We start from the raw sequence: 54,404 nt of genomic DNA, 5'->3' as shown, positions 1-54,404 counted from the left end.
CGAGCAAGTGATCACGCAGTAGATTGATGATCGGTTGCACTGCTTCGCCGACCTTGACCATGCTGCCGGCCAGTGTGTTGCGCGACAGATCGCCACCGAAACGGCCAATCAATGCCGCTTGCCGATAGAGCGGCAGCGAATCCTGATATTTCGAGGTTGCCACCCAGGCTAAAGCGGCCTCGGTCAGCAGTCCCTTGGGAATGATCCGGGCTGGCACCGGGGTGACCTTGATCCCCTGGTCGCAACACGGACAGGCATATTTGACGCGCTGGTGCTGAATCACGCGAACCTGTTGCGGAATGATGTCGAGTTGTTCGCTGGTCTCTACGCCGATTTCCACCAGTGTCTTGCCGTCATGCGGACAAATCCGTTCGGATTCCGGCAATTCATGGCGCACGATCTCGCGCGGCAGTGCCGGATCGAGGGGCTTGCGACCGCGCTTCTGGCGGATATGCCCGGCAATCTCGATAGCGGATTCGACGGGGACTTCCTCGGTCACCGAGCCCTCGGCAGAAGCCAAAGCTTCCGCTTCGTTGAAGAGTTCCGACTGCCCGTTGCCGCGCATCTCGCTCTTGGCAGCGAACAGTTTGCGCAGGAAGGCGTTGAGTTTCTCCTGAAGGAGATCACGCTCGACCTTGAGGACTTTGAGCTCGCCGCGCAGGGCTTCGCGTTCGGTGACGGCGGCCTCGCGCTCGGCAATCAGCGCGTTGAATTCTTCGGCGGTCAGGGTCACGTTCAGCATATGACGATTTGACTGGAGCGGTTAAAAATCGTTCACCCCACGCGCTGATAATGTCGGGCCGGGTGCGGCTGCATGGCCGAGAGGTTGATGCCTTCCAGTAGCCAGTGCAATTGCTCGACGGTCAGTTCGACGAGATCGGACTCCTTGGGCCATTTGAAGCGATCTACTTCCAGCCGCTTGATGAGCAGCCAGAATCCGTTGCGATCCCAGAGCAGAATCTTGATCCGGTCGCGCCGGCGGTTGCTGAATACATAGGCCACCGGCGCAAACGGGTCGAGACCCAGCCCTTGCTCAACCAGCAGGGCGAGTCCGTTGATGTTCTTGCGGCCATCCACTGCTTCCCGGTGCAGGAAGACCTTCAGCCGGGAATCGAGTCGGAACATGGCAGGGTGGAAAGCAGCACAAGAATATTCGCCAGTTGGTCGGGCGGCAACGCCGACCATTCCAGTCGAACGCCATTGGGGAGCCGGGCTGTCAGTTCAGGCTGCGTGATCGGCGAACGATGGGCGCCGACCGGCACCACCGGGATAAACGGCGCTGGCGCTGCAGCTGATGGCCGCACGGAACCGCCAGCCAACGATTGACGCTGATGTTTGGTCATCCAGGTGCGCAGGAGGTTGGCGTTGACTCCGTGCGCCAGCGCCAGTTTCGCTACCGAGACGCCGGGTTGCAAACCGGCCTCGATCAATTCGTGCTTGGCTTGCGGGTCGTAGCAGCATCGGCCATCCTGCTTGCGGCTCACGACCAGTCGCTGCTTCAATTCTGAAATCTGCTCTGTCATAGGTGTCCACCTTGTTTTACGTGGACATATCTTTCACCACTGACGCTCAGCGGGAAAGTGCGTGGTTTATTGAGCGCTTACTTCATAGCGATTGAAAGTGTCGCAGAGGGCAGCTCCTTACTTGCCGAGCGCAGCTCCCTCCCCATTCCGCGGAGTCTGAGATCACTACGTCGCATCCAGCCGCCCAGCCTCCTAAGGTCAGTGAGAGTTTTCGGCTTCATGGCTTGCCCTGTCTTGAGTGGGTACTCCTTTTGCATGCGGCGTCCGTGAACAGCCCCCATCAAATTTGAATTCAATCTCCACTTCAACATCGTCGAGCAATGGCAGGTAAATCAGCGGCATAAATTCGGCGTCCAGCAGATAGTGAGATACTGGATCGCTTTCGGCGTCTATTGGCGGCTTCGCAAAGCACCACGCGTCGAGAAATGGCGGGCAGCCGTTGAACCTAACGGAATCATGCTTGTAGTAGGGGCGCTCCGGAATTGGCTTGAGTTTGTAAAATACTCGGAGGCGTGCCCACTGGTTCCAGGACGCTGTCACGGCCGGTAGCGAGGTAAGTGCCTCACCGATGCTGTTCAGCGTTTTGATGGTCTCTTGCTCGACAGCATCGAGCCGCGAAATGACGGCTCTTGTTTCATCCTCAGGGATTGTGTCTGCCGAGCCCCATTGAACAGGTTCGCAGGTATCCGCATCTGACGAACATACGTCGTACATGTCATGTGATATCTCTTCCAACACGCTGACCGGCGGCAGGAGCCGCTGGATGATTTCGGCGTATTGTCTCCGGCAGTCAGGAGAGACTTCTATTGCCAGGACCAATGCCTCCGCTTGCTTGAGATATTCGCGCAGTTCCAGTTGTGCGTGGAGAATCTTATGGAAAAGCGTTTGACGGAAATTGCCCAAGTAGAGGGCATCGATGGCGTGCAGTGTTTCGGTGTTGGTCATGGCTTGTCGACCTGAATGGTTTCGTACTTACCCATTCTCGCGATGGTTGCGACAAGAAGTGTCGCGATCCAAGCAAGCGCGATGACAAGCCGACGCCGCTATCGGATCACTACGGAGTAGCCAAACTCCTCGGCTTTTTCGGGACACAGTACCATCAAGGGATCGCGCCTGGATTTGCCTCTACAGAGTTGGCCGGGCCTTCCCGTAATTTCGCACGTTGCAGCAGCGCGCTCACGGGCGGCGTTGATCATCTCTTCCACCACAGCATCGTAATCACTGAGGTGGAAACACAAGCGACCGAATTTCGATTTAACCTGAATAGCTTCCAAATTCGAGTCAGGATGCTCGGCAAGGTAGTTGCTCAATTGGATACTCAGGCCATGAAGCAACTGATACCAGCCGTCGCCACATTCGAAGCCCCAGCACATTGAGCTCTCCTGGGCCGGTTTGTGGCGTCCTCGGAAGAGGCGAGGAAAGTCCGAATAAAGCTTTTCGGTTAGTGTTGGATCAAGTTGCATAGCTACGTCGGATCCTTTTGCCAATCGGCGATGAAGCTACCCGCGCATTGGATAGCATCAGTACTACTAAGGCAGTAGGGGCCACGCGGAGAGAGATGAGGAACTACAACTAGCTTGATACCGTTTGTTTCTTGATAGTAAAGACGGCGAATTCGTTGATTCGCCATTGATTGAAATACCAAAAACTCTGAAGCACTTTTTCCAAAAAATGCTTTAGCAAACTCATTACGATGGCCAACGCCAACGCCGATGATCAGGGCTGGCTGGTGTTCCGTGACGAGTTTTTGTATTTCCGGATATCTCTCTTTCCGACACCAATCGTAAAAATCTTCCTTTCCAATTCCAAGCTCCTCTTGGGATCGCTCTGACCACGTCGCAAGACTTTGGCTTGCGACGGGATAAAGATTTCCTTTGAAGTATCCTTTGCTTCCTCGTGCAAACGGTTGTTTTTCGTGAGCGAAAGACTCCCACTCTGCGACAGCCTTCCCGTCTATCGAGGCGAGAAGCTTGAAAGCATTTTTGTTGTATACCCACCGCATTTGGGTATCAACTGAGTAATCGCTATCAGATATTTCGACCATCCCAGATTCCCGTATTTCCTGATCCTGCTTTGAGTCTCCTGGCTCAATCCCGAAAAGCCAAATAGAGCGAGCGAATGGGGTGCCGACATCTCCGCCATCAGAACTGTCAACAATATTTTTGAACGACTCCAATACTTCATTCATTGCACATCTCCATCTTTTAAGCTTCGCTTTTCATGTCACCACAACTTAAGAACAAGTTTCCCTACAATCGCCAGAATCGGCAGATCGCCCACGTCATACGTGTTTGCGGAGGTCGCGCCCGATTTCGGCTTTGCCTTCTTGTTCTCGATCACCCAAGTATTTGAAGAGAGCGCCCCCTGTTTTGGCTTCAGTTCCTTGCCGTCCCACACCCAAGTATTGGAAGACAGAGCATTCGTTTTCGGCTTGATTTCCTTGCCACTCATCACCCAGGTGTTGGACGAATTTGCCCCTGATTTTGGCTTCAGTTCTACCCCGTTACAGACCCAGTTGCTCGGAATTTCGATGGTATTTGCCATGACTAGACCTTTCTCTTCTGAATGTTCGTTACAGATTCACCAAAACCTCTTAACCACCATTCCAGCATCGCCGAGTCGACCACGGTCGCTGTGATTTTGTAGGTTTCTTCCCGTTCCTCCACCTGCTGATCGACAGATAACGGCGATTCCAGCAAGTGCAGCCCGGCTTCCTTCTCAATCGTGAAACTCAGCCGGATGTGCTGACCATTGCCGTAGCCGAAGCGGCCATCGTCATCGTATTTTTTGAGGTCAAAGTCCTTCGGCCGCTCGAACGTAAGTGTCGAGGCACGCGCGGAAATTATTCGATGCAGTGCAAGGCTTCTTTCGTTGTCGTAACCGTCGAATCGGCACACGAGGTACATGCGCGGACCTTGCTGGGCCAGCCCCAGGGGCATGACTCGGTTCGTGGTGCGCTTGCCTGCTGCGTTCTTGTAATCCACTTCCAGCCATTGATCGGCGTAGAGGGCATTGCTGACCTGGTCGAATACGGCCGGATCAACCTTGGGTGGCAATAGTGGCTGACTGGTGCTGATGACACGCACCTTTTCCAACCACTCGCGATCACGCATCGTTGCGTTCTTGCCCTCTAATTGGCTGTGTGCCTGGGCAAAGAATCCCTCCATCGATTTCATCAGCTTGGTCGGTAGCAGGGCGCTCAGGTGCTGCTCGACCAGAATGAGCAGCAACGACTCCTGCGGGCTCAGACTCGGCAGCGACAAGCCCTTGGCATATGGCTTCCAGCTATAGCGATAGGGTTTGGTGCTCTCGTCACGGTCGAGTTCGTAATACTCGGACAGGGTTTCCAGCTGCCGCTGGATGGTCCGCATGTCTCGCTCAAAGCCAGCTTCGGCCAGTTGCTGATGCAGTTCGGAAGCCGTGATTGTTCGGCCCTTGGGAATACGTCGCAGCAGTTCGTGCGAGAGCTGTAGCGTCTCAAGAGAGTCAGGACGTTTGGGCATGGGTCAGAGCCTAATGTCAGAGCGGCCGGAAAATACCTGCCACAGGCGAACCATGGCGTAGGTATCGAGCTCGCAGTAGGCCAGGAGTTGAATCTCGATTTCGGTCTTGCGCGCCGGGCTAGTGCAGGGATGGATACCCTCCAGGAAGGCACTCATTGCCATGCCGCCATCCTGCACGCCGTCGAGTGCGTCATAGCGCAGTTCCGGCACCACGGCAGGCAGCACCTTCTTGATGCTCCAGCTGCCCTGCTGATCTGGGTGGTAATAGCGCTCGCGAGCGATGGGTAGTAAATCAACGATTCGGTCGTTGATCGCCAGAAGGGATGCACTCAGGCGTGGGTAACGCTCAGCCAACTCGCGAATTCTGGCGGTCTCGAATCCCGCGTTATATACAAACACCGGACCTTCGGTGTCACAGGCGGCGACGAGTGCAGTCGAAAATTCCTCGGATGGGTCGTTTCCCGAGAGATCGAGAAAAGCGGTTTGCTCTAACCTGCCATAGGCATCGAGCCGGTGCAGGCTGAACTGAAACGGAATCTGCTGGTAGGGGCGAGTGCCTTTCCAGATGGGGACAGCGAACTGGATGGTCTCGAAATCCAGAAAGTAGGCCGGCAGCGGATAGGGCTGCAGATCAGCTTCTGCGCCAGCAGCGTCAAAAAATATGGTCCCGGCCAAGGTGTGTTCCTTGACCCGCCGTTGCCGGTCATTCAGTTGGTCGTCGGGTACCCATCTCAGATCATCCACGCCATTGGCCGCCAGTTCTCGCACCCTGGCCGAAGAGAAGCGAGGAAGCCATGAAACAGGAAACTCCGGCTTTGGATCGTTCCGGCTGCAATATTCATGGAAGCCGCATTCAAAGGGCGCCCAACACTGATCGCCCGTTGCCAACTCCGGCTCGGATGGCTCAACCACAACACCTTGGGCTTGAGCAATCCATGTCTTTACTTCCTCCACCCGGGAAAAAGCCTCTGACGTCAGATCGTTCTCCTTGAGGAGTCCTCGGTAATCCTCATTACCCGGATATACCCATGAACTGTCGATGTGAGCCAGGGCGATAGCCTCCAGTTGAACGCCAGCGGCGTGGGCAACAAATGCCTGAACTGCCACGTCATCGCGGTGATAATCCTTGACGCTGGTCGATGACTTGACCTCGACCATGCGCCAGGCCAGCTTGCCGTTCTTTTGCAGCGGCAACATGACGTCGGCGAAGGCCAGTGCGCCGCTAGCACTGAAACCTGCTTCAAAAATCGGTTGTGGGTATTGAAGCAGTTCCGCGCTACGTTCGAATGCTCGGTTGAATCCCTCGCTCTCTATATCGATCAGCGTGCCTCGCCCCTCTGAGTCGTAAATGCGCTGTGCAATGTCGCCGACCTGATAGCCCACCTGAAAGCTTGCCTGGGTTGCAGCCGAATCCTCTCGCAAATCCGGGCGATTGACCTCCAGCCATAAGCGCTTTGGGCACTGACGAAGCGCCATGAGCTTGGATTTCGAGAATGTACGCATGATTGAGCTTCTATTTTTCAGGTCAGTGAATTGGTTGGAAGGAAGAGGCAACGATTTAGCGACTACATCGCATGCTAGCAAGTAGATGCCATTATCGTTTCAGATGCGTCAATTTGTGTCGCATGAATCGTCGTTGGGCAGATTATTTTGGGCCGGCCAGAAATGGCGATCTCACACGACACATTCCGTCGGGCAACCGGAGATTATTTCCTTTGCCTATAGGAGAGCCACATGAAGCGCCGTGAATTCCTGCAAGACCTGTCCGCCTTGGGTGCTAGCACTCTGCTGCCCTGTCATGTATATGCGGGAACGGCCCAGCCGATTTCGCAGGCAAGGCAGACTCCGGAGGAAGGTGCCCGCCCAGTCGGGATTGGCGTGATCGCTATTGGCCGCATCGGAGGAGAGATTCTTTCTGCACTAGCCGGGAATTTGCTGTACCTGAGGCGGTCGATCGCCATCGATACTGATCCAGTTGCGCTGCTGCGTGTAGTGGCGGACGAAAAGCTGATGTTTTGCCCTGGCTGCCTACATACCGCCAGTCAATTCTCTAAAGGCTTTCGGGGGGATTTTGCAGAGCTCCTAGAGGGAATCGATATCGCTTTTATTGTTGCCGGGATCGGTGGCGGCATCGACATCAATCTCTTGTCGGCCATTGCCGATGTATTACGCGAGAAATCGATCTCAACGATTGCCGCAGTTATCCCGTCGAGAGGTATTGAAGATGGATATCGGCAAGGAGTTGCTCATGATGACATTCACGCGCTCAAAGATGTCGCGAACGCAGTATTCCCGTTAGCCATCGCGTTCCATCAATCTACTACATCACTTCCAAGCGCTTTGAATCAGGCAATCAACACCTTTGAGCATCTCTACCACGGGGTTACAAAACCTGTTTTCGGCCCTGGACTCGTTACTCTCGACGTTGAGGATGTTGTCAGCACCTTGTCACAGGATGGGGCTTCTGCCATCGGGTTCGGTCTGGCCAGTGGTGAGAATGCCGAATCAGCGATGCTTGCTGCCATCAAGCACCCATTGCTTGGCAGAGGCAGGCTATTTTCAGCGTCGACGGTATTTTTCCATCTGGAGGGCCATACCGACATTCTCAAATTTAAAACAATCAGCAAGGTGATTGATATGGTCAGGGGAGCCACGGACGAACACTATGATTCAATGCTGATTTTTGGTGCTACCGAAAACAATGCATTGTTCTGTGATTACCGGGTCACTATTCTGGCCAGTGGAATTCATATGCGGTGATTCGCTCATGCTCTTATCGGTGGATTCAATGGGTTGCGAGGCGACAACCGGACTCGTCTGGCCAATTGGAGCGATGGCTGCTTTGGCCGAATTCCTGACCTACGGGGAATAATGTCAAACGAAGTGGAGCAGGGGAGTAGTGGCAATTCCCGCTCGTCGGCCTTAACTGCCGTTCAGCCATCGCCAGATGAGCGACAGGTGTAGTGGGGTCAGCGGACTTTCAGGCCAGCACTGCGGGGCAGCTCAGCTTTCCTGGCTAGCGAACGCGAACTCCCGACCCAATCTTCGCGGATCTCTTACTTGAGTGGTCGTTAGCAACCATCCGGCTCAAATACAGCACAAATCGCAGCAGAAAACCGTTTCCAAGGATATGCCCATAACACTTCTGGTCGTCTATAACCCCTAACCACGAATCATGATCAGCAGCATCTTGAACCCGCCCATGGGATTTACCGCGTGCGGGATATTGGCCGGCAGCAGCAAGCTATCGCCCTCTTCCAGTGTATGGCTAACGCCGCCCACCGGAACTTCAGCACGGCCTTCAACACCTATTACCAAGGCATCGTAAGGAGCGGTATGCTCGCTAAGACCCTCATTGCCGTCAAAGGCAAACAGGGTAACGTTGCCAACTGGATTCTTGATCAGCATCCGGCTGACGACTGCCTTCTCCTGATACCGAAGCAGCTGTTTAAGGTTGCGTACTTCAGGGACTGCATTTTCCGTACTCATCGCTATTATCTCCTTGGAGTAGGCAGACATTACGCATGGCTGCTAACCTCGGATAATCATTCATATGCTTTCATGATGAGCGATTGGAAAATGCCTCCAATCGCTCATCTGAAGTGGCACCGTAGAATCGCCCGCCTTGGTTTCCTCAATGCGGTCCGACAGTGCGTTCTGTCCTAAAGCCGTCGCAATTCTCAGTGCTCGATCGGCCGGAATCCTGCATCGTCGAAATACTTGCCGTAGTTATCGAGGGCGCCAATAACCTTGACTGCGCCGTTCACGCGTTTGACCTCTTTCATCTTGCCGGCCATCTCCTCGGCGCCAGCCAGCAGGTCTGCGACGATGATGTGAAGCTGGGCATCGGCGGCTGGCGGAAGCTTACAGCTGGCGACGATCTGACCGACAGCGCCTTCCACCTGTTTAGCCAGCCCATCGTAGGACTTGGCCGACATCTTATTTTCGTGGATCGCGTGCAGCGAGGACGCCATCGACTTACGAATTTCCCCCATGGCTGTTCGCAGCGGAGCATCGGTTTCCCATTTCTTGCCGGCGTTGAGTTGCAGGGTGGCCGATACCGAGCCATGGCCATGATCGTGTGCATCGTTCGCGGCCAGCGATGGGCCGGTGGCAGCAAGGAAAAGGACAGTCAGAGCGGCAAGGATATAGGGTTTCATGAGCATAATTCTCCAGATGAATAAAGGTTGATGGGAGCAAGCGTCAGCTACTCACATCCATTCAACGTTCGGGGGGCGCAAATGTTCCCGTCAGTCGCGGTGAAGGCGCTCGACGCCTGAGGGGCCTGCCGGCTGTGCAAGTAGTAATGCAGCGAGCCGTTCGCGTTGTGCAGCATCAAGTAACGCTCGCTCCCTTAGCAGTTGCTCGATCACCCGTTTTTGCTGAATCTCCTGCAGCGCCGCGATAGCGACGCGTTCGGCATCAATCTGGGCGAGATCGGGGGACTCGGCAAAAATGGCACGGATCATCCGGCTGCGGTGTGCCTCGATTGCCGTCGTAACGTCGGCGAGCTGGACAAGAAAATTTCGCTCTGCCTCGTGCCAGTGACGGGTCTGCGTTACATCGAGTTCGAGGTAGCGCGGTAACCCCGGAAAGGCGTCGGTGTTCAATTCCCGGTATGCGGCTGCACCGAGTACCCCGACGTTAATCAGGACAGAAAAAGCGAGCAGGGTTCGTAGCAGTTGGGGCTTCATTTGATCACTCCTGTCTTGTTGGGATATTCGGCATAGCAGCTGTCCAGACCGAGGCAGAGTCCGCCTGGCGGGATAGAATCGAATACGCTCATGGCCGTCTCTCGCGGTAGGGCGGCACTGCCACTAAATAGAACCCCACCAATGGCGATGCCCAGCGCGATTGAGACCGTGGCCCCAATTCCCGCAGGCAGCAGGCCAAGCCAGCCTAGCGTAGGTGTCCACCGGTGCGACCTGGCCGGTCCAGGAAGCTGTCCCGCTATGACGCTGGCGAGATCGAAACCAAGGCTATCTTTGGGTAACTGGGCGAAGTCAGCGGACAAGGCGGCAAAGTCGGCGAGGCGCTTTGCGCAAAGCGGACATGCAGCGATGTGCGCAGTAATACGGAGGCGAGCAGGAGCAGGAAGTTCTGCATCATGATAGGCGGACAGGTCGATGTCAGTAGCGTGGACTTCATGTGGATCAGTCATCTGGACTCTCCCCGGCGTAGTGACGGAAATTGGTAAGGGCTGCAGCACGTGCTCGGGCAAGGCGTGACTTGACCGTTCCTTCGTTGATCCCGAGTATTAAGGCGAGCTCCGCGTAGCTCATGTCCTCTAGTTCACGGAGCAGGAGGATTTCGCGTTGATCAACTGGGAGCGTGTCAATGGCGCGCTGAAGCAAGCTAATGCGCTGCCGGTCGGAAAATTGTTTCTCAGGAGATGGTGTGTAATCTTCCACTATGTCGTGGGAGGGATCAGCGTCGAGCGATACGAACTCAATACGCTGCCGGTGCCTCAGCAGGTCGAGAGCCGCGTTACGTGCTATTTGGAACAGCCAAGTAGTGAAGCGCGCCTCAGGTCGCCAATCCGGTAACGCCTTCCAGGCCTTCAGGAAGGAATCCTGGGTCAAGTCCATTGCCTCGTCACGCGTACCAAGCATGCGCAACAGGAAACCAAACATGCGATCCTGATGGCGGCGCACCAGACCTGCGAACGCTCGCAGGTCGCCAGCTCGGGCTGATAAGGCCTGCGCCATGTCTGCATCGTCTATTCCGGTTTTGTCGTCCATCCCCGTTTTTTCCTCGTCGCTCCAATGACGAAATTCGCATTGAGTCGCTTATGAAACGCCCGGCGGAAATAAATGTTCCATGCTTTTCCATTACGGTCATCGAGCATTAGCTGAGGAGAATCAGTAACAGACAGTAGCCGGCCACGAGCAGACTTTCGCCGCCCATACCTTCGCTCTACCGTTGGTAGTGGTGGTCGAACTGCTGCTTGCCGTCTTTGGCGTATTCAAATGCAGATAAATGGAAATACATCCCAGATCCGCTGGCAGACTTACCTTTGTCTATCCAATGCTTCGTCTGCCATGGATAACGGATCATCGATTGGCTCGAGATGTGTCATGACGTGCGCGTGCGGAAATTGTCTGCAAAGTGACGCTTCAATCTCCTCAGAAAAATCATGGGCTCTTTTTACTAACCAATCGCCAGGTACTAACACGTGCAAACTGATAAATACTCGCCTTCCGGCTTGGCGGGTCCGTAGCGCGTGAAAGCAAACCCCTTCTGTATCAAAGGTGGAGAGAACTTGTTCTATCTGAGCGATTTCCGACTTTGGTAGTGCAACATCCATCAAGCCAGACGCAGAACGTCGCATAAGTTGCCAGCCCGTCCATACAATGTTGGCCGCAACCAAAAGGGCAATAACCGGGTCCAGCCAGTTCAGCCCTGTGAGCCAAACCAACGTCACTCCGGCTATTACGCCAACAGAGGTCCAAACATCGGTCATGAGGTGATGCGCATCCGCCTCCAGAGTGATCGACTTATGCTCGGTACCCGCTCGAAGCAATACTCTTGCAACGCCAAAGTTTATGATCGATGCAAGCACCGAAACCAAAAGGCCAATACCGACCGCTTCCAGTGGCTGTGGATGTATTAGACGCTCGACTGCTGTGTAGCCGATGCTCGCCGCTGCAACGACAATTAGAAATCCTTCAAAGGCACTCGAATAATATTCGGCCTTATCATGACCATGTGGGTGTTCCGCATCCGCTGGCATGATCGCAATGGAGAGCATCCATAGCGCCATCAAGGCACCTGCCAAATTAACGAACGACTCAATCGCATCCGACAATAGACCGACGGAGCCGGTCAGCCACCATGCAACCCCTTTGAGCAGAATGGTCGCAACCGCAGCCGCAATCGATATGAAGGCGTATCGGCGCAGGTCAATCGGGCCTCTGCTAGTCATCTTCACGGCGATTTCCTCCCGGCATTCGGATGTCGTGCTCATCCGCACTTCGATGGCATTCAACGCAGTTTTTATAATCTCGAATACCTTCTTCAATGTGCTCTCGGCGAATCTTTTCAGGGGTGTGTTCGTGGCAACCGTAACAGGTGTATTGGCTGTAGTCGTTTCGTACATGGCACGTCACACACTGAACACTGTGGTCGCGGTCAAGTACGAAGAATTTGTCGTGATTGAACGTGGCCGGTGTCCACCTTTCCTGGCTGTGGCATTGAGCGCAATTACCGGTAATCTGCTTGTGTAAAGAATCAGCCGGCGGTCTATGGCATTCTTGACACTGCTCACGGGTTGCGGCCTGCAAGAGCGCATGGCTGAAGTGTCCATGTATCTTGAAGCGCTTCACGCCAGCATGATCGCTATGACACGCCACACAATCTTGTTTCGTCAGCTTTTGATGAAATGCCGTTGAGGTCAAAGGCTTCTGAATGGGTTGCCCTTTGGTATCTAGCCGACCGATATCATCTGACTTGTGACAGGTTGTACAGCGCTCCGAAGAGGCTCCTCGAAGTCCTGCATGGCAGGCAAAGCAATCAGTCTCTAATTGCCGATGTCCAACGATGAGCTTTCCGGGGCTAACCATCAAATGTGGATAGGCGAACGTTAGGACTACCAAGACAAGCAGGTTGGTAGCGATCACCCATTTGACAATGCGATTCATTGCCAGCCCCAGAATAGAAATACGCTAATGATGTGACCAAGACTCAGCACGGCGAAAACGATAAAAATCGGGATATGAACTTTGCGCCACTGAGTCATTGCATCAAAAGTCACTGAATCCCAAAAAACTGCTTGCTCGACTTCAGGTCGAGATAGACCGCGCAATTGGTAGCTGTCACGTTGTGACTGAACGTGTTCGCGGGAGCGTTGCAGCAGCATCTTGCCGACCAACCCGCTAATGACATTGATACCCATGGCCACAGTGGCCAGCCAAGGAAGAATGGCGTTGAAGTGAATGCCTGCATGAATCAGAACTAGCAATGACCCAAGCCAGGCAGCCAGTTCATGCATATTCAGATAGCTCTTCGGATTCCCCGTCTTGATGTATTTCCGCTTACGTAGTGAATACATCAGGGATCCGATGATAAGTATCGTTCCAGGAATGCCCAAGTATCGTCCGACCCACACCAGATTCAATCGGTGCAAGAGGTAATCTCCGGCAAGCGTCAAAACACCAAGGAGCAACACCAGGAAAGCAAAGGGCAGGATGTGCTCTCGCCAAAGGGTGGAGGGAAAAATTGGCATCAGGCCTCCAGAACGACGTCAGTGACAGGGATGCATACGCAGAGCAGACAGTTACCAGGCTCTGAATCGAAGTCAGGCGAATGTGAAAACTTCACCTCTCCACTTTGAATTCGCGTTTCGCAGCTACCACAGCCACCAGCACGACACCCCGACTCAACTTTTACCCCGTTGCTTTCTGCAAACTCGAGTAGGCTGTTGGACGTGCCGTCCCAAATGAACTGTTTGTTAGATTTGGCGAAGGTCACCATCACAGTTTCGGTACAGCTCTCGGAAACCTTCGGCTCGATGGATGATTTGCGTTTTATCGACGCAGGTCCGAATGCTTCAAAATGAATTCGTGAGTCCGGAACTCCCCAGTCTTCAAGGGCATCGACCAAGCTTTCCATCATCGGCGTCGGACCGCATATATAGAAATCGAACGGTTTCAGCGGTAACTCTGTCCTTAACAGCGCGACATCAATACGACCCCTATGGTGAAAATCGCGCGCCATCATGTCACCCGGTAGCGGCGCGCTAAAGCAGATGTGCAGCTTGAAATTCGGGTGTTGGGCTGCGAGCGCCAGAAGATGCGCCTTCATAATCACTTCAGCGCTATTTCGCACGCCGTAAAACAGCCAAACTTCACGTTCAGGCTGGTGATTCACGATCCAGTTGAGCATGCTCAACATCGGTGTGATACCGATTCCTCCGCCAATCAGTACAACTGGAGAGGCTTCGTGGTTGAGATAAAAATGTCCTGATGGAGCCCGAACTGCCAATGATGTGCCTACGTGTACATGGTCGTGGAAAAAATTGGATGAGCGGCCAGGAGGTAGGGAGGTGCCGTTAGGCGTTGGGACGCGCTTTATCGAAACCCTGTAAGTATCATGAGCAGGCGAATCCGAGAGGGAGTAGCAACGGATGAGTTCTTCCGCCGTGCCTCCTGGAGTCGGGATGGCCAGTTTGAAGGTAAGAAACTGTCCTGGCTTGAATACGGGAAGTGACTGCCGATCCTCTGGACGTAGATAGAAGGAGCAAATGGCTCCGTTACCATCTTCAAGGGTTTTCTGAATAACCTTGAAAGTCCTGAATCCTTTCCAGCCCTCGGAAGCAGTGTCAGTCTGCAAACTATCGGACAGAGTTGCAGGACTCTTGCCATTGGCCTGATCCTGCAACGATATATAGCGCTGCCAGTGGCGCCAGAAGACAATGCCCAGCCAAAGTGCCAGCTGAACAACAATGCCCAAGGCTATCCACAGGAGGAGCATGGCTGAGGTCATATTGCTCTCTATTGGTTCAATGGCAACATGCCAAATTGATTGGCCAGTCTAGCGTAGTGACCTTAGCTGAGTCTTAAGGAAGAAGAGTTAGACCAAGTTCAGGCAAAAACACACATAGCCAAACCATGAAGAGGGAAATATTCCCACAAATAAATTGACTGTATTCAATTAGACGGCCCCTCTATGCATAATTTGCTGTTCTACCGGCTGAGACAACAGACCATTTAGCCGAACGATGCCGCTAAGAATTTGAGTGGCTTTCAGGGGGCCTTAAGCTTCAGCAAGTACATTGGGCAGGAACAGAAAACAATTCCTCTCTGCTATCGCCAATGCACAAAACAAAATTTCTCGTCAAACGATCGCGCCACGAACGGCGAGTTAAGGACCTTGGACCTCCGGAAGAGGGCGAGCGCAGAGTAACCCCAGAGCGGCGGCATCCAGTGGTCGAGTTCGTAGAGTTTGACGACCACATAGAGATTGGAAAAGTGGTCGAAGGGATTGGTCCTAAAGACTGACAATCGAGGCGTTCAATATAAGCCGACAGACAGAGACGTGGGGCCGTACGGTACAAGCCTTTGTCTGATTCTGAACTGTCGCTATGTGGCGACATGAAGTATCGCGTCGTAACAGACACATCCCGGTTTCAGGCGTTTATTTGTCGCTAAGAAACGACATATCCGTGATTTTTCGCCATCACAGATTTTTCTAACCAACTGATTTTTCGTCAGTTCACGGGCTTGGCATCTGTTTTGCGTTGAATTATGGGCGGTTACAGCTTTTTGGCGTTATCGCCGCAAAAATGCTTCTCAAGTGTCCGAAAGAAATGAAGATGGATAAATCAATGATCAAAGGGGTCGTCATCGGTTCGATCGCGATGGTGGCGATCAGTGCCAGTGGTGTGACCGGCTACAAGATGCTGAATCAACCAAAATCGGCCGAAGTCTTGGCTGTCGAGGAAATCAAGGAAAAGATTAAGACTCCGCATAAGGATTGCCAGGATATCCAGGTTCAGAGGCGAGCCCCAGTTCAGGATGAGCACCGAATTGCCGGCACCGTGATTGGCGGCATTCTCGGAGGTGTGGTCGGCAACCAGATCGGGCGGGGTAAGGGTAATACTCTGGCGACGGTGGCTGGCGCAGCAGCTGGCGGCTATGCGGGCAATACCGTGCAGAAGGGCATGCAGGACCGGGATACGGTCTCGGCAATTGAGCATCGCTGCCGAACTGTCTATGAGACCTCCGACAAACTGGTTGGTTACGATGTGACCTATCGTCTTGACGGAAAGGAAGGCCGGGTTCGCCTAGATCACGCCCCGGGCAAGACGATTCCCACCAAGGATGGACAACTGCTTCTTGAATCTCCTACAGCAGCAAATTAGCTGAAAACGCCGTTTCCATTGCTTTACACAATATTCTGAAGAATATGGCTGGCCTGATTGAAACAAGCAAATCACCAAATGGTCTGCCATCGCCTATGGACCCGAATACTAGTGTTGGTTTGAGGTGCCCCCCGTAATCAGTGCCACCGGCAATTTAGTAAAGTCCGTTTTCGAGAAGGAGAATGGACTTGAAGAAGCGGTTTTCAGAAGAGCAGATCATCGGTTTTTTGCAGCAGGCGGAAGCCGGCGTGGCGATCAAGGAACTGTGCCGGCAACACGGCTTCAGTGACGCCTCGTTCTACAACTGGCGGGCGAAATTCGGCGGCATGTCAGTTCCGGATGCGAAGCGCCTGAAGGAACTGGAAGCCGAGAACGCCAAGCTCAAACGCCTACTGGCCGAATCGATCCTTGATGCCGAAGCTCTCAAAGCGGCCTTGGGCCGAAAGCGCTGAGCCCCCAGCAAAAGCGTGAGTCAGTCATGGTGATGCGGAAAGCGACAGCAATTTCCCAACGCCGTGCCTGCCAGCTGGTGGGTTTGTCACGCACGGTCCTGCATTACGTATCGAAGGCGCAGCCGGAGAACGAGCAGTTGCAAGCCAGGCTGGTCGAACTGGCCGGCGAGCGCCGCCGGTTCGGCTATCGCCGCTTGCATGCGCTGGTTCGGCGAGAGGGCGTTCGAGCCAATCACAAACGGATTTATCGGCTCTACAGTGATGCCGGTCTGTCAGTTCGGCGCCGCAAAAAGCGACATGGTGTGGCTGTTGAGCGGCAGGCACTGGAACGCCCTACCGAGCCCAACCAAGTTTGGTCGATGGATTTTGTCAGTGACGCGCTGGCCAATGGCCGCCGGATCAAGGTGCTGACCATCGTCGATGATTTCAGCAAGGAGGCCATCGATCTCGCGGTCGACTTCGGCATTTCAGGCCATTACGTTACGCGTGTTCTTGATCAGGCGGCTCGCTTCCGGGGCTACCCCAAGGCCATTCGAACTGACCAGGGACCAGAATTTACCGGCAAAGCGCTCGACCAGTGGGCCTGCCAGCATGGCGTTCAGCTCAAACTGATCCAGGCCGGGAAACCCACGCAGAACGCGTTCATCGAGAGCTTCAACGGACGCTTCCGAGATGAGTGCCTGAATGACTATTGGTTTACGAGCTTGCCACAGGCTCGTATCCTGATCGCCGCCTGGCGCCGGGACTACAACCAGCATCGGCCGCACAGCGCATTGAATTATCAAACCCCGGCAGAGTTCGCGGCCGAGCATCGGGCAACCACCTCTGCCCAGCCAGCCGCCGAAGAATGTCTTTAACGGTACAACCCAAGGACTTTTACTAAAACGCCCTTGGCACTAAAACCGGGGGCACCTCAGGTTTCGGGCAAAGGTGAGATTGGCCTAATGCTTGATGTGATGTCACACCCGACGAATCGCCGAATCGGATCGACCTGAATGGCTCGATCCGATTCTCAAGAACCTTTGGCTTTTCTGTTAAATCGTACTCTAGTTTAAGCAATACCAGCAGGTAGTAGTTTTAGGCGTCAGGATCCAAAGCGCTTGTTGTTGGGATTAAGTTGGTTCGCATGGTTGTTCAGCGCATGACGATGGGCGTCATTATTGGGGTTGAGGCTATTGCTGCGGTCATTATTGCTATTGAGCAACAATTGTTCGTTTAGGTAATAACCATGGGAGCCAAGGCCCAAATTGACACGCACATCGACAATGTTGACACCGGAATAAGGCCTATCCAGCAAGTAAAGGTAGTTCCAGATGTCATCTTTGTCACCGATGTCGATATCCACGTTAGCGCGTTTGGCCGTAACAAAGGGATCCAGTTCGCAAAGACAACGAGCGCCAGGACGGGATTCATCACAATGGCTGCGTAGTAATACCGGCTCAACCCTACCCAACATGTCGCAAAGTTCCTCTACCGTTTTGCATTGGTGCAGTCTAGGGCTACCGCCGGCATCATCACGAACGCTTCGACGGGAAAGGGTATCCGGATGGGCTCATTGGCGAGGCAATACCGTTGGCCGCACGGATTTTTGCCCTGGTCGACGTGTTCGACGCATTGACCTCTGTTCGCCCGTATAAACCAGCCTTGTCATTGGAAGAGACGTTGAGCATCATGGAACGGGAAGATGACCAGCATTTCGATCCAAAGATTCATGCCGTTTTCCGGCAGGTTGCTCCGGTGCTATACGCACAAGGCCAATCCAGAGATCATGCCCAATGGAGTCAGGAATTGAAGGCGATGCTTGAACGGTACTTCAAAATGAAAACGGCTCCCAAAGGAGCCGCCGAATTCGAGTGATGCGGGAAATTAACCGCGATGGTATTTGTGCAGCAATTCGTCAACACGCCAGATTTCGTTTCCGTTCATGATGATTTTTTTGCCGTCCTTGGTTTCCATCACATGGCCAGATTCCATATAGGTTGCGCGACCATATTTGTCTTCCATACCCATCTTGCCGTCTTTGAAAATATAAACAGTCGAACCGTCCTTCAACTCAATGGACTTCTCGACTTGAGAAGCATCAACTGCGTAGGCGGTAACACCCAGGGAACTCAGGGCCACGATTGCGAGCATCTTCTTGAACATTTTCATCTCCTCATGAATAGGTGCTGTTGTACTGCGATATCAATATTAAGGATTCGATCCTGACAATTTGCCAACGGCTGGGTGACAATTGCATCACCTAGCCGTCAGGTTGATCAGCCGCCCTGATAGGCAGGGTTTTCGGTCACGTAGACGGTGATGCCGTCGGCTCCCGATATGATCTTGGAAAGTGGAAACGGCGCGGTCCCCAGCGTGTCGAAGGTCCAGACGACGCTCTTGCCAGCGACGTTGATCTTGATGGTCTCCAGACGCGTGACGTTCAGATATTTGCTACCGCTGGACAGAGTGACCTCTCGGTCGGCGTTTTTCGTGGCCGTGTAACCAAACGAAGCCAGTTGATTTGCCGTCGGTGCGCTCTTGGTTTCTGAAACGTGGCTCAGCCAATGGTTGGTGCCGGCCTCGGAATAATCCTCGTGAGCGTAGCTCGTTCCAGCTGCAGCGAGGCTGATCGCAGCGATCAGGGCTAATTGGGAAAATTTCGTTTTCATGGTTCTCTCCTTGTGACATCGGGTTAATCGTGTCGGACTCATTTCGTCCAACCGTGATGTCATCTTAGGAGTCCGATACCAACAGGACGCTGACCCCCGCGTTACATTTTTGAAAGCTTTTCGCCGGAAATGGTCAGGGAGAGAGGTGCCCGTCGCTTTCGCACCAACGTTACTTGGTTTTTCTGTCGAAGCAGAGTTTGTTAGATATAAATGCTGCCGTTCCTCGCTTCTGCTTACTGCGCGGCAGGTAACCAGCAGTTTGCTGACCGAAGAGTGAAGTGATTCGAACGGCCGGATTGGCCGAATTGTTGTCTGTTGCCAAAGACATCAGGCAGGTCGTCGGCCAAAGCCGACCTTGCTTCAGCGCTAAGGATCAGACAGCAATGTGATGATTAGCTGCCACTCGGCAACTGATGGTGCTCAATGGAAACGTCGTTAGTAGCGTGGAGCGGTGTAGCCAGATCCGTGGTTCCGGTGAGTGAGTGCTTTCTGGTGCTATGTCGAATTTCTCCCCGGCTAAGAGCGAAGGAACGCTGCCAAATGAGTATGTAGGTATTTTTCTGCGCCATGTTGTATGGCAATTCTTGCCTGCACACCATTGCTCGGTATAATTTGCCCATCGCACAAGTCGATGCGAGCTGCCCATCTAGGCTCATCTGGTTCGCCGGAACGACATTTTTTTGTTTTGCAATCGTCTTCCCCATGGTTTTGCGGGTAGCGGCAATGGGCACTGCTTTTCCGCGTTACGACATGGAGAACGTATGCAAACCAACACCATCAGTGCCACCGCGTTAGAAAAGCTTAAGCGGCAGGCCAAGCAACACCGCGGCACTACCGGCTTACCACTCGCCGCATCCTTGGAGGCTGTCGCTCAACAAGCTGGCTACCTTAGCTGGAAGCAAGTCACCATGCTGGCCAGCATCCACAAAACGCGTCTCATGCCTACGTCGCATCGCCGGCGAAGCCATTGGGTAGCCGGATGGTCTTCTCTGCGCCAGCCAGCCAGGGATTGCCGGCGACGATCTCGATGCCGAGCATGGCGTGGGTCTTCATGACCTGAAATTCTTCGCTGGTCAGCCGTCCCGGTTTCAACAGAATCTGATCCGGAATGCCGATTTTTCCAACGTCGTGCAGAAAGGCGCCCAGCACCAGTTCGGCAATGGTTTCCTTGCCAACACCCAGTGCTTCGGCAAGTGAGACCGCATAGCAGGTAACCCGGTAGTTATGGGCGTCGGTATCTGCGTCACGCTTGGCGATGGCGTTTCCAAGGGAGCGCAGCAGCGAAAGATTGGATTCCAGGAGTCGAGACGACAATGCCACCGTTTGGCCCAGCAATCCCGACATTAACGGGTAAAGCAACAGCGCTGCCGCGAATACTGATATCGAGGCCGTCAGCGCAGCCCCGCGAATCTGTTGTTCTCTCTCTTGCAGTGCCGAGCGGGACACCAGGCTGATTCCCTCGACATAGCCTGCAAGACGGCCATCACTGGTGGTCATCGGCAGAATGACCTGAACCAGTTCTTCGCCAGCCACCGAAAATCGTTTGCTATGGCTGCCTGGAGCTGGCGGCCATGGATGGCGCTGTTGTCGGGCGATCTCTTTCAGCGACTCGGGGAGTGACCGCCAAGCATCAAACACCATCTCCGTATTGGGCGAAAAAACTCGAATCCCGACAAACTCATCGGTCAGCAACTGCGAAATCGCGGAATGGCTATCTCCTTTATCCCCGCCGACCGCCATTTGCATGGCGGGCGACTCGAAATGCCTGACCCCCGCTATGGCGCGTTCAAGGGTGCGCTGCTCTACGCGATACGATTCGACCCAGTAGGCAAGACCTCCCGCGAGACTGCCAACCAGGAGCGCACCTATACCGAGGCGCCGCGCCAACATGCGGCGCAATTGCCGGTGTGTCTGGGGCAGTTGAATAGCGTTCATTTCAGATTCTGTAGCAGTTCCATGAAGTGCTTGAAGTGGCCGCTGACGCGATCGAGTGAGAATTGGTGCATTAACGAATTTTCAGCCATTTTCTGTCGTTCGACATCCATTTCCACCGTGTTGCCATCAGTAGCCGCTTGGTAAGGTACGTGATACTTTAGTGGGAATGGTGATGTTTGCCCGGTGCCCGAGAGATGTCCGGTAACCGTGCTCGTCAATGGCAACGATGAGGAGGCACCTTGAACGATTTTGGCAGCCTCTTCAATGTCAATATCAACGGCCTTATAACCTGGAGTATCGGCATTGGCGATGTTCGAGGCCAGGAGTTGCTGCCGATAGACACGAACACCCAGCATTTTCTGCTGAAAATTGTGACCGGCATGACCGCCTTGTCCAACTGTGAAGTGATTGGGATGGGCTGACGCCGTGCTGGAGGCCATTCCGGAAGAATGCCCAGTGTGCCCAACTACCCCGGCACCTTGTCCGCCATGATTGCCATGACTGACCACTGGGTTGTTTGCCTGCTGAACAATCGCCTGATTCAAGGCCTCGGAAAACCCTCCGTTGTTGGCCCCCCCCGAGGACGCACTATGTCCCTCGTGCCCTCCTTGAACAGAAGTAGATGGGGGAATTGCCGGTGGGATAGGAGGGGCTCCAGCCATGACACTGATTACTCGTTCATGATCAGGATGGCCTTCACCGGATCAATCTGGCCGACGCCATGCCATTTCAGATCGCTGTTTGCTACGGCCGGCTTTGCCAGGCATCCATGATTGCATTCGATGATCCAGCGTTTCTGAAGCACCGTTCGACAATAGTTGTAGGTCAGCAGCTTCGGGTCACTGCCGACCGCAAGCGCCAGCGTGCGACATACACATCGATCGCCGTGCTCTGCCGGTTTGTGGATATCCATGACTGAAATGCCGAGGCCTCGATTCCGAGGCCTTTACTGGGCAGTTACTTTCCATCTCGCGGATGGAAATGTTTGCTCTTGTCCTTGGCTGCGTTCGGCTTGTCAGCCTTTGCATCCGGCATGCTTTGCGGCATTCCGGTTTTTTCCTGGACATGGGAATGTGGCTTGGAAGCAGCCTTGTCAGCCTGTCCTTCGGCAGCCTTCGGCGCAGCGGCCTTTTCGTCGGCGAAGACGACGCCGGTCATCGTGGTGCCAGCAAACAGAACGGCGGCAATGAGGGAGGAAACTTTCATGATCTTGACTCCTGAGTTTTGGGGATTTCAACGGTCCGAATCGAATGGACAGATTCAGTTTGTGCTTCTGTCACTGTCAATAGGATGACTTGTTGATTACATTGTTGTCAGGAAGTGTGGCCAAATACGGATTCACCAAATGCCCGATTGCGTCGGCAAGCGCATCACGCAATTGCCGTTCGCAACACCCCATCAAAATTCCGTCCTCCAGTGCATCCTGGGCCATCTGGCGAAGTTCATCCAGGTTCTCATTGAGTACCTTGATTTTTTCCGTACAGGCAATGACCTTGCCGGAAGAGTCTTGCCAGCGCACCGACCCCGACGAACTCATCATCGAGTTCACTTTGTCGAATGTTGGGCTAGTACCTGCAAAACCCGGTGCTGGTACTCCATGCTGTCGAGGGTGTATGCCTTCCAATACTCGATGGATAAATTGCCGACTGCAGCCCACCATGCCCCGCTTTGCCCAGGATCATCCAGAGACAGCGATGAAGTTTGCTCAAGGAGTTCCTTGAGCGGGGAAAACTGCGTGGAAACCATCTTTTCCAAACAATCGAGATTCACGCCAACCAACTGGGAAACCAAATGGAAGTCGGGGGATGTGTTGAAAATTGCGAACGAATTGTGTGCGGACATGATTTTCTCCCTGCGGCACGATCAAGGCCCATTGCCTCGTAGGGGGAGTTTGCCTGTGGGTAGCTGTCGCACCCATAACGGGAACATTACAACTCGGTCACTGTTTCGTCAGCTTGTTGCCGTGCTGTTCACTGGGAGCGATTATCTATTGAGTCTGGGCACTTAGCCCCAGAAAGACCTGTTGCCTCCGCCTCTCGAATTCGCCTGCGGAAACCTGCCACTGTGGGTTATGGGGGGAGTTCAGTTCGACAGCGACAATCCGACGCACATAAGCCAGCGCGGATGCCTTGCCTCGCGTAAGCCGCAACAGATCCGGCATTGCCGCATCGAAGGCATCGCGATGATGGTCTCTCAGATCGGTGGTGAGCACCACAAGAATGGCAACGGCATCCTCAAACGGTCGCATTGAATCGTCTTCTTTGGACAGTTTCCCCCCTGATAGTGCTTTGTTTGAAGCATCCGCTATTGGATGCCAACCTTCCGCTGCTCAGCCCGCACATAGGCGGTGACGTGGGCGACGTCGTCCGGCGTCACCCCTTTCACCGGAGCCATGTCGCCAAACTTCCAGTGATGGGCCCGCACACCGTTGGCCACGGCCAACTGGAACGCCGCATCGGCATGATGTGACGGCTCATAGATCTTGTGCAGCAGGGGCGGTCCCTTTTCCGATCCCTTCAAGTCGCCGCCATGACAGCCCGCACAGTGATTGGCGAACAGCGCCTTGCCCGTGCCGGGATTGGGCATTAGGCCGGGACTGGGTTTGGGAATGCTCCAGCCTTGAGCCTGGGCAAGGCTTGGCAGCATGGCCACAACAAGAGCCACAGGAATCCAATGCGAAAGCTTGTGTCTCATTGCTCCATCCCCCGTTTCATTCGCCACTGCTTGACCAGGGCGTAGATGGCGGGGATGACTGCGAGCGTCAGCACCGTCGAGGAAATCATCCCGCCAACCATCGGCGCCGCAATGCGACTCATGACTTCTGAGCCGGTACCGGTACCCCACATGATCGGCAACAGGCCGGCCATGATCGCCACCACCGTCATCATCTTCGGGCGAACCCGCTCCACGGCGCCTTCCATGATGGCCTCGTAGAGATCGTGCAGGGTTGGCGCTTGGTTTTCCGTCCGGCGCTTGGCCTTCAGCGCTTCCCAGGCATGATCAAGGTAAATCAGCATGATCACCCCGGTTTCCGCTGCAACCCCGGCTAGGGCGATGAAGCCCACGGCGACGGCAACGGACAGGTTGTAACCGAGCAACCACATCAACCAGACCCCGCCGACCAGCGCAAACGGCACCGACAGCATGACAATCAAGGTCTCTGTCAGACGTTTGAAGTTCAGGTAAAGCAGCAGAAAGATGATCAACAGCGTCACCGGGACGACGATCTTCATTTTCTCGATCGCGCGCTCCATGGATTCGAACTGGCCGCTCCAGGTCGCGTAATAGCCCGGCGGGAATTTCACGTTTTCCGCCACCGCCTTCTTGGCATCGGCGACATAGCCACCGATGTCGCGTTCGCGAATGTCCACGAAGATATAGGCGGAAAGCAACGCGTTTTCAGTCCGGATGCCGGGCGTTCCCTTGGCCACCTCGACGCGGGCCAATTGGCCGAGCGGAATCATTGCCCCCTCCATGGTCGGCACCAGCACCTCGCGGGCAATCTGCTGCGGATCGGAACGAAGTTCACGCGGATAGCGCACGGTGACGCCAAACCGTTCGCGCCCTTCGACGGTCGTGGTAACCATCTCGCCGCCCAAGGCCTGGCCGATAACATCCTGCAAATCGCCGACCGCCAGCCCATAGCGGGCCAACTGGGTGCGGTCCGGTTCGATATTCAGGTAAAAACCGCCGGTAATCCGTTCCGCGAAAGCCGAGGTAGTGCCTGGAACTGCCTTGACGACCGTCTCGATTTCGCGGGCCAGTCGTTCCATCTCGTTGAGATCCTTGCCGAACACCTTGATCCCGATTGGCGTCCGGATGCCGGTCGACAGCATGTCGATGCGCGCCTTGATCGGCATCGTCCAAGCGTTCGATACGCCCGGGAACTGCAAGGCCTTGTCCATTTCGGCGATCAGCTTGTCGGTCGTCAATCCAGGGCGCCATTCGGATTCCGGCTTCAGATTGATCACCGTCTCGAACATCTCCGTCGGCGCCGGGTCCGTTGCCGTGTTGGCACGACCCGCTTTGCCATAAACCGATGAGACTTCCGGGAAACTCTTGATGATCTTGTTCTGGGTCTGCAACAGTTCCGCCGCTTTGGTGATCGACATCCCGGGCAGCGAAGCCGGCATGTAGAACAGCGTGCCTTCATTCAGCGTCGGCATGAACTCGGAGCCCAACTTGCTGGCCGGATAAATCGAGACCACCAGCGCGAGCAGTGCGGCCACGATAGTGGTCTTTTTCCATTGCATGACGCCGGCGATGATCGGGCGATAAGCCCAGATCAGGAAACGATTCACCGGGTTTTTCGATTCCGGCATGATTTTGCCGCGAATGAACAGCATCATCAGCACCGGCACCAGCGTCACCGACAGCAATGCAGCGCCCGCCATCGAGAAGGTCTTGGTGTAGGCCAAGGGCGAGAACAGACGTCCTTCCTGGGACTCCAGCGTAAAGACGGGCAGGAAGGAAACGGTGATGATGAGCAGCGAGAAGAACAGTGCGGGGCCGACCTCTTTGCAGGCCGCAATCATTGCCTCGATGCGATCCCCGTGGGTATGATCCTCCGGCAAACGCTCGATGTGCTTATGGGCGTTTTCGATCATCACGATGGCCGCATCGATCATCGCCCCAATGGCAATGGCGATACCGCCCAGACTCATCAGGTTCGAGTTCATTCCCAGCAATCGCATGGCGATGAAGGCAATCAGCACCCCGACCGGCAGCATCAGGATGGCTACCAAAGCACTGCGCATGTGCATCAGGAATACGACGCAGACCAGCGCGACGATGAGACTTTCTTCCGCCAAAGTGCGCGTCAAGGTGTCAATCGCACGGTGAATCAATTCCGAACGATCATAGACCGTCTGGATCGTCACGCCCTCCGGAAGCCCGGCAGAAATCTCACCAATTTTTTCCTTCAAGTTGTGAATGACCTCCAGCGCGTTCTGGCCGTAGCGCGCCATGGCGATACCGGAAACCACTTCACCTTCACCATTCAACTCGGTGAGACCGCGCCGCTCGTCCGGCGCCAGTTCGACACGGGCAATGTCACGAACCAAGACGGGCGTCCCGCCTTGTGACTTAACCACCAGATTTTCAATATCGCCTGTGCCCCGCAGATAGCCCTTGCCGCGCACCATGTATTCGGTTTCCGCCATCTCGACGACACGCCCGCCGACATCGCGGTTCGATTCCCGAATGACCTTTGAAACCGCCGCTAGCGGAATGCCATAGGCGCGCAACTTCACCGGATCAACCGTGACCTGGTAGGTCTGGACGAAGCCGCCAATCGAAGCCACTTCGGCGACGCCATGTGCCTTGGTCAGTTGGTAGCGCAGATACCAGTCCTGCAGCGTGCGCAGTTCTGCCAGCGTCTTGTCCTTGGCGAGCAGCGCGTATTGATAGACCCAGCCGACGCCCGTGGCGTCCGGACCGATCTGCGGTGTGACGCCCTTGGGCATGCGGCCAGCAGCAAAGTTAAGATATTCGAGTACCCGGGACCGCGCCCAATAAATGTCCGTGCCGTCTTCAAAAATGATGTAGACGAAGGACGCGCCGAAGAAAGAGAAGCCGCGAACCACTTTGGACTTCGGCACTGACAACATGGCCGTCGTCAGCGGATAGGTGACCTGATCCTCGACGACCTGTGGCGCCTGGCCGGGGTATTCGGTATAGACGATGACCTGCACGTCTGAGAGGTCGGGCAAGGCATCGAGCGGCGTTTTCATGACCGCAACGACACCACCGACGACAACAAACAGCGTGGCGAGCAGGACGAGGAAGCGGTTGCGCCCCGACCATTCAATGATTTTGGCGAGCATGGTATCCCCTGTCAGTGGCCTGCGTGGGGATTGGCCGCCACTTTGCCAGCCATCGGTTTGATGCTGGTGACGACCCATTCACCTGGTTTGCGCTCGACAAACTCGAAGGCCACCGTCGCACCCGGTTTGAGTCCGCTCAACAGCGCCGGCGTCGCGACCTGGAACTCCATGGTCATGCCCGGCCATTTGAGACTGGCGACCGGCCCGTGATTGAGCGTCAGCATACCTGCCTTGGCGTCGAACCCCTCGACCGTGCCTTCGGCCTGATGCCCGACAGCAGCAGGCTTGGCTGACTCCGGCTTCGGCTGGCTGCCGTGGCTAGCATGGCCGAAACCGCCGACCGCCGCCTTCAGGTTGCTTTCGGCGTCGATCAGGAAATTGGCGGCAACCACCACGGGCTCGCCATCCTTGATCCCTTCGAGCACCTCAACATGGTTGTCACTGCGTTGCCCCAATTTAACCTCGCGTGGCTCGAAACGGCCTTCCTTGGCCTGGACCAGCACGATGCGGCGGGTGCCGCTGTCAATCACGGCCGAGGTCGGTACGGTGACGACCTCTCCTTTGGCCCCGACCGGCAACTCGACCTGGGCGAACATGGCCGGTTTCAGCAACTGACTGGGATTGGGCAGTTCGACTCGCACGGGTACCGTCCGCGTCTCGGCCTTCAGGGTCGGATAGACGTAGGTGATCGTCCCTTCGAACACTTTGTCCGGGTAGGCATTGATCCTGACCTTGGCTTTGGCACCGGTCTTGACCTGACCGATGTCCTGCTCGAAGACGTCAGCCACCACCCAGACCGCCGACAGGTCGGCCACCTGATAAAGCGCCTCGCCCGGCATGAAACGCATGCCCTGCAGGGCTTTCTTTTCGGTGACGATGCCGGCGACCGGTGAGCGGAAAGTCAGCGTGCGCCGTGCTTCACCGGATTTTGCCAGCGCCTTGACCTGCTCCTCCGATATATCCCAGTTTTTCAGACGCAACAGGCTTGAATCGGCCAGTTGCTTCATGCCGTCCCGCGCTTGGCCGCCGGCTTCCTTCAGCGATTCGACGCCTTGGGCGGCAATCGCGTATTCGCGCTGGGCGGAAACCAATTCCGGGCTATACACCTCAAACAGCGGCTGCCCCTTGCTGACCGGCTGGCCCGTGACATTGACGTGCAGGCGTTCGACGTAGCCCTCGAACTTAGGAGAAATCGCGTAGATGCGGCGCTCGTCCGGCTCGATCCGACCGGCGGCGCGTACCACCTTGTCAAGGATGCGCAATTGGGCGGCTTCGGTTCGAACGCCCAGTTTCTGTACTTTTTCGGTGCTTATCTTTATCTGGTTGGCCGATGCCGGATCGTCGTCCTGCTCTCCCTCATAGACCGCGATGTAATCCATCCCCATCGGGTCTTTCTTGGGCACCGGCGAGGTGTCGGGCAGTCCCATCGGATTGCGGTAGAACAGCAGCTTTTTCTCTTTCTTGGCCGGCTCGGCCGGGGCGCTGGTGACCGGTGCCGCATCGCCATGGGAAGCGCCGCCACGTCCGCCCAGCCAGTAACCACCACCGGCAGCCACAGCAACGGCAATAACGCCGATGGTCAGTCCTGCACCCTTGTTCATAGATCTTCCCCTAAAAGACGTTCGATTTCGGCCAGACGCATCTGGGCGTCGACTTGGGCCTTAAGCTGGTTTTGTCGGGCCTGCCGGATTTGGCGCTGGGCATCGAGCAAGGTGGCGAAATCGACCTTGCCGGTCTCATACCCGGCCAGCGCCGCCTTGAAGGTCAGTTCGGCCTGCGGCAGTAGGCTGTTGGCCAGCAGGTTTTCCGTGCGGCGGGCGGCTTCGATACCAGCCAGGGCCTCGGCCAGTTCGGCGGAGACTTGGTTGGTAGTGGCTTCCTTGCGCGAGCGGGCGGCATTGAGCATCGATTCCGATTCTCGCTCCTGCGCCCGGCGCGAAGACTGCTGCAGCGGGATATTCAGCTCGACCATCAACTCCCATTCCTTGATGGCGCTCTGGTACTGGATGGGGGATACGCCCAGCGTAAAATCGGGATAGCGGTTTTTGTAGGTCAGGTCGCGGGATTTCTCGGCGGCCTTGATTTTCGATTCGTCGGCGAACAGTTGCGGGTTGCGGGTTCGCACGCGCTCTTCCAACGTGGCGTAATCCAGCGCCACGGGAGTCGGCAGCTTGCGCAACTGCGCTGGTTCCTGCAAGGGCGCATTGCTTGGGCGGGCCAGCAAGGCATTCAGCCGGGCATGCAGGTGGTGCTGTTCGGTTTCCAGCGCAATCAATTCGTTGCGCATGTTGGTCTGCTCAACCTGGGCGCGGATAACATCCTGCTGCGCCGCCAGGCCGCCGGAATAACGAACCTGGGCGACTTTTTCCAGGCGGGTCATCAGGTCGAGGATTTCCCGGGTCAGTTGCTCATTGCGGTGTACGAAATACAACTGGGCAAAATTGACTTTGATCCGCCCGGCAACATCGGCCCAGGTGCCCAACGCACGTCCCTTGGCGCCGTCGGCTTCAAGCTCGGCGATTTCGCGCTTCAGGTCACGCTTGCCGAACCAGGGTATGTCCTGCATCAGCAAGTAACGGGTGCTGCCGACGCGATTTGGGGCTAGCGTGGCACTCTGTTCGCCCATCCGCGTTATGTCACGCAACTCGGTCCGAAACTTCGGGTCGGGCAAGGCACCGGCCGGCGTCACCCGCTCGCCTGACGCTTCGGCCTCGGCCTGCATCGCGGCGTACTCCGGATTGCGTGTCTTGGCATAATTGATCAGGCTGTCCACGTTCGCACCAAGGGCGGCGTCTTGGGCAAGCACGGGCGACCCAAAGGCGGTGGCAAGCGCCAGGATCAAAATGGGTAACGGCCTGAGTCGGCGCATGCGACCTCCCTGCAATATTTGTTTTTATGAAGCATGCTGACAGCGAGAGGTAAGCACCGTCTCGCCGTCAGTCGATTGGGTTATTTGGCGGGTTCGAAATGGACGACGGTGATGGCACCATTCACGTTTTCGGCCATGAAGCGAATCTTATCGCCGGTTTTCATCTGGTCCAACCAGGCGACATTGGAAACCTTGAGTACCATGGTCATCGCCGGCATGTTCAGGTTGGTCAGTGGGCCATGCGACAAGGTTACTTTGCCGGCTGCCTTGTCCACTTTCTTGACCTGAGCGTCGATCATCTGCATTTCAGCAGACGCGGCGCTCGGCGAGGCCATGGCATGCCCGGCATGGTCGCTTGCAGCTTGGGCAGAAACGGCGCCGAGGGTGGAAAAGGCGATCAGTGAGGCGGTGATAAGTGCTTTCATGAGTTTCTCCTGTTTGGGGGATCAATGTTTGGCAAAGATGCTGGTTTCGCCACCGGCCTGGACCAGCATCGTGTTGTAGGGGACGGGTCTCGGGCTTTCCATGCCCGGCGATCCTGGCGGCATCGACGGCACCGCGATGCCGAGGGCTTTCGGTTTTTCCTTGAGCAGACGCTGGATGTCGGCAACCGGCACATGGCCTTCGACCACATAGCCGGCCACCTTGGCGGTGTGGCAGGAGCCCAGCCGATCGGGCATCCCCAATTGTTTGCGGGCCGCCGGGACGTCCATGACGTTGTGCGAGCGGACCTCGAAGCCCGCATTTTTCAGATGATCGACCCACTTGCCGCAGCAACCGCAATTCGGGCTCTTGTAAACATCCACCATTTCGCCGGCCGCCACGGCAGTGGAAAGGCCGGCGCCGAGGACGGAGCTCAAAGCAAGAACAAGAAAGGGGTTACGCATGGCGAAGCTCCTGTGTCAGTCGAGTGGCGTCAGTATGGATAGCCGACGCCAACAATTTGCTGTCCGTCGGATTACATTTTTGTAATCTTTATGGGGTTAATGTTTGTGCGCTCCGTGGTCATGGCTGTGCGCATTTTTGCCCTTGGCCACCGGCTTTTCCTCGACCGGGGCTGCTGGTGCCTCTTCGTGGCCTTCCAGTCCGCCATGGGAATGACCGTCACTGGCTGCCACCAGTTGCTCGTAGGCGGTCGCCGACAGCAAAGGCATCTTTTGCAGGAAGGCCGTCAGGTCCCAAATGGCCTCATCCTCCATGCCGCCCTTCGACCAGGCCGGCATACCGGAAGCCTTGATGCCGTGCTTAATGATCCAGAAATCGCGGGCAGCGTCACGTGACGATGGCGCCGCCGGTTTTTCGGAAAGATTGGGGGGAGTCGGATACAACCCCTTGCCAATCTCCGAATCCGGCGCTTCCGGAGACAGGTGGCAATTGACGCACATTGCCGCATAGTTGCCGGCCCCGCGTCGCACGCGCTCGGGATCGGCAAGATCAGCCGGGGTCTGGATTTCACCCGTACGGCTGGCAATGGCTCTTTCGCGGGCAAACGTCAGCGCCTGGTAGGTGAATGAACTGTGGGGGGTATCGGCGCCGACATCGACGACGCCTGCCACGACGACGATCCCCGCCGTTGCCGCGCCCAAGCCGATGGTTGCCAGAGCACCCCAAATAAATCTGCACATAGTTTTTTCTCAGTAAGGGTATGCGGAGTCCAATTGGTCTTGCTCCGAAATTGCTATTTTGTCTTTACCAAACCAACATCTTGCTGACTTGCGGATTACATTTCCGTAATCTAGGCAATCGGCCTTTAAAAGCGACGGAAAATGCGCCATCAATAGCCAATGATTGGTGGAGAGAACGATGAAAATTCTTGTGGTGGAAGACGAAACCAAAACCGGCTCTTACCTCAAGCAGGGGTTGGTCGAGGCGGGCTTCGTCGTGGATTTGGCCGTCAATGGCCTCGACGGGCTGCATCTGGCGCTGACCGAGGCCTATGATCTGGCGATCCTCGACGTCATGCTCCCGGGCATCGACGGCTGGCAGGTGTTGCAAGGTATTCGCCGAGCCGGCAAGGAAATGCCGGTACTGTTTCTGACGGCACGCGACCAGGTCGAGGACCGGGTCAAGGGACTGGAGTTGGGCGCCGACGACTACCTGGTGAAGCCCTTTGCCTTCTCCGAACTGTTGGCGCGAGTCCGGACCCTGCTGCGGCGGGGCGGCAAGGCGAAGGAGTCCGAGTTCCTGCGCGCCGCCGACCTCGAACTCGACCTGCTGCGCCGCCGGGTCAATCGCGCCGGCAAACGCATCGATCTGACCGCCAAGGAGTTCGCGCTGCTTGAACTGCTGTTACGCCGCCAGGGCGAAGTGCTGCCTCGGTCGCTGATTGCCTCCCAGGTTTGGGACATGAATTTCGACAGCGACACGAACGTCATTGAGGTCGCCATCAAACGCCTTCGGGTCAAGATTGATGAGGGGTACGAACCCAAATTGATTCAGACCGTGCGCGGCATGGGCTATGTTTTGGAGATTACCGATTGACCCCAATCCGCGGCCCCTCACTGACACTCCGGCTGACTCTGCTGTTCGCGCTGGCCTCGGCCTTTGTGCTGTTCCTGCTCGGCCTGCTTATCGGCAATGCGGTTGAGCGCCACTTCGAAGAGCAGGATTTGGATGTGCTGACCGGCAAAATGCAGTTGGCAAGGCATATCTTGGAACGAAAACCAGATAGTCAGCCGAAAGAGACACTGACCCAGCAATTGGACGATGCGCTGACGGGGCATCACGGGTTGATCGTTGCCGTCTATGACCAGAATGGCGAAATGCTGTATGCCAACGAAGCGACGGTGTTTCCGCAGGATCTACTAAGCATTGGCGCGACACCAAGGCGCGAGCAACCCGTCAAATGGAACAGCAACGACGGCCAGCCATGGCGGGGAGTTTCCTCGATGGTCAAAGGCACCGATGGTGGCGTTAGTTACACCGTGGCAATTGCCACCGAAATCACCCATCACGAGCACTTCATGACTTCCTTCCGGCAGACTTTGTGGGGGTTCATGAGCCTGGCGACTCTGGCGATGGGATTGCTCGGCTGGTTTGTCGTCCGGCGCGGCCTGTTGCCTTTACTGGCCATTAAGCGGCAGGCGGCTGAGATCACCGCCAATCGCCTGCATACCCGCTTGCCGGTCGAAGCCATCCCCCGCGAATTGGCGGATCTGGCCGACACATTGAATGGCATGCTTTCGCGCTTGGAAGAGTCCTTTCAGCGCCTGTCGGATTTTTCATCGGACTTGGCTCATGAGTTGCGAACGCCGGTCAGCAATCTGTTGACCCAGACACAGGTCACGCTATCGAAAGCACGCTCCGCAGAAGACTACCGGGACACCCTGGCGTCGAACACGGAAGAATTCGAACGCTTGTCGCGAACCATTTCCGACATGCTTTTCCTGGCCAAGGCCGACAACAACCAGATCATCCCCAATCAGGAGCCGATAGACCTTGCCGAGGAAATTGGCGATTTGCTGGAGTATTACGGCGTGCTTGCCGAAGAGAAATCGATAGCCTTGTCGCTCACAGGTAACGGCCAAATCGTCGGCGACCGATTGATGTTGCGCAGGGCGGTTAGCAATCTGCTATCCAACGCGCTGCGCCACACGCCGAACGAGGGCAAGGTTACCGTTCGAGTCGACAATAACCGTGAAGGTAGGATTTTGGTCTCCGTCGAGAACACAGGGAGCGATATCCCTACCGAACATTTGCCCCGCCTGTTTGATCGTTTCTACCGTGTCGACAGTTCGCGCCTGCGCACGACCGAAAATTCAGGCTTAGGGCTGGCGATAACCCAATCTATTGTGTTGGCTCATGGCGGGGATGTTGGCGTCAACTCGGAAGGTGGAAAAACGCGCTTCACACTTTCTTTACCCTGTGCCCATCAGTAGGGGGCCGCTTTTTGTAAATCGATCCCGCCAATACCAAGTTCTAACTCAACTACAGGGCTAGAAACAGACGAGGGGGCCATTTGAATCTCTTGTGGGTGTTCAAAACCCATCATCGAGGGAAGGCTAAGGGCTTCGGCGAAACATTTTTAGCCAGTTTCTTCGCTTGACCTTGCCTCTGTAGTAAGGTCAAAGGGTCGCTTACCGCCGCATTGCCGACAATTTCAGCCAGAGTGTCGAATGGCAACTCAGGCCGAACTCCCGCCACCATCTAACGACAAAGCTGTCCCTTTCCCGTTCTTTTCAGCCTGCGACACTCCCAAGGTGCCATCGGATTCGGCTCCTGCCAAATCCCAATCCGTCCAGCTTTCGCCTGTCGTTCAGCTTCTGGATAACCCAGGCGCTGCTCTCGCGTAAGCTCTGGGGAAAACTGAAATGCGTACCAGGCATACCCCGCTTCAATCATTGCCTGTCCGACATCCCGATTTCCGACCCGTACATGGCACACCTGCCGATAGAAGCGATCCTCCTTGTAGCACCAAGCCGTGGTTTTCTGACCCGCAACGAGGGATCGAAGGTAATTCCTCGCCGATCTCCAATACGCCTGACCCGTTTCCGGCGTGTCGGCACCGGATAGACGAATGTTGATTAGACCTCGTTCGTCAGTCATGAGTTTGAGGGTATCCCCATCAGGGTTCTTCAGCACGCTGCCAGTGACTTCAAACGGTCTATGAAATCGGCCTTCCGCATGCGCGGCCTGGATGCCAGTCATCAACAGAGCGAGGGCAAATTGCCTAATTATTGTGCGGCTTATCGAAAGCATATTCCCGTCAATCAGTTAGGACTCGTCCTAAGCTCGAACCCACAAGCTTATCCACAGATTTCGGGGATAAACGATCTTTATCAAAGCAGGGGCTGCTGCGGGTTTTCGGCGACGAGGTTGTCAGCCGGATAGGCGTAGAGGAAACGTCGGCTATCTGACACTGATGCCTGGAGCCAGCCATCGTAGTCCTGCTCATGCAGGATCACGATGGACCGCTTTTCATCGTCAGGTTTATGAAACTGGCGCATGAGTGGATGCTGGTCTGCATTGATCGTCAGCATCGTGTAGCTGTAGGTCGTTTCGCCACCCGGGTTCTTCCAGATCGACCACAGCCCGGCAATCCCCATCGGTTTGCCATCGGCGCGGGAAATCCGGGTTGGCACTGCACGGCCAGTGCGCCAGTCGGGTTCATAGAACGCTTCGGCCGGAATGATGCAGTGCCGAGCCAGACGCCAGGCATCCCGGTACGACGGTTTCTCATGCACCGTTTCCGAGCGTGCGTTGTAGGTGTTGCGGGCAATCGTCGTATCTTTTGCCCAGTGAGGAATCAGACCGAACGAGCCGACCAGTAATTCCCGGAACGGAACCGCTTCGTCGCCGACATCGGCAAACTCATGTTTGCGCAGGAAAGGGCCGTGATACCCGGGCCACAGGCTGGGTTTCAGGCCGAGTGGCAGGTCGTGAACGCCGAAATAGGCTTTCAGCTGGGCAGGATCGGTCTGCGGATCATAGTGGGCACACATGCCCGGCAGAATAACAAAACCCCTCGGTTTTGGACGCCGAGGGGTTCTGCGGGACTACGAGATTACGGTATTACCAGACAGCAAGACTCACTTGGCAACCGGGGCTTGAGGTGCCGGCTTGGCTTCCGGCTTCACCTCTGGCTTGCCTTCGGTCTTCTCATGCTTCTCGTGTTTCTCGTGCTTGGCTGGCCTTCATCCGTCGCTGCAGAATCCTGGGCCTGTCACTGGCTGAGATTCACGAACTACAGAGCTATCAGGACGACCCTCATCAGCCTTGTACCGCCGTCAACGCCTTGCTCGATGATCACATCTCTCATGTGCGGTCGCAGATAACCGCTCTGCAAGCGCTTGAGAAACAACTCGTTTCACTGAGAGCGAGTTGCAACGATGACCGGGAAGTTGAGGCGTGTGGGGTTCTTGCTGGAATTAGCGAAGGAAACATGCACCAGCAGTAGGTGAAGCATCAACCAGATAATCCGATGAGATGCCGGTCTGTCTCACTCTCATGCAAAGGTAAGATCAACCATTTAATCCGCTTACCCAGTTAAAAATGGTGCCGCCGGTGGCGATGTCACAGATTCTTCATCGGTTCGTCACGCGCAGGTAACACAGCCCCCCTACCATGGCCTGGCAATTCGATTTTGTAATCGTCATCGCAGTTTGATTGCGAAACCAACGAAGGACTCGCCATGATTCATCTGCACAAAGTATCGGTGCAATTCGGCAATCTTGTTGCCCTGCATCCAACCACCCTGGACTTCTGCCAGGGCCAGTTTACCGTTTTGCTGGGCGCCTCCGGTGCCGGCAAATCAACCCTCCTGCGCTGCCTGAACCTGATGCACACCCCGCATGCCGGCGAGGTCCGCGTCGACGGACACGGCCCCCTCCAGGACCGCAAGACGCTGCAGATGCACCGCCGTCAGACAGGCATGATTTTCCAGCAGCATCAACTGATCGGCCGCCTCCCGGCCCTGCAAAACGTGCTCATGGGACGTCTCGGTTACCACTCGACCCTGCGCAGCCTGTTTCCGTTGCCGCGCGCCGAACAGGAATTTGCGTTGCAATGCCTGGAGCGTGTCGGCTTGCTGGACAAGGCGCTGACGCGGGTGGACCAGTTAAGCGGCGGCCAGCAGCAACGCGTCGGCATCGCCCGCGCCCTGGCGCAGCGACCACGCCTGATTCTTGCCGACGAACCGGTGGCCAGCCTCGATCCCGTCAGCGCCGACAAAGTCCTGTCGCTGCTGCACCGTATCTGCAAGGAAGACGGCATCTCGGCGGTCATCAGCCTGCACCAGGTCGAACTTGCCCGCAAGTATGCTGACCGCATCGTTGGCCTGGCACACGGACGTCTCGTGTTCGACGCCACACCGGATGCCCTGACACCGGCGCAAGCCGCCGCCCTGTACGAGCACAAGGCGGCGGGCACGCCGCCGGCAGACGTCGCTGCCACCGTCCGTTTTCCCTTTCCCATCGCAACCGCAAAGGAAGCATTATGAAGAAACTGTTTGCCGCCATTAGCCTGGCCTCGCTTGCCCTTCTGGGCGCCGTCGCGCATGCTGCGCCCAATCCGGATCCGGACACCCTGAAAGTGGCCCTGCTGCCGGATGAAAATGCCTCGACCGTCATCAAGAACAACAAGCCGCTGGAAGAGTATCTGGAAAAAACGCTGGGCAAGAAGATTGAACTGATCGTCACCACCGATTACTCCTCGATGATCGAGGCGATGCGCCATGGCCGCCTGGATCTGGCTTACTTCGGCCCGCTGTCCTATGTGCTGGCCCGGCAGAAGAGCGAAATCGAAGCCTTCGCCGCGATCAAGCAAAAAGGCAGCACCACTTACCAGTCGGTCCTGGTCATCAATACCGGCGCCGGCATCAACGGCATTGCCGACATCGCAAAAAAGAACGTTGCTTATGGCGACAAGGCCTCGACCTCCAGCCACCTGATCCCGAAATCGATGCTGGCGGAAAATGGCTTGAAAGCCGGCGAGAATTACCAGGAACACTTCGTCGGCGCCCATGACGCCGTCGCCATCGCCGTGCAGAATGGCCACGCGCAGGCGGGCGGCCTGTCCAAGCCGATTTTCGAATCGCTGGTCCAGCGCGGCATCATCGACGCCAACAAGGTCAAGGTGCTGGTCGAATCCAAGCCCTTTCCGCAGTACCCGTGGACCATGCGCTCCAACCTGAATGCCGCGCTGAAGGAAAAGATCCGCGCCGCTTTCCTGGGCCTGAATGACCCGGCCGTGCTGAAGCCATTCAAAGCCGACGGCTTCGGCCCGATCAGCGACAAGGAATACGATGTCGTGCGCAATCTCGGCACGCTGCTCAAGCTGGATCTGTCCAAGTTCTAGGCACACATCGCACAAGCAATCAGGAGTCTTCATGCACGCTCAATTCGCACCGCTGCTGGACCGCCGGCAGCGCGCCTGGAACCGCTCGATGGTCTCCCTGGCCACCGTGCTGGCAATCGTCATCGCTTGCTGGTATTACGTTGGCCTGTTCGACGCCGAACGCCTGGGCGAAGGGATCCCCAGCCTGGCGTCACTGGTCGGCGAGATGTTTCCGCCGAACTTCAGCCAGGCCGGCTCCTGGGTCAAGCCACTGCTCGACACCCTGGCCATGAGCGTGGCCGGCACGGCGGTTGCGGTGCTGCTGTCGCTGCCACTGGCGGTGCTGGCAGCGCGCAATACCACGCCGCATCCGCTGGTCTACCAATGCGCCCGGGGCCTGCTGAACGGCTTGCGCTCGATCCCTGAACTCATCATGGGCATCGTGTTCGTCGCTGCAGTCGGCTTCGGCGCGCTGCCGGGCGTGCTGGCGCTTGGCCTGCATTCGGTGGGCATGGTCGGCAAGTTCTTTGCCGAAGCCATCGAACATGCCGACCGCGCGCCGGTGGAAGCCGCGCGCGCCGCCGGTTGCAGCCCGCTGCAGGTGATCTTCCACGGCATCCTGCCGCAAGTCTTGCCGCAGATGGCCGATACAGCGATCTACCGCTGGGAATACAACTTCCGCGCCTCGACGGTCATGGGCATGGTCGGCGCCGGCGGCATCGGCTTCGAACTGATGGGATCGCTGCGCATCATGCAATACACGGATGTCTCGGCAATCCTGATCGTCATCCTCGTCATGGTGAGCCTGGTCGACGCCCTGAGCGCCTTCCTGCGCCGCACCTTCAAGTAAATCATTTACGGAAATCGTTACATGAAACCCAAAGTCGTGCTCACCCACTGGGTGCATCCGGAAATCATCGAACTGCTGCAAGGCGTTGCCGAAGTCATTCCCAATACTTCGCGCGACACCCTGCCGCGCGAAGAAGTGCTGGCGCGCGCGCGCGATGCGCAAGCCATCATGGTCTTCATGCCCGACAGTATCGACGACGCCTTCCTGCAAGCCTGCCCGCAACTGAAAATCGTCGGCGCGGCGCTCAAGGGTTATGACAACTTCGACGTCGCCGCCTGCACCCGCCGCGGCATCTGGTTTTCCATCGTGCCCGACCTGCTGACCATCCCGACCGCGGAACTGACCATCGGCCTGCTGCTCGGGTTAACACGCCGCATGCTGGAAGGTGACCGCCAGATCCGCAGCAGCGGCTTTCAGGGGTGGCTCCCGCAGCTGTACGGCACGGGGCTCACCGGGCGTACGATCGGCATCATCGGCATGGGTGCGGTCGGCCGCGCCATCGCACAGCGGCTGGCTGGCTTCGACATGCAGATTCTGTATTGCGACCACGTTGCCCTGCCGACCGAACAGTCTGCGCAATGGAATGCGCGCCAAGTCGAACTCGATGAATTGCTGGCCGCCAGCGATTTCATCGTGCCGATGCTGCCGATGACGCCGGAGACCCTGCACCTGATCAATGCTGACACGCTCGCCAGGATGCGTCCGGGAAGCTACCTGGTGAATGCCTGCCGCGGCTCGGTGGTCGATGAAGCCGCAGTCGTTGCAGCGCTCGCCAGCGGCCGCCTTGCCGGCTATGCCGCCGACGTGTTCGAGCTGGAAGAATGGGCACGGCCAGACCGGCCGCGCGCCATTCCGCAAGCCTTGCTGGACAATCCTGCACAAACTTTTTTCACGCCGCACCTCGGTTCGGCCGTTGCCGAAGTGCGCCTGGAGATCGAACGTCAGGCCGCCTGCAACATTATCCAGGCGCTCAATGGCGAGGCGCCTGCCGGCGCCATCAACCGTCCCGGCAGGAAGACGGCGACATGATCAACCTGGAGTGCGTCGCCACATTCCTTGCGGTCGCAAATCAGGGGGGATTCCGCGAGGCGGCCAGGCAGACTGGCCAGTCGCAACCGGCCGTCACGCAACATATCAAGCGGCTCGAGCAATCGCTCAAGGTGGCGCTGATCCAGCGCAGCAATGCCGGCTGCACACTGACGCCGGAAGGCACTTCATTCCTGCCCTACGCTAAACATCTGGTACGCGCCGGCGCCCGCGCGCAAGCCTTGTTCGACAAGACAGTCCTCAGCATCGGCGCCAGTTCCAATACCGGCACCTACTTGCTGCAGCCGCGTCTGCGCGCCTACCGCGACCGCGTTGCGCACAAGCTCCAGATAGCTATTGGCAGCAACAACCGCATCGCCGAGCAACTGCAGAATTTCGAGATCGACGTCGCCATCATGGAATGGTGGGATCCACGCCCCGGCTTTACCGCCACCGTCTGGCATCGCGAGGAATTGCAGGTCATCGTGCCGCCCGACCATCCCTGGGCCGGGCGCACCAGCATTCCACGCAACTGGCTGTGCGGGCAGGCGCTACTGGGCGGCGAAGCCGGCAGCGGCACAGGGCGGCTGCTGCAGTCCTATTTCGGCGACGATGCGCGCAACATCGGGATCGCCATGCAACTTGGCAGCACCGAAGCGGTCAAGCATGCGGTGCGGGCCGGACTCGGCATCTCGCTCGTGATGGCGGCCGCCGTGACCGATGAAAACCGCGATGGCAGTCTGCGGGCAATTCCCCTCGAAGGCGGCGCACTGCACAAGGACCTGTACGTGATCAGCCGCGAGGACCTCTTGCCGGACGCGCCGGCGCGTCATTTTTGCGAATTTTTGCTGCAGGGTGAAACCGCGCCGCTGGCGCCCGCACCCTAGCTGATCCGGGCGTCGCGAAACAGCGCCTTGAGCTCGCGCGGCTGACAACGCCAGTACTGCGGCGGCGCATCCACTTGCGCGCCCAGTTCGGCGGCCGCATGCCAAGGCCAGCGCGGGTCGTACAGGATGCCGCGCGCCAGCGCCACCATGTCGGCCTGGCCGCTGGCGACGATGGACTCGGCATGCCGTGCTTCGGTAATCAGGCCGACGGCAATGGTCGGCATGCCGACGTCCCGCTTCAATCTTTCCGCGAACGGCACCTGGTAACCCGGGCTTAGGGAAATTTTTTGCTGTGGCGACAGCCCGCCGGTGGACACGTCCAGAAAATCGCAGCCGCGCACTTTCAGAGCGGCGGCAAATGCCAAAGTTTGCTCGATATCCCAGCCATCTTCGACCCAGTCGGTTGCCGAGACGCGGATGCCGACCGGCCGGCCGGCCGGAAAGGCTGCACGCACCGCCTCGAATACTTCCAAGGGAAAACGCATGCGATTTTCCAGCGACCCGCCATAGGCATCGTCACGCCGGTTAGAAAGCGGCGAAAGGAACTGGTGCAGCAGGTATCCATGCGCGCCATGGACTTCGATGGCATCGATGCCGATACGGGCCGCGCGCGCCGCGGCCGCAGCAAAGGCCTGGCGAATGCGCACAAGGCCAGCCGCATCCAGCGCCTGCGGCGCTTCATTGCCGGGAGTGAAAGGCAAGGCCGAGGGCGCCCACGTGCGCCAGCCGCCTTCGCCAGACGGGCGCAGCTGCCCGCCCAGCCAGGGTGGAACAGTGGATGCCTTGCGGCCGGCATGCGCCAGCTGCACTGCAATCGGCATGGCCGAATGCCGGCGCACTTGCGCCAGCGTGGACGCCAGCGCCTGCTCGTTCTCATCTGACCACAGGCCGAGATCTTGCGCCGAAATGCGGCCCTCTGCCTCAACGGCGGTAGCCTCGATGATCAGCATGCCGGCGCCGGAAAGCGCCAGCTGGCCCAGGTGCATCAGGTGCCAGGATGTGGCATTGCCGTCCTGTGCCGAATACTGGCACATCGGCGCTATCACGATACGGTTGGGCAGTGTCAGCGTTCCAAGTTCGATGGGAGCGAAAAGGGTACTCATGGGTTGGCAGTCTTCTTCATGTCCAGTCCTGGACGGTCAGATCATGATACCCAACATTGCTACCCGCCGTGAGCGAGGCGGGCGGCCATCACTGCCCTGCGGGTGCCGGCTGCGCCAGCAGTCGGTCGATCTCCTGCTGCAAGCCCTTGTTTGCTGGGCCGGTCATGCTCGAATAAGCGCTCGCCACCTTGCCGTCGCGCCCGATCAGGTACTTATAGAAGTTCCAGCCCGGCTCTTTGCCGGTGGCAGCGGCCAGTTGTCGGTAAAAGGGCGACGCCTGCGCCCCCTTGACCGAGCTCTTGGCAAACATCGGGAATTTCACGCCAAAGGTATTTTGGCAAAAAGCCCCGATTTGCTGGTTGCTGCCGGTTTCCTGCTTGAAGTCGTTGGAAGGAAAACCGAGCACCACCAGACCCTGGTCCTTGTGGCGTGCATACAGCGCTTCCAGACCGGCGTATTGGCCCGTGAAACCGCAATAGCTTGCCGTATTTACGACTAACAACACTTTGCCGGTGTACTGGCAAAGCGACTGCGGTTGATCGTCTTGCAATCGCGGAAAGGTATGTTGCAGCAGCGGCGGGCAGGAAGTGCGGCCGGCGGCGCTGGCTGCGTTAGAGAACGCCAGCGTACTGGACAACACTACCGCGGCAATGCTGTGGAAACGATTGAAATACATGGGCCGGCTCCCGTAATTGCGTATGCCCAGTGCCCCTGGCCAGGACCAGGCATGGACCATTTTGTCGAACTTGCGGAAATTCATTCCCTACAAGGCCTGTGTTTCAGAAATTCCGACTTCACTACTTTCTATTCTATTGCAATTTTTTGGGTAGGGCCTTGGCAAGCCGTCCTCTTTAATAGGACGCCTTAGACAGATCCTTCAATAATGGGATTGGGCGTTACCAGAGGCTATAGGGCGGCGCTCATTCGCCTCACTTTGCTTAGATTTGACTGGTGCCCTGAATACGGCTCGGTGCATTTCACCGTCGAAGATTGAGCGCTAGGGGGATAATGTCAAACAGGCTAGGGCAAGAGAGTCACGTACCAATATTTGGCCAAAGCAGACCTTGGGCCTCCAGATAGAATCGGTTGCAAGAAGACTGCGTGGATATTGTTCGTCGTGTGGTCGTATTAACGCAAGAGGGCAACGAGAAAGCGCAGGAATTTGCCCTGCTGGTCGAGCACGGCGATCCGGAAGCGGTTTTAGAGGCTATCTCGGAATCTTTCGTCAAAGGCCCTGAGAAGGTTCCCAAACGCCGAGGCCATCCGCCGAAGAGGGAGCCCGAGGCTGAGCAAAGCTAAGCCAGCACACTAACCAGATCAGATGTTTTACCACGCCGGCCTTGACCAAGGATCGGAGGGAAGCTGGTGTGCAGTCGGCTTTCAAAATGCTCATAGCCAGAAACCCATACCACCGCATAGTGGATGGGCTTCCCTCGCAGGCCAGCGTAAGTCTCAAGCCTCGCGTTCCCGGTGCTCGCGTGGTTCTGGACGTGCGCTCTGATGCGCGATCCGGGATTTATGTCTTTACCCCAATAGAGCGGGTAAAAGCTGCCGAATAGCGGCGCATGCGCGCGAGGTTTCTTCCTCCTCGGAAGCTCGCCAATAAGGGCTTCAAGCTCTTGGTCATTCAGTTCGACAACCAATCCATAGACCGCGCCCACGGACTGCGTGATGGTTTTGCTGTCGTCAAAAATCAGAATTTCTCCTGACATTTGCTCGTGTATTGCATGTGCCGCTGCAATGGCCTGCGCTTTCAAGAAGTTGATAAGTTCAGCACTCACAAGCTCCCTCCCATCATATAACCCCAAGACATATTGACTCGAAGCTAGCCGCCCGCCCGAAAAACCTTCTGAAACGCCCGATATCGGTACGCTGAGTAGTATTGCCCAACTCTGCTTAGGGATAGGAGATTCGGCAGCCGGTGCGGCTTTCAAGAAACAATTAATTTGCCGAGTGGCTTGCGGCGCTCAGCCGCGAAAAAATTCAAGGACAAGTAGCTCATCAGGAATCTACTACAGCCTGCTTATTGAGGCTGACCGTGTAATGACCACCATCTTCCTTTTTTAGTGCTAATAGATCGTAGGCCTTCAGCATGTCGAGCAAACCAGAATGTCCATAGGTCATGGGTGAAAAGCCCGGGTCGGTTCGTTTCAAATACTGGCCGAGTGCCCCCAGCCCAACCTTGCCTTCAGAGGTGTCGCTGGTCATTAACGAGACTGCTTCGATAATGAACTTTGGTCTCCGTTTCACGGCCGCCTTAGCCGCCGATTTTGCTGGATCAGCTTTGGCCGGTGCTACTTTTGTGCCAATCTGATCAGCAACATCGGCAACGGCTGCCGGTTGCCACTCGAAAAATTGATCGCTGGCATTCCGAAGGGCATCCGGTGTCTTGGCTTCACCAACGATACAAACGGTGGCACCTCGCTCCCGTAGCTTGCGACACAAGTAGGCAAAATCCGAATCGCTGGTAACCAGGCAGAAACTGTCGGCACGGTGATCAAACATCGCCTCCATGGCATCAAGAGCCAGAGCAATGTCGGCGGTATTTTTCCCAGATGCATACTGATACTGGAGGCATGGGGTGAAAGCTAAGCGAACTAGGGCTTCTTGCCACTTGTTTGCCAGGGTCGTGTGGTTACCGTATCCGCGCCGAAGAACGACACGTCCAAACTGAGCGACGACCTTAAGCGCAAACTCCAGAATTTCTGGTGAGGTGTTGTCGCAATCAACAAGGAGCGCAATGCGCGATTCGCCTGGTAATGATGGTGTAGCCATGGAGATCAATCAAAAATACTTTAATGCATGGAGAATACTCTAAAGTAGCTCAGACCGAGGAGGCGTCCTCCGGGCAATAATGTCAAACAGAGTCTAGGTCAGCAAACATTGGGTGGAATCAATATCATCTGCTGCTCAGGGGAACTCTGCGTCAGCTTCATCGGTTTTAAGGAAAATACGCCATGTGTATAATATGCAATGGGCGTTTTATATAGAGATTAGCCATGACTGATTGGAAAGATTTCCTTCGATTTAAAGACAGAGACTCAATACTGACAGCAAATATGGGCCATTTTGGCGACACTTTGATTGATCTCATGGAGTTTCTCGAGAATAAAAAGCCCGCCAAAGTTATTAATGGCATCGTGGGGATTTGTCCTGCTAGCCCCCCTAAGAAGAGGCCAGAATGGATTCGTCTCTATACTCTGACCACGACCGGAACGGATTACGGTGCCATCCGAGGTGCAGAAGAAGCACTAGCTAGGTACTACATGAAGTCAGGGGTGCTAGCCTTGGTGGAGCCAATTCGACTCGCAAGAAATATAGGCTTGAAGCAGTCTCACCCGCTTCAAGCTAGGTATATGGCTATGCAAGGAGCATTCGTTTATGCCAACCACCGGTGATTATCAGATTGTTGCAAAACGTGCTTTGTTAGCGGCGAAATTGCTAAAGTCACAGGTCCATGAAAAGAAGGCTTTTCTAGCCTATCATGCCCTTGAGTCAACTGGATGTGCTTTGTCACTCTTGCATGGGCTTTCAGTTGGGCAGGGTGTTTCTCATCCCAAAAAACTTCAACGATTCGTTCAGGCGGCAAGCCAACAAGGCAACAGAAAGCTTGAGTTGGAAATAACAAAATTGGTGATCAGTGTTTCGGCAATGCGCAATCGTCTCCTATACCCAGAAGACCATGCTGGTGGAATACATACACATCTTCCCCAAAACAGGATAACTGTTAAACAGGCCCAAGAGCTTTACGAGCGAATAGAACGCGTAGTGACAGAGATAGATGGCATCTGCAATGCGCCTTAGGAACAAAGTAAGAAAGCCATGCTCTGAGGGCGATAATGTCAAACGGCAAAGGGGAGGGGAATCAGGCGGCAATACGCTGAATGGTTACCCCCTTAATTCCAAAGCTAGCTAGAGGTAGGGAGTCGCGTACCCTACGAACTCGTCTTGTTCGGTCCTGACAATCTGCCAGCGACCGGCCCCATTCGGTCGCTCTCTACTTTCACAAACCGTCAGGACCAAGCGACGCTTGGCACGCGAGATGCCGACGAAGAATGCGGAGCGCTCAGCTTCCTCTTCGCCCCAGAATGTCTGCTTCTCAACGCCAAACACCACGACGGTGTCGAACTCCAGGCCTTTGCTCTTGTGGATCGACATGATGCGTACGGCGCGGTCTCCCGAAAAGGAGGCAAGGACCGCAGCCACATCCCCTCCACCGGATAGCAATTCGTACGCGCGGCCAGTCGTCGCATCGATTTGCTGCTGCAAGTAGTTTCCCTGCGCGTAGGCGGGTGAAAGCCCAATTACGGCATCACGCCCAACGATATCGAGCAACTCGTTAACGATGGCTTGGAGGCCGTCGAAGTCTGCAAGGTCGGTCTCGCCTATCGCGATCCTCTGCCGGACTTCCGAAACGAAGCGATTCCACCGGGAACGCGCCTGATACTCGCTTTCCGGATCGAACTCCCGTCCGAAAACAACAAGGTCTAGAAGTCGTCGATAGGGAGCGGGTTGTCGCTGCCCTGAGGCGACGAGAAGGAAGTCTACGATGAGGTTTGCGACAGGTTCCGATGCCAGATTCTGGTCTTCATCCTCGTCCCGAAAGGGCACATCTCGCGCGTCAAGCGCGGCACGCAGCTTTTGGCCGTAAAGGTTCTGCTGCTTGCTAACCAGTATCGCAATCTCCGAAGGATCAACATCTTCGTCGTCGATCCAGCCGCTCACGGCGTCCGCGAGAGCATTCGCCTCGTCATTATCGTTATCAAAGTGCAGCACATTGATCTCGCCCGCATCGCCTGGCAGGTCGTCATCGTCCAGCGCGGCGTGGGGATCCATGACGCGCACCATCGCGTTCTGCATTCGGCGGAGCCTCGGCGCAGACCGGAAGTTTTGATAGAGGTTTAGTGAGTGGGCCTCGAAATACTCCGCGTAGGTCTCAAAAATCCCCTCAAGCGCACCGGCCCATCCCATGATCCTCTGCTTCGTGTCTCCTACTGCCGTCAGCCTAACACTCGTGCCTTGAAAGCACGCGTTGATGAGCTGGTACTGCACGTCAGTGCAGTCCTGAAACTCATCGAGGAAGACGTGGCTGTAGGTTTGTCTTATTGCGTTGCGTGCGATCTGGCTTGACTGCACGATCTTAACCGCGAGGGGCACCATATCGTTGAACGTGATTGATCGTTTTTGGACACGGCGTGGACCGACCTCATAGTCCGGATCAAGTGCATCCTGTCCGGTGAGGACCAGCCTGAAGCGGTCGATGATGCGTTTCGCGAATGCATGAAACGTGTGGCTATCGAAGCGTGCCGCCAGTTCCGGTCCGCAGCGCTTTCTGACACGTGCTTTCAGGTTCTGGCTAGCGTCGACCTTAAACGAGATCGCCAGGATACGTTTGGGGTACCGGCAAATTCCTGTGCGCAGCAAAAAATCGGCGCGCTGCGCCAGCATTTCAGTCTTCCCCGCTCCAGGGCCTGCCGTCAAAGCGAGGTTGCGATCGATCTCCTTCGCCGCTGTAAGCGCATTCGGCTCAAGGGAAAGACCGTCTGCGGGCGACCACTGTTCTACAGCGATCATTCGGGCAGGCCCGCCAGCTTCTCCGCAATGGAATCGAACATGCGGCCAATCACTTCGGGCATGGCCTGGACCAAATCGTCGTCATCCATGCCCGCTATCGCCCGAATGTGCCAGGTTGGTTTGCTATCCAGCTTGAATCTGCGGTGGTACGCATCGAGGTAGGTCTGTTCCTCGTCGGTGTATTGCCCCCCCAACACATCGTGGTTCTTACCCAGCACGGCCTTGACCGTGTCTTCGTCAGGTACAGCCAACTCGTCGTCGTCAACGCGGTATGCCTCTGGGTAGTGCGTCATCATCATGAAGTCGAGGTCGAGCGGAGCAGAGAAGAAGACGCCGAGCTCTTCCAGTCGTGCAATCCAGCCCTGGTCGTCAACGATGACTCCGTCGTCGGAGTCCCACGCGGGAATGCCGTTGATCTCCCCTTGCGTCAGGTCGTTGCCATCGATGTCGGCGTAGTTCAGCAACTGCTTGGCGGCGTACTTGATTCGACCCCAACCGCCCTGATGGCGCGCGACATCCAGGTCAAGAAGAGTGACATGTGGGATGCCAAGCCCGTTAAGGAGACGCCAGAGGTGATTGACGTGTCGGCCACCGAGCGGCGCGACAGAAATCGACGCATCGTCAGCGAGGATGCCTCGCGCTTCGAGCAGGCGGGGCAGAACGACCTGTTCGCTATCCCCTTCGCCCAGGACGACAAGACGCGAGAAATACAGTTCCGGGAAGGCCTGGACGCCTTCGCGGACAAACTTCTGTGCTGACTCGTCCTCCGGAAGTTCGATGCTTTTGACGAGAGTGGTCCGCGCTGCGCTCAGTCGGAGGTATCGAACGGACTCCGGCGGGACCCGCCGCAGTAACGAGGGTGAGTGCGTTGCCACCAGAGCTTGGCTGTCCTGTCCTTCGGCGAACGCCGTCAGCGTTCTTACGATGCGGCCGAGATAGTGTGGCGAAAGACTGTTCTCCGGCTCCTCGATGGCGATGAGCGAGAAGATGGCAGGTCGTAACTTGTCGATGTCGAATGCCTCGGCCAACTCGCCGCTCAGGACTTTGCTGCCAATATTGTGCATGGCAAGCACCAGCGAAACGTAGAGGAGAGACTGCTGACCATCGCTGAGTCTGGCGAAGTCAACAATCGACTCGCCGTGGCCCGGCGTGAATCCGACGCTCAGGTGGCGAAGAAGGTTCTCGATCTCGTTTCGACTGAAAGAGACCGATGGATTGGCGTAATAGGCGCCCTTGTGCAGGCCGCCCCATTGCTCGGTCAGCGCGGTGGCAATCCCGGCGATAGCCGCATTGTCCGTGAGTTCGGCGCTTATCTGTTCCGTCAGGACCCTAATCTCCTCGCGCTCAGCATTCCAGTCTGCAGCCCGCAGAGCCCGCCCGAGCAATGCATTTGCAGAGTAAGAGATGTGATCCGCAGGGTCGCGACGCGCGGGAAGGTAGTGAATCTGGATGGCACTCCTATCTTGCTTCGATACACGACTTTCCTCAAGCGGCGTCCCGTCTGCGTCTTCGCTGATGACGTAGGTAAAGGCCTCATCAATATCATCATCTTGATCAATTGTTGCCTTGAGCCGGAAGCGGACTTGGGCGGGTCCATTTTCTGCAACCAGTTGCATGTGGGCAAAGTTGCCGGGAACCGACGGGAGATCTCCTCCATCGTCATTCTCGTGAACCAGTTCGGGAAATTCGAAATCCACTTCAACCCACAGTTCCCGTCGGTCCGGTACATTCTCGGGACCCTCATCGGATGGAACGTGGAAGTCGGATCGCTTAATTCGGCGCTGTGCCGGATCCAGGCTGAACATACGAGCAAGCGCCAGGAGTACGGCCGTCTTCCCCGCTCCATTGGGTCCGAGCAAGAACGTCATATTGTCCAGCTCAATACTGGTTGGTTCGGGACCAAATGATCGGAAGTTTGACAAGCGAAGTCGGGCGAGCTTCATGACACCTCTCTGGAGCGAGTCGCATAGTGGAGAAAGACCCTGATTCTTGAGTATCCCATTGTCAATACCCGTAACGCAACCGCGAGCGGATACTGGGAACTTGGAGGCTGATTCACTGCTCGGTTGTCTTTCGTCATCCTGCATGCCTAGATGTTGCGAGGGTAATGGGAACGAGCAGTGGAGGAAATCCTCCAGCGCGAAGTCATTCTCCGCTTCCGAATAGGCGTGGATTCACAGCGGCTTGTCTGTGTGAGTGTGGACGATGAGGACAATGCTCAGGTCAACGCGGGAATGAGTAAGTGCTCCGACTACGTTCATGGCAAAGTGATGATCGGTGGCTTTGCTGTTCCTGACCCGGCCGAACTGCTTACAAACATCTTGGCAAAGAAGAACTGGCGTGCAAAGATGCACAAACGGTCGGAGGAGACCGCCAAGAAGCGCAAGGCCGTGCCGCCGATTGCTGTAAGGGCTGACATGCAAGGCGCTAGCCTGAGGCAATCAGATCGTGAATTTTCCAGACGAGTGGTCGTGCCGCTGGGCCTCTAAGTGCGCGTGCCTTGTCGTCTGCCGTGACCGACCTCTAGGAGCGAATGAGGTGTCAAGGTGACCACGTTTCTTGGCTTGCAGCCAAGTGATTGCGATGTAGGTCCGAAACTACCGCGATCAACCTGTTGATCGGTTCGGCCAGACGCTTCGGCAATACGCGGTGCTGGGTATAGGTTTTCAGGTCGGCGATCCAGCGATGCGCAACCCAAACGTCCTCTTCGGGGTGGTTGTTGTCCACGCCGTTGCAATACTTGTATCCAACAAGCGCATCAGTGTGCGACAGCAGGATGCGCGCCATCGTCATGTGGAAGCGATGGGCCTGAAGATCGGCCGGACCTTTGGGACGCGGCAGAGTCAGCCGCAGGCATCGCTGGCCGTTGAACTCACTCCAGTCGGGGCCAACGACTTGTCCCGCGCGTTCCAGCATCTTTCGCGACTGTTCGTTCTTGCCATTGACCAGGGCAACGGCGACCGTACCCTTCGGGTACTCCAGCTTTTCGGCGAGCAGGTTCATCCAGCGCACCAACTTGTTCAGGGTCTCATCGTCGGCAAACACAAGGAACTGATGCCGCTGCTCGTCGTCGAGAAACGCTGGCAATTGCGCGTAGAGGGGGTACAGCAGGTCGTGGAGATAGATGTAGGTCTGCCGGCGTCCTTGCTCGTGGCTCAGCGTGGTCGCGGTCAATACCCGCTGTGCCCATTCGGGCGTGAGTTCGGCCAGCGTCATCTCAGTGATGTCGATAGAGATGATAGGGAACCCGAGTGATTTCCCGATCAACGCCTTGCGCCCGTCGAAAGCGTGGCCGAGTTCGATTTCAACGCCGCCCAGCACCATTGGCTCGGCCTGGACCGGCGGCCCGAGTACAGCAACGTCGAGTCGGAATCTGCTGCCGAATGGCGTCTCCAGGGGATGCTCGGTTGCCACCCGGTCGGCACCGAGCAACAAGTTGCCTTCCAGCGGATAGTCCGAGGCATCCACATCCTTGAACGCCCACGGCATCGCAAGCCCAGCATTCAAGCGTCGGGAGAGTTCGTTCGCGACCAGTTCTTTCGCCTGCCGGTGTTCGGGGCTTTCCTGTACGGAACGCCACCGGCTGGCTTCTTCGTCGTCGAAGTGCGCTTTGGGATTAAAGGTGTGCTGGGTAGGAAGCACGCGGAAGTGGGATCGCCGACGCAACTTCCCGCTCTCAAAGGAGGGGCTGACCCATGTCACCATCTGCCGCGATGCGCCGGGAGACACTAGGGGCCACAGCTTGCGCGCATGTTCCCGGCTGCGAACGTCGCGCGCAGCGATCGTGGTCTGGAAGATCCCTTTTCGAGAGAAGACTACGATTGCCTCGTCCATTCTTGTCTTTCCCTTATGGCGATACGGCAACTACTTTTGTGGTGCCATCCAGCTTGCGATGAATCAGTGATACCAACGTCAGGATGTCCAGTGCGTCCTGTTCGGACATGGGCCAATTCGTCTTCGGTGCATGGGCCAGCGGATTGCGGACTGCGCCGAACAGGCCGATCAACAGGTTGGCAAAACCTTTCTGCTCGCTCTTCTCGGACTCAGTGGTGAGTGGTCCCAAGGCGAGAACAGGTTGCTGGCCTGTGAATGCCTTGTTCACCAAGTCGGCACCGTCACCATACAGGCCCGAGAGCTGGCGAATCCGCTCCGCTACGCCTTTCGTTGCCTCGAACACGGCATGATAATAGTTTTCGTCCAGTAGCTCGGCGCGACAGTAGTTCAGCACTTCCGCGTGGACGACGCGGCTTTCCAGCGCTGCCTTGAGTCGCCCTGCGCGGGCGCGCGCGGCATCGAGCGTTGTGGCCTTGTCAGCGTGCCCGACCTTACCGTCTTCGCGTACGTAGAAACCGGAGAAAGCAAGGACAACATTGAGTTCATTGCGCCGCCATACAAACGTCGCCGGATCGCGAGCGTAGTTCACCGGGTTCATCGCGCGATTGATGAACATGATGAGATGGTTGCCGACTCGGTGCTGGTTCTGCGCGCCGGCCAGCGCGTTGAACAATCGCTTCCACTTGGTCATGCCCGGCGACGTGTCGGCAATCTCGATTTCGCGCAGCAGACGCTCGATCTGCGAGCCGCTCAGGCCGTGCTCGGTATCGGCGAGCACGCGGCAGGCGGCTTCGAGATGCTGTGATCTGAAAGGGGCAATTCGCATCGCCAATGCCTGTCTCCCTAGTCTGTACTCAAGTGAATACTTTCATCCCTTAATCTGGCATGTCGAGACGCCGATATCCGCGTAACCAGCTTCGTCGATCTCGAAGGCTTTTCCGCAATGAAGACATATAGTTTCGTGCATGTGCCAACTTCCCCCCGCAACGGAATGTACCCGTTTCGGCGTTTGATTACATTTATCCGGCATGCTAGCCTGAATCCCACCGGTTACACTAATGTCAGCTTTCCAATTGAAAAGCGGCTGTTTAGGTTGGAGATCTCGAATGGCTGCCAAAGCCGATGGCTGGAAATATGCCACTCACCAACCGAGTCGGTGTTTCGCTTCGGTCTCTTTGTGACGCTGATCATCTTCCGTATGAAGATAGGTATTGGTGGTCGAGATTGAGCTATGTCCCAAGTTATCGCGCACATGCCGAAGATCCATCGCATCAGCCATATTGGACCCGGCGGTATGCCGCATCCAGTGCGCCGATGCATCTTCGATCAGATTGGCTAAACGCTCAAACTCGGAACCTCTCTCGCGCATTCGCGTTGCAGTTCGGGAAAATACTTCTTTGATGATCAGATGAACGGCGCTACGGGTCAGTGAGCGTTGTTTTCTGCCAATAGGAAGGAGGAGGGGAGTGGGCTCGCCAGGAAGAGGGAAGGGGGATAGCTCATTTTCACGACGGTAGCGGGACAACTCCACGATGAGTTCCGCCGTTGCCGGAACCAAACGCGTCTTGTCGCCCTTGCCAGTGACTTCCAGCCACCACCGTTCCTCACCTTCAGAGTCACGTCGGCAGAAGAATGCTCCCATGGTGTTTTCAATGACCTCGGAAATGCGCAGACCACAGATGTAGAGCAAGGAAAACAGCCAGCGGACGCGATAAAAATGTTCGCGTTCCCGGTCGGTTTCACGGGGCATGGTTTCAATGGCCGTTTTAACCTCAAGCCACAGTTCGTCATCGAGGAAGCGGGTAATCCGCGGCTTGGCCTTGCGTTGCCGCTGACGTGATAAGGACAACGGATTACCGGCCAGATAGCCGGCATTCACCAGCCAGGAAAACATCGTATTCAGGATGATGATTGCCTGCCGCTGGCTGGTTGGTGCGAGGGGGCCAGCAAAAGGGCGCCAATCCGGATCAAACCGCGACCATTTTCGTCCCGCTTTCATCACCCAGCGCTCAGCCGGTTGGGGATCGGCCAAAAAGCGCTGATAGACCAACAAGTCCTCATGGGTCAGTGAAGACAAAGGCTTGCCGAGTTCCAGTGTGGCCCAGAGCAACAGTCGTTCGGATTCCTTGCGATAACTATCAAACGTGGTGCGCGTATCGAGAAAGCGGGCCAGCCAGGCTTTCAGGGCATCGACATCCGTTTGTGCGGCGATCTGGGCATGGGCCAGCGTCGAGCGATTGCTGCCAGTCCGACCATCGAGGTGATCCGGCAGGCGGACTAACTCAAGCGGCGCAATGGCGGCCACGGGAATCAAATCGCTCATCTTTTTCGGCTCCGCAGGTCTGGCTACTTTGCCGCGATTGTAGCCCCGACATAATTCGACAGTATAGTCGTAATGTCAAATTTTATTACAATAAAGTCAAGTTTCGTACGTTATACGTTGTATTATTTGTTTTTACCAAAACAGGAGTAGCCAATAATGACTACCGAAACACAAATCCAAGCCGACATTGATAATCTGCGCGATCGCTTCACGGACACACCGGATTTGTACCGAGAAACTTGTGCGTTATTGTTCTTCCGATATGGCATTACACCCACAGCCAACAAACTCTACCAATATGTCCGAAAAGGAAGCATGTCGGCACCGGCCGAAGCACTATCCAAATTCTGGGATGAATTGCGTGAAAAAAGCAGGGTCCGGGTCGAGCGGACAGATCTGCCAGAAGAGATCAAAACCGCTGCTGGCGAACTCGTCGCAAAACTGTGGCATGAAGCACAAGCCGCATCGGATCTGGGCTTTGCCGAGGCCAAACAACAAATAGAAGCATCCGCCATCGCCGCAAACGAACGTGCCGTGGCAGCCAAACAAGAACTAGAACTCCTTCAGGCGGAGTATTTGCGATCACAAGCGAAGGTCTTGGACCTTGAGGGGATGCGGCAAAGTCTTAAAAACGAACTTTCAGCTGAAAAAGCTCGCATCGACAGCTTGCGAGAGCAACTAGAGGCATCAGATAAAAAGATCCATCAAAATGAAGCCGCTTTGGTCGAGGCTCGTAGAGACTTCAGCAATGAGCTCGAAAAAACGCGTTTGGCGTTACAGCGTTCTGAAGAGCGTTGCGAGGCCAACGAAAAGCGCGCTCTTGTAGAAATCGATCGTGAGCGTACTAGCAGCCTTCGATTACAAAAAGAGCACAAAGCTGCGCAGGAGCTACTTCAAGGAATTCATGAGAAACATGCCCGTGAAATTGCCCAGCTTCAATCAGAACTAGGCGAAACAAAATTAAAGCTTGGCTCATCTGAAGGCATCATCCAAGAAATGCGTGCTCGAAATTTGCGCATCGAAGAGCAACTTCAATCTGCACGCTCATCAGCAGAGCTTGCTCGTACGCAAGAAGGCATTGCCAAAAGAGAACTTGAAATAGTCAAAGAGGAACTCCGAACACTGAAGCTCAAGCAAAAAGCACAAGAGCTACCTGGTAACAGCACTATAGAAGCGTAGTCACTGATGAACTCGCCCAAACAGAATCCAAACAAATCTAGGAAAGCATTGCTTTAAAGTCAGGAACGCCAGAATTGCCACGGCGAAACTGGATGGGCACAAATAGCCAGAATGCGGTGTTGGTTTAGCGCTCGCCAATCGATTGGGAGTACTGTAAAGCATGATAGTTAACAGTCCAGTATGGATTGGTTTTACTCACGTACTCATAAATTATGATGGGTTTTATACAATATAGC

The 54,404-nt window shown here is 56.1% G+C and carries 64 protein-coding genes (1 of these 64 running past the window's edge); 18 read left to right on the top strand and 46 right to left on the bottom strand.

All coding sequences use genetic code 11. From position 1 onward, the window contains the following. The 9 genes from tnpC to AC07TV_RS21610 form a co-directional block, all read right to left on the bottom strand. Positions 1–742, bottom strand: partial view of an IS66 family transposase gene (tnpC, locus tag AC07TV_RS21650; RefSeq protein WP_494650419.1) — the start only. The gene continues 830 nt to the left of window position 1, outside the view; only the first 742 of its 1,572 coding nucleotides appear in the window; the start codon lies at positions 740–742; its stop codon lies beyond the left edge, outside the window. 32 nt (positions 743–774) lie between these two features. After that, positions 775–1,125, bottom strand: a complete 351-nt coding sequence (gene tnpB, locus AC07TV_RS21645) for an IS66 family insertion sequence element accessory protein TnpB (RefSeq protein ID WP_494650418.1) — start codon at positions 1,123–1,125, stop codon at positions 775–777. Then, entirely contained in the window at positions 1,101–1,523 is a 423-nt protein-coding gene (locus tag AC07TV_RS21640; RefSeq protein WP_494650417.1) for a transposase, read from the bottom strand. The genes tnpB and AC07TV_RS21640 overlap by 25 nt, the downstream gene beginning before the upstream one ends. A 198-nt stretch (positions 1,524–1,721) precedes the next feature. Continuing rightward, a complete protein-coding gene (locus tag AC07TV_RS21635; protein ID WP_494650416.1) occupies positions 1,722–2,468 on the bottom strand; it encodes a hypothetical protein in 747 nt (248 codons plus the stop codon). A gap of 98 nt (positions 2,469–2,566) precedes the next feature. Beyond that, entirely contained in the window at positions 2,567–2,896 is a 330-nt protein-coding gene (locus AC07TV_RS21630) for a hypothetical protein (RefSeq protein ID WP_494650415.1), read from the bottom strand. Between the two features lie 92 nt (positions 2,897–2,988). Continuing rightward, the gene (locus AC07TV_RS21625; protein WP_494650414.1) at positions 2,989–3,711 is read right to left on the bottom strand and encodes a hypothetical protein; all 723 of its coding nucleotides are present in this window, start codon (positions 3,709–3,711) and stop codon (positions 2,989–2,991) included. Positions 3,712–3,746: 35 nt separating this feature from the next. After that, positions 3,747–4,067, bottom strand: a complete 321-nt coding sequence (locus AC07TV_RS21620) for a hypothetical protein (RefSeq protein ID WP_494650413.1) — start codon at positions 4,065–4,067, stop codon at positions 3,747–3,749. Between the two features lie 2 nt (positions 4,068–4,069). Next, a complete protein-coding gene (locus tag AC07TV_RS21615) occupies positions 4,070–5,026 on the bottom strand; it encodes a helix-turn-helix transcriptional regulator (RefSeq protein WP_494650412.1) in 957 nt (318 codons plus the stop codon). Positions 5,027–5,029: 3 nt separating this feature from the next. Next, positions 5,030–6,502 carry a DUF2779 domain-containing protein gene (locus tag AC07TV_RS21610; protein WP_494650411.1) on the bottom strand — a complete coding sequence of 491 codons (1,473 nt, stop codon included), beginning with the start codon at positions 6,500–6,502 and terminating at the stop codon, positions 5,030–5,032. Between the two features lie 258 nt (positions 6,503–6,760). Here AC07TV_RS21610 and AC07TV_RS21605 point away from each other — a divergent pair, with 258 nt between their 5' ends. Then, on the top strand, positions 6,761–7,786 hold the full coding sequence (locus tag AC07TV_RS21605; RefSeq protein ID WP_494650410.1) for an FtsZ/tubulin family protein: 1,026 nt from the start codon (positions 6,761–6,763) through the stop codon (positions 7,784–7,786). Between the two features lie 402 nt (positions 7,787–8,188). Here AC07TV_RS21605 and AC07TV_RS21600 read toward each other — a convergent pair whose 3' ends face one another. The 9 genes from AC07TV_RS21600 to AC07TV_RS21560 form a co-directional block, all read right to left on the bottom strand. Next, a complete protein-coding gene (locus AC07TV_RS21600) occupies positions 8,189–8,545 on the bottom strand; it encodes a cupin domain-containing protein (protein WP_494650409.1) in 357 nt (118 codons plus the stop codon). A gap of 161 nt (positions 8,546–8,706) precedes the next feature. Then, positions 8,707–9,186, bottom strand: coding sequence for a hypothetical protein (locus AC07TV_RS21595; RefSeq protein ID WP_494650408.1), 480 nt, complete (start codon positions 9,184–9,186; stop codon positions 8,707–8,709). 90 nt (positions 9,187–9,276) lie between these two features. Next, positions 9,277–9,720, bottom strand: coding sequence for a periplasmic heavy metal sensor (locus AC07TV_RS21590; RefSeq protein ID WP_494650407.1), 444 nt, complete (start codon positions 9,718–9,720; stop codon positions 9,277–9,279). Then, positions 9,717–10,187 (bottom strand): anti-sigma factor family protein, encoded by a 471-nt coding sequence (locus AC07TV_RS21585; protein ID WP_494650406.1) that lies wholly within the window; start codon positions 10,185–10,187, stop codon positions 9,717–9,719. Before AC07TV_RS21585 ends, AC07TV_RS21590 begins: the two co-directional genes overlap by 4 nt. Next, positions 10,180–10,767: an RNA polymerase sigma factor gene (locus AC07TV_RS21580; protein ID WP_494650405.1), complete on the bottom strand. Its 588-nt coding sequence runs from the start codon at positions 10,765–10,767 to the stop codon at positions 10,180–10,182. The genes AC07TV_RS21585 and AC07TV_RS21580 overlap by 8 nt, the downstream gene beginning before the upstream one ends. Positions 10,768–11,036: 269 nt before the next feature. Next, positions 11,037–12,047 (bottom strand): cation diffusion facilitator family transporter, encoded by a 1,011-nt coding sequence (locus AC07TV_RS21575; RefSeq protein ID WP_223879680.1) that lies wholly within the window; start codon positions 12,045–12,047, stop codon positions 11,037–11,039. Continuing rightward, entirely contained in the window at positions 11,944–12,588 is a 645-nt protein-coding gene (locus AC07TV_RS21570; protein ID WP_223879684.1) for a cytochrome c3 family protein, read from the bottom strand. The genes AC07TV_RS21575 and AC07TV_RS21570 overlap by 104 nt, the downstream gene beginning before the upstream one ends. A 74-nt stretch (positions 12,589–12,662) precedes the next feature. After that, entirely contained in the window at positions 12,663–13,250 is a 588-nt protein-coding gene (locus tag AC07TV_RS21565) for a hypothetical protein (protein ID WP_150430604.1), read from the bottom strand. After that, positions 13,250–14,509: a 2Fe-2S iron-sulfur cluster-binding protein gene (locus AC07TV_RS21560; protein ID WP_341744094.1), complete on the bottom strand. Its 1,260-nt coding sequence runs from the start codon at positions 14,507–14,509 to the stop codon at positions 13,250–13,252. Before AC07TV_RS21560 ends, AC07TV_RS21565 begins: the two co-directional genes overlap by 1 nt. A gap of 829 nt (positions 14,510–15,338) precedes the next feature. Here AC07TV_RS21560 and AC07TV_RS21555 point away from each other — a divergent pair. Next, entirely contained in the window at positions 15,339–15,887 is a 549-nt protein-coding gene (locus AC07TV_RS21555) for a glycine zipper 2TM domain-containing protein (protein ID WP_150430602.1), read from the top strand. A 188-nt stretch (positions 15,888–16,075) separates the two neighbouring features. After that, positions 16,076–17,196, top strand: a protein-coding gene (locus tag AC07TV_RS21550) for an IS3 family transposase (protein WP_434517116.1) whose coding sequence is annotated in 2 segments (ribosomal slippage) — positions 16,076–16,325 and positions 16,325–17,196 — 1,122 coding nt in all. Because the reading frame shifts where the segments join, the coding sequence is not laid out codon by codon here. Between the two features lie 227 nt (positions 17,197–17,423). On the opposite strand, the gene AC07TV_RS21545 is transcribed toward AC07TV_RS21550, so the two are convergent. Further along, complete coding sequence (locus AC07TV_RS21545; RefSeq protein ID WP_494650404.1) at positions 17,424–17,795, bottom strand: hypothetical protein; 372 nt, start codon at positions 17,793–17,795, stop codon at positions 17,424–17,426. 98 nt (positions 17,796–17,893) lie between these two features. On the opposite strand from AC07TV_RS21545, the gene AC07TV_RS21540 reads away from it, so the two are divergent. Further along, positions 17,894–18,196 carry an HD-GYP domain-containing protein gene (locus tag AC07TV_RS21540; RefSeq protein WP_494650427.1) on the top strand — a complete coding sequence of 101 codons (303 nt, stop codon included), beginning with the start codon at positions 17,894–17,896 and terminating at the stop codon, positions 18,194–18,196. 9 nt (positions 18,197–18,205) lie between these two features. Here AC07TV_RS21540 and copK read toward each other — a convergent pair whose 3' ends face one another. The 9 genes from copK to AC07TV_RS21495 form a co-directional block, all read right to left on the bottom strand. Then, on the bottom strand, positions 18,206–18,484 hold the full coding sequence (gene copK, locus AC07TV_RS21535) for a periplasmic Cu(I)/Cu(II)-binding protein CopK (protein ID WP_027458813.1): 279 nt from the start codon (positions 18,482–18,484) through the stop codon (positions 18,206–18,208). Between the two features lie 113 nt (positions 18,485–18,597). Then, complete coding sequence (locus AC07TV_RS21530; RefSeq protein WP_027458812.1) at positions 18,598–18,990, bottom strand: CzcE family metal-binding protein; 393 nt, start codon at positions 18,988–18,990, stop codon at positions 18,598–18,600. Positions 18,991–19,382: 392 nt separating this feature from the next. After that, the gene (locus AC07TV_RS21525) at positions 19,383–19,721 is read right to left on the bottom strand and encodes a hypothetical protein (RefSeq protein ID WP_494650403.1); all 339 of its coding nucleotides are present in this window, start codon (positions 19,719–19,721) and stop codon (positions 19,383–19,385) included. Between the two features lie 211 nt (positions 19,722–19,932). Next, positions 19,933–20,925 (bottom strand): HD-GYP domain-containing protein, encoded by a 993-nt coding sequence (locus AC07TV_RS21520; RefSeq protein WP_494650402.1) that lies wholly within the window; start codon positions 20,923–20,925, stop codon positions 19,933–19,935. After that, on the bottom strand, positions 20,922–21,470 hold the full coding sequence (gene flgB / locus AC07TV_RS21515; protein ID WP_494650401.1) for a flagellar basal body rod protein FlgB: 549 nt from the start codon (positions 21,468–21,470) through the stop codon (positions 20,922–20,924). Before flgB ends, AC07TV_RS21520 begins: the two co-directional genes overlap by 4 nt. A 125-nt stretch (positions 21,471–21,595) precedes the next feature. Further along, positions 21,596–21,838: a hypothetical protein gene (locus AC07TV_RS21510; RefSeq protein ID WP_027458823.1), complete on the bottom strand. Its 243-nt coding sequence runs from the start codon at positions 21,836–21,838 to the stop codon at positions 21,596–21,598. Between the two features lie 44 nt (positions 21,839–21,882). Then, the gene (locus AC07TV_RS21505; RefSeq protein WP_027458824.1) at positions 21,883–22,131 is read right to left on the bottom strand and encodes a hypothetical protein; all 249 of its coding nucleotides are present in this window, start codon (positions 22,129–22,131) and stop codon (positions 21,883–21,885) included. A 76-nt stretch (positions 22,132–22,207) separates the two neighbouring features. Next, positions 22,208–22,465, bottom strand: coding sequence for a hypothetical protein (locus AC07TV_RS21500; protein WP_153150894.1), 258 nt, complete (start codon positions 22,463–22,465; stop codon positions 22,208–22,210). A gap of 5 nt (positions 22,466–22,470) precedes the next feature. Then, positions 22,471–22,767: a hypothetical protein gene (locus AC07TV_RS21495; protein WP_027458825.1), complete on the bottom strand. Its 297-nt coding sequence runs from the start codon at positions 22,765–22,767 to the stop codon at positions 22,471–22,473. Positions 22,768–22,948: 181 nt separating this feature from the next. Here AC07TV_RS21495 and AC07TV_RS21490 point away from each other — a divergent pair, with 181 nt between their 5' ends. Continuing rightward, positions 22,949–23,176, top strand: a complete 228-nt coding sequence (locus AC07TV_RS21490; RefSeq protein WP_194267183.1) for a hypothetical protein — start codon at positions 22,949–22,951, stop codon at positions 23,174–23,176. Between the two features lie 53 nt (positions 23,177–23,229). Here the strand turns inward: AC07TV_RS21490 and AC07TV_RS21485 are convergent, their stop codons facing one another. From AC07TV_RS21485 to AC07TV_RS21455, 7 genes are all read right to left on the bottom strand, one after another. Then, positions 23,230–23,619, bottom strand: coding sequence for a c-type cytochrome (locus AC07TV_RS21485; protein WP_027458827.1), 390 nt, complete (start codon positions 23,617–23,619; stop codon positions 23,230–23,232). Then, the gene (locus tag AC07TV_RS21480) at positions 23,616–26,750 is read right to left on the bottom strand and encodes an efflux RND transporter permease subunit (protein WP_027458828.1); all 3,135 of its coding nucleotides are present in this window, start codon (positions 26,748–26,750) and stop codon (positions 23,616–23,618) included. The genes AC07TV_RS21485 and AC07TV_RS21480 overlap by 4 nt, the downstream gene beginning before the upstream one ends. 11 nt (positions 26,751–26,761) lie before the next feature. Next, positions 26,762–28,351, bottom strand: a complete 1,590-nt coding sequence (locus AC07TV_RS21475; RefSeq protein WP_494650400.1) for an efflux RND transporter periplasmic adaptor subunit — start codon at positions 28,349–28,351, stop codon at positions 26,762–26,764. Next, entirely contained in the window at positions 28,348–29,619 is a 1,272-nt protein-coding gene (locus tag AC07TV_RS21470) for a TolC family protein (RefSeq protein ID WP_027458830.1), read from the bottom strand. The genes AC07TV_RS21475 and AC07TV_RS21470 overlap by 4 nt, the downstream gene beginning before the upstream one ends. A gap of 80 nt (positions 29,620–29,699) precedes the next feature. Continuing rightward, positions 29,700–30,044, bottom strand: a complete 345-nt coding sequence (locus AC07TV_RS21465) for a copper-binding protein (protein WP_027458831.1) — start codon at positions 30,042–30,044, stop codon at positions 29,700–29,702. 21 nt (positions 30,045–30,065) lie between these two features. Then, positions 30,066–30,506, bottom strand: coding sequence for a DUF411 domain-containing protein (locus AC07TV_RS21460; protein WP_205205072.1), 441 nt, complete (start codon positions 30,504–30,506; stop codon positions 30,066–30,068). A gap of 96 nt (positions 30,507–30,602) precedes the next feature. After that, on the bottom strand, positions 30,603–31,244 hold the full coding sequence (locus AC07TV_RS21455) for a c-type cytochrome (protein WP_205205071.1): 642 nt from the start codon (positions 31,242–31,244) through the stop codon (positions 30,603–30,605). Positions 31,245–31,422: 178 nt separating this feature from the next. Between AC07TV_RS21455 and AC07TV_RS21450 the strand changes: the two genes are divergently transcribed. After that, entirely contained in the window at positions 31,423–32,100 is a 678-nt protein-coding gene (locus AC07TV_RS21450; RefSeq protein ID WP_027458833.1) for a heavy metal response regulator transcription factor, read from the top strand. Further along, the gene (locus AC07TV_RS21445) at positions 32,097–33,497 is read left to right on the top strand and encodes a heavy metal sensor histidine kinase (RefSeq protein ID WP_027458834.1); all 1,401 of its coding nucleotides are present in this window, start codon (positions 32,097–32,099) and stop codon (positions 33,495–33,497) included. The genes AC07TV_RS21450 and AC07TV_RS21445 overlap by 4 nt, the downstream gene beginning before the upstream one ends. Positions 33,498–33,765: 268 nt before the next feature. Here AC07TV_RS21445 and AC07TV_RS21440 read toward each other — a convergent pair whose 3' ends face one another. Next, positions 33,766–34,164: a thermonuclease family protein gene (locus AC07TV_RS21440; protein WP_424243848.1), complete on the bottom strand. Its 399-nt coding sequence runs from the start codon at positions 34,162–34,164 to the stop codon at positions 33,766–33,768. Positions 34,165–34,397: 233 nt separating this feature from the next. After that, positions 34,398–35,060, bottom strand: coding sequence for an SOS response-associated peptidase (locus AC07TV_RS21435; RefSeq protein ID WP_341743056.1), 663 nt, complete (start codon positions 35,058–35,060; stop codon positions 34,398–34,400). A 110-nt stretch (positions 35,061–35,170) separates the two neighbouring features. Here AC07TV_RS21435 and AC07TV_RS21430 point away from each other — a divergent pair, with 110 nt between their 5' ends. From AC07TV_RS21430 to AC07TV_RS21405, 6 genes are all read left to right on the top strand, one after another. Then, entirely contained in the window at positions 35,171–35,515 is a 345-nt protein-coding gene (locus tag AC07TV_RS21430) for a MerR family DNA-binding protein (protein ID WP_481158408.1), read from the top strand. A gap of 234 nt (positions 35,516–35,749) precedes the next feature. Further along, entirely contained in the window at positions 35,750–36,556 is an 807-nt protein-coding gene (phnC, locus tag AC07TV_RS21425) for a phosphonate ABC transporter ATP-binding protein (RefSeq protein WP_027458815.1), read from the top strand. Further along, positions 36,553–37,413, top strand: coding sequence for a phosphate/phosphite/phosphonate ABC transporter substrate-binding protein (gene phnD / locus AC07TV_RS21420; RefSeq protein WP_027458816.1), 861 nt, complete (start codon positions 36,553–36,555; stop codon positions 37,411–37,413). Before phnC ends, phnD begins: the two co-directional genes overlap by 4 nt. 31 nt (positions 37,414–37,444) lie before the next feature. After that, positions 37,445–38,242 (top strand): phosphonate ABC transporter, permease protein PhnE, encoded by a 798-nt coding sequence (phnE, locus tag AC07TV_RS21415; protein WP_027458817.1) that lies wholly within the window; start codon positions 37,445–37,447, stop codon positions 38,240–38,242. Between the two features lie 21 nt (positions 38,243–38,263). After that, on the top strand, positions 38,264–39,271 hold the full coding sequence (locus tag AC07TV_RS21410) for a phosphonate dehydrogenase (RefSeq protein WP_027458818.1): 1,008 nt from the start codon (positions 38,264–38,266) through the stop codon (positions 39,269–39,271). Continuing rightward, positions 39,268–40,155: a LysR family transcriptional regulator gene (locus AC07TV_RS21405; RefSeq protein WP_494650399.1), complete on the top strand. Its 888-nt coding sequence runs from the start codon at positions 39,268–39,270 to the stop codon at positions 40,153–40,155. Before AC07TV_RS21410 ends, AC07TV_RS21405 begins: the two co-directional genes overlap by 4 nt. On the opposite strand, the gene AC07TV_RS21400 is transcribed toward AC07TV_RS21405, so the two are convergent. Continuing rightward, positions 40,152–41,258, bottom strand: a complete 1,107-nt coding sequence (locus AC07TV_RS21400) for an NADH:flavin oxidoreductase/NADH oxidase (protein WP_027458820.1) — start codon at positions 41,256–41,258, stop codon at positions 40,152–40,154. The genes AC07TV_RS21405 and AC07TV_RS21400 overlap by 4 nt on opposite strands. A gap of 88 nt (positions 41,259–41,346) precedes the next feature. Then, entirely contained in the window at positions 41,347–41,934 is a 588-nt protein-coding gene (locus AC07TV_RS21395; protein ID WP_027458821.1) for a glutathione peroxidase, read from the bottom strand. 425 nt (positions 41,935–42,359) lie between these two features. Here AC07TV_RS21395 and AC07TV_RS21390 point away from each other — a divergent pair, with 425 nt between their 5' ends. After that, positions 42,360–42,557: a hypothetical protein gene (locus tag AC07TV_RS21390; RefSeq protein WP_494650398.1), complete on the top strand. Its 198-nt coding sequence runs from the start codon at positions 42,360–42,362 to the stop codon at positions 42,555–42,557. Here AC07TV_RS21390 and AC07TV_RS21385 read toward each other — a convergent pair. Both AC07TV_RS21385 and AC07TV_RS21380 read right to left on the bottom strand, forming a co-directional pair. Next, positions 42,554–43,039, bottom strand: a complete 486-nt coding sequence (locus AC07TV_RS21385; RefSeq protein ID WP_494650397.1) for a hypothetical protein — start codon at positions 43,037–43,039, stop codon at positions 42,554–42,556. The genes AC07TV_RS21390 and AC07TV_RS21385 overlap by 4 nt on opposite strands. 220 nt (positions 43,040–43,259) lie before the next feature. Next, positions 43,260–44,033 carry an NYN domain-containing protein gene (locus tag AC07TV_RS21380; RefSeq protein ID WP_494650396.1) on the bottom strand — a complete coding sequence of 258 codons (774 nt, stop codon included), beginning with the start codon at positions 44,031–44,033 and terminating at the stop codon, positions 43,260–43,262. A 224-nt stretch (positions 44,034–44,257) separates the two neighbouring features. Between AC07TV_RS21380 and AC07TV_RS21375 the strand changes: the two genes are divergently transcribed. Next, positions 44,258–44,656: a hypothetical protein gene (locus tag AC07TV_RS21375; RefSeq protein WP_494650395.1), complete on the top strand. Its 399-nt coding sequence runs from the start codon at positions 44,258–44,260 to the stop codon at positions 44,654–44,656. After that, positions 44,640–45,062, top strand: a complete 423-nt coding sequence (locus tag AC07TV_RS21370) for a hypothetical protein (protein WP_494650394.1) — start codon at positions 44,640–44,642, stop codon at positions 45,060–45,062. Before AC07TV_RS21375 ends, AC07TV_RS21370 begins: the two co-directional genes overlap by 17 nt. Positions 45,063–45,170: 108 nt before the next feature. On the opposite strand, the gene AC07TV_RS21365 is transcribed toward AC07TV_RS21370, so the two are convergent. Together AC07TV_RS21365 and AC07TV_RS21360 are read right to left on the bottom strand one after the other, a co-directional pair. Further along, a complete protein-coding gene (locus AC07TV_RS21365) occupies positions 45,171–46,832 on the bottom strand; it encodes a UvrD-helicase domain-containing protein (protein WP_494650393.1) in 1,662 nt (553 codons plus the stop codon). Then, positions 46,829–48,775, bottom strand: a complete 1,947-nt coding sequence (locus AC07TV_RS21360) for an ATP-dependent nuclease (protein ID WP_494650392.1) — start codon at positions 48,773–48,775, stop codon at positions 46,829–46,831. The genes AC07TV_RS21365 and AC07TV_RS21360 overlap by 4 nt, the downstream gene beginning before the upstream one ends. A 177-nt stretch (positions 48,776–48,952) precedes the next feature. Between AC07TV_RS21360 and AC07TV_RS21355 the strand changes: the two genes are divergently transcribed. After that, on the top strand, positions 48,953–49,321 hold the full coding sequence (locus tag AC07TV_RS21355) for a hypothetical protein (RefSeq protein ID WP_494650391.1): 369 nt from the start codon (positions 48,953–48,955) through the stop codon (positions 49,319–49,321). Positions 49,322–49,373: 52 nt separating this feature from the next. On the opposite strand, the gene AC07TV_RS21350 is transcribed toward AC07TV_RS21355, so the two are convergent. The 3 genes from AC07TV_RS21350 to AC07TV_RS21340 all read right to left on the bottom strand — a co-directional run bounded on the left by AC07TV_RS21350 (position 49,374) and on the right by AC07TV_RS21340 (position 52,989). Next, positions 49,374–50,666: a hypothetical protein gene (locus tag AC07TV_RS21350; RefSeq protein ID WP_494650390.1), complete on the bottom strand. Its 1,293-nt coding sequence runs from the start codon at positions 50,664–50,666 to the stop codon at positions 49,374–49,376. 13 nt (positions 50,667–50,679) lie between these two features. Beyond that, positions 50,680–51,492 carry a TIGR02391 family protein gene (locus tag AC07TV_RS21345; RefSeq protein ID WP_494650389.1) on the bottom strand — a complete coding sequence of 271 codons (813 nt, stop codon included), beginning with the start codon at positions 51,490–51,492 and terminating at the stop codon, positions 50,680–50,682. 315 nt (positions 51,493–51,807) lie between these two features. Then, positions 51,808–52,989, bottom strand: coding sequence for a tyrosine-type recombinase/integrase (locus tag AC07TV_RS21340; protein WP_494650388.1), 1,182 nt, complete (start codon positions 52,987–52,989; stop codon positions 51,808–51,810). A gap of 156 nt (positions 52,990–53,145) precedes the next feature. Between AC07TV_RS21340 and AC07TV_RS21335 the strand changes: the two genes are divergently transcribed. Beyond that, positions 53,146–54,168 carry a DNA-binding protein gene (locus tag AC07TV_RS21335; protein ID WP_494650387.1) on the top strand — a complete coding sequence of 341 codons (1,023 nt, stop codon included), beginning with the start codon at positions 53,146–53,148 and terminating at the stop codon, positions 54,166–54,168. The last annotated feature ends 236 nt before the right edge of the window (positions 54,169–54,404 follow it).

It is taken from the genome of Azonexus sp. GW821-FHT04F04 (genome assembly GCF_059420025.1).
The sequence above is the reverse complement of the archived record's forward strand: the minus strand, read 5'-3'. Positions and strand labels throughout refer to the sequence as shown.

Excerpts from the sequence above, each read along its gene's own strand:
- tnpB (WP_494650418.1), bottom strand. The coding sequence starts at position 1,125 with ATGTTCCGACTCGATTCCCGGCTGAAGGTCTTCCTGCACCGGGAAGCA.
- AC07TV_RS21640 (WP_494650417.1), bottom strand. The coding sequence starts at position 1,523 with ATGACAGAGCAGATTTCAGAATTGAAGCAGCGACTGGTCGTGAGCCGC.
- AC07TV_RS21635 (WP_494650416.1), bottom strand. The coding sequence starts at position 2,468 with ATGACCAACACCGAAACACTGCACGCCATCGATGCCCTCTACTTGGGC.
- AC07TV_RS21630 (WP_494650415.1), bottom strand. The coding sequence starts at position 2,896 with ATGTGCTGGGGCTTCGAATGTGGCGACGGCTGGTATCAGTTGCTTCAT.
- AC07TV_RS21625 (WP_494650414.1), bottom strand. The coding sequence starts at position 3,711 with ATGAATGAAGTATTGGAGTCGTTCAAAAATATTGTTGACAGTTCTGAT.
- AC07TV_RS21620 (WP_494650413.1), bottom strand. The coding sequence starts at position 4,067 with ATGGCAAATACCATCGAAATTCCGAGCAACTGGGTCTGTAACGGGGTA.
- AC07TV_RS21615 (WP_494650412.1), bottom strand. The coding sequence starts at position 5,026 with ATGCCCAAACGTCCTGACTCTCTTGAGACGCTACAGCTCTCGCACGAA.
- AC07TV_RS21610 (WP_494650411.1), bottom strand. The coding sequence starts at position 6,502 with ATGGCGCTTCGTCAGTGCCCAAAGCGCTTATGGCTGGAGGTCAATCGC.
- AC07TV_RS21605 (WP_494650410.1), top strand. The coding sequence starts at position 6,761 with ATGAAGCGCCGTGAATTCCTGCAAGACCTGTCCGCCTTGGGTGCTAGC.
- AC07TV_RS21600 (WP_494650409.1), bottom strand. The coding sequence starts at position 8,545 with ATGTCTGCCTACTCCAAGGAGATAATAGCGATGAGTACGGAAAATGCA.
- AC07TV_RS21595 (WP_494650408.1), bottom strand. The coding sequence starts at position 9,186 with ATGAAACCCTATATCCTTGCCGCTCTGACTGTCCTTTTCCTTGCTGCC.
- AC07TV_RS21590 (WP_494650407.1), bottom strand. The coding sequence starts at position 9,720 with ATGAAGCCCCAACTGCTACGAACCCTGCTCGCTTTTTCTGTCCTGATT.
- AC07TV_RS21585 (WP_494650406.1), bottom strand. The coding sequence starts at position 10,187 with ATGACTGATCCACATGAAGTCCACGCTACTGACATCGACCTGTCCGCC.
- AC07TV_RS21580 (WP_494650405.1), bottom strand. The coding sequence starts at position 10,767 with ATGGACGACAAAACCGGAATAGACGATGCAGACATGGCGCAGGCCTTA.
- AC07TV_RS21570 (WP_223879684.1), bottom strand. The coding sequence starts at position 12,588 with ATGGTTAGCCCCGGAAAGCTCATCGTTGGACATCGGCAATTAGAGACT.
- AC07TV_RS21565 (WP_150430604.1), bottom strand. The coding sequence starts at position 13,250 with ATGCCAATTTTTCCCTCCACCCTTTGGCGAGAGCACATCCTGCCCTTT.
- AC07TV_RS21560 (WP_341744094.1), bottom strand. The coding sequence starts at position 14,509 with ATGACCTCAGCCATGCTCCTCCTGTGGATAGCCTTGGGCATTGTTGTT.
- AC07TV_RS21555 (WP_150430602.1), top strand. The coding sequence starts at position 15,339 with ATGGATAAATCAATGATCAAAGGGGTCGTCATCGGTTCGATCGCGATG.
- AC07TV_RS21545 (WP_494650404.1), bottom strand. The coding sequence starts at position 17,795 with ATGTTGGGTAGGGTTGAGCCGGTATTACTACGCAGCCATTGTGATGAA.
- copK (WP_027458813.1), bottom strand. The coding sequence starts at position 18,484 with ATGTTCAAGAAGATGCTCGCAATCGTGGCCCTGAGTTCCCTGGGTGTT.
- AC07TV_RS21530 (WP_027458812.1), bottom strand. The coding sequence starts at position 18,990 with ATGAAAACGAAATTTTCCCAATTAGCCCTGATCGCTGCGATCAGCCTC.
- AC07TV_RS21520 (WP_494650402.1), bottom strand. The coding sequence starts at position 20,925 with ATGAACGCTATTCAACTGCCCCAGACACACCGGCAATTGCGCCGCATG.
- AC07TV_RS21510 (WP_027458823.1), bottom strand. The coding sequence starts at position 21,838 with ATGGATATCCACAAACCGGCAGAGCACGGCGATCGATGTGTATGTCGC.
- AC07TV_RS21505 (WP_027458824.1), bottom strand. The coding sequence starts at position 22,131 with ATGAAAGTTTCCTCCCTCATTGCCGCCGTTCTGTTTGCTGGCACCACG.
- AC07TV_RS21500 (WP_153150894.1), bottom strand. The coding sequence starts at position 22,465 with ATGATGAGTTCGTCGGGGTCGGTGCGCTGGCAAGACTCTTCCGGCAAG.
- AC07TV_RS21495 (WP_027458825.1), bottom strand. The coding sequence starts at position 22,767 with ATGTCCGCACACAATTCGTTCGCAATTTTCAACACATCCCCCGACTTC.
- AC07TV_RS21485 (WP_027458827.1), bottom strand. The coding sequence starts at position 23,619 with ATGAGACACAAGCTTTCGCATTGGATTCCTGTGGCTCTTGTTGTGGCC.
- AC07TV_RS21480 (WP_027458828.1), bottom strand. The coding sequence starts at position 26,750 with ATGCTCGCCAAAATCATTGAATGGTCGGGGCGCAACCGCTTCCTCGTC.
- AC07TV_RS21475 (WP_494650400.1), bottom strand. The coding sequence starts at position 28,351 with ATGAACAAGGGTGCAGGACTGACCATCGGCGTTATTGCCGTTGCTGTG.
- AC07TV_RS21470 (WP_027458830.1), bottom strand. The coding sequence starts at position 29,619 with ATGCGCCGACTCAGGCCGTTACCCATTTTGATCCTGGCGCTTGCCACC.
- AC07TV_RS21465 (WP_027458831.1), bottom strand. The coding sequence starts at position 30,044 with ATGAAAGCACTTATCACCGCCTCACTGATCGCCTTTTCCACCCTCGGC.
- AC07TV_RS21460 (WP_205205072.1), bottom strand. The coding sequence starts at position 30,506 with ATGCGTAACCCCTTTCTTGTTCTTGCTTTGAGCTCCGTCCTCGGCGCC.
- AC07TV_RS21455 (WP_205205071.1), bottom strand. The coding sequence starts at position 31,244 with ATGTGCAGATTTATTTGGGGTGCTCTGGCAACCATCGGCTTGGGCGCG.
- AC07TV_RS21450 (WP_027458833.1), top strand. The coding sequence starts at position 31,423 with ATGAAAATTCTTGTGGTGGAAGACGAAACCAAAACCGGCTCTTACCTC.
- AC07TV_RS21440 (WP_424243848.1), bottom strand. The coding sequence starts at position 34,164 with ATGACTGACGAACGAGGTCTAATCAACATTCGTCTATCCGGTGCCGAC.
- AC07TV_RS21435 (WP_341743056.1), bottom strand. The coding sequence starts at position 35,060 with ATGTGTGCCCACTATGATCCGCAGACCGATCCTGCCCAGCTGAAAGCC.
- phnC (WP_027458815.1), top strand. The coding sequence starts at position 35,750 with ATGATTCATCTGCACAAAGTATCGGTGCAATTCGGCAATCTTGTTGCC.
- phnD (WP_027458816.1), top strand. The coding sequence starts at position 36,553 with ATGAAGAAACTGTTTGCCGCCATTAGCCTGGCCTCGCTTGCCCTTCTG.
- phnE (WP_027458817.1), top strand. The coding sequence starts at position 37,445 with ATGCACGCTCAATTCGCACCGCTGCTGGACCGCCGGCAGCGCGCCTGG.
- AC07TV_RS21410 (WP_027458818.1), top strand. The coding sequence starts at position 38,264 with ATGAAACCCAAAGTCGTGCTCACCCACTGGGTGCATCCGGAAATCATC.
- AC07TV_RS21405 (WP_494650399.1), top strand. The coding sequence starts at position 39,268 with ATGATCAACCTGGAGTGCGTCGCCACATTCCTTGCGGTCGCAAATCAG.
- AC07TV_RS21400 (WP_027458820.1), bottom strand. The coding sequence starts at position 41,258 with ATGAGTACCCTTTTCGCTCCCATCGAACTTGGAACGCTGACACTGCCC.
- AC07TV_RS21395 (WP_027458821.1), bottom strand. The coding sequence starts at position 41,934 with ATGTATTTCAATCGTTTCCACAGCATTGCCGCGGTAGTGTTGTCCAGT.
- AC07TV_RS21380 (WP_494650396.1), bottom strand. The coding sequence starts at position 44,033 with ATGGCTACACCATCATTACCAGGCGAATCGCGCATTGCGCTCCTTGTT.
- AC07TV_RS21375 (WP_494650395.1), top strand. The coding sequence starts at position 44,258 with ATGACTGATTGGAAAGATTTCCTTCGATTTAAAGACAGAGACTCAATA.
- AC07TV_RS21370 (WP_494650394.1), top strand. The coding sequence starts at position 44,640 with ATGCCAACCACCGGTGATTATCAGATTGTTGCAAAACGTGCTTTGTTA.
- AC07TV_RS21365 (WP_494650393.1), bottom strand. The coding sequence starts at position 46,832 with ATGATCGCTGTAGAACAGTGGTCGCCCGCAGACGGTCTTTCCCTTGAG.
- AC07TV_RS21360 (WP_494650392.1), bottom strand. The coding sequence starts at position 48,775 with ATGAAGCTCGCCCGACTTCGCTTGTCAAACTTCCGATCATTTGGTCCC.
- AC07TV_RS21350 (WP_494650390.1), bottom strand. The coding sequence starts at position 50,666 with ATGGACGAGGCAATCGTAGTCTTCTCTCGAAAAGGGATCTTCCAGACC.
- AC07TV_RS21345 (WP_494650389.1), bottom strand. The coding sequence starts at position 51,492 with ATGCGAATTGCCCCTTTCAGATCACAGCATCTCGAAGCCGCCTGCCGC.
- AC07TV_RS21340 (WP_494650388.1), bottom strand. The coding sequence starts at position 52,989 with ATGAGCGATTTGATTCCCGTGGCCGCCATTGCGCCGCTTGAGTTAGTC.
- AC07TV_RS21335 (WP_494650387.1), top strand. The coding sequence starts at position 53,146 with ATGACTACCGAAACACAAATCCAAGCCGACATTGATAATCTGCGCGAT.